Below are 56,102 nucleotides of genomic sequence, written 5' to 3'. Positions count from 1 at the left end.
CATCCGGGCCTTCCGGAACGCTCTCGAGGAACGGCGTCTCGATCTTGTCGTCGAGGGCCTTCTGCAATGCCTGACGGCCGATATCATGCGCCTGGGTCCAGCCGCCGTCGGTCTTGGAGCCGACATAGATGAAGCAGACCTTCTTCTTTTCCTGGGCCGACGCGCCAGTTGCAAAGCCGCCCAACACGGCTGCCGTCGCGGCGAGAGCAATAATGAGTTTCTTCATTTTCCAACCTCTGATGGAGTATGACATTGACGTTAACGTGGTCACCGATCGGGGACAAACGGTTTTCCGAGGGATGCCGGCGTATTGATGAGCGTCATGCGACGATTATGCGAAATGATAATCAGCACGACAATAGTGGCCGCGTAGGGAAGCGCGGACAGGAGTTGTGAAGGCACACCGATGCCGAAGGCCTGTGCATGAAGCTGGCCGATCGTCACCGCGCCGAAGAGATAGCCGCCGGCCAGAAGCCGCCAGGGACGCCAGGATGCGAAGACGACGAGTGCCAGCGCGATCCAGCCGCGGCCGGCCGACATGTTCTCCACCCATTGCGGCGTGTAGACGAGCGAGAGCTGGGCACCGGCCAGGCCGGCGCACGCACCGCCGAACAGGACCGCGAGATAGCGAACCCGCACGACATTGATGCCGAGCGCATGGGCGGAGCCGTGATTGTCGCCGATTGCGCGGAGTTTCAATCCGGCCCGGCTCTTGAACAGGAACCAGCTGATGCCGATCACCAAGGCAACCGACAGGTAGAAGATCAGATCCTGACTGAACAAGACGCGGCCGAAGAACGGAATATCGGATAGCAGCGGGATGACGATCGGCTGCAGCTTGACGCCGGGCATGCCGACGAAGCTCTCGCCGAGCTGGCCGGAAAGGCCGAGACCAAGGATCGTCAGCGCGAGACCCGTCGCGACCTGGTTGGCGACCAGCGTCAGCGTGAGGAAGCCGAACAGAAGCGAGAAAAGCGCGCCGCCGGCAATGCCGGCGAGAATGCCGAGATAGGGGTTGCCGGTGATCTGCGCGGCGGCGAATGCCGATACCGCGCCCATGATCATCATGCCCTCGACGCCGAGGTTGAGGACGCCGGAGCGCTCTGTGATCAGTTCGCCGAGGGCTGCGATCACAAGCGGCGTCGATGCGGTGATGACCGTCAGGAGGATGGCTTCAAACATCAGTTTTTCGCCTCCGCGATTGCTGCCGACGGATTGAAGATCAGCCGGATCCTGTAATGGATCAGCGTGTCGCAGGAGAGCACGAAGAACAGGATCAGGCCCTGGAAGACGCGGCTGACCTTGTCGGAAATGCCGATCGACAGCTGCGCGGCCTCGCCGCCCAGATAGGTCAGCGCCAGCACAAAGCCGGAAGCGACGATGCCGAGCGGATTGAGGCGCCCGAGGAAGGCGACGATGATCGCGGTGAAGCCGTAGCCCGGCGAAATCGCCGGCTGCAGATGGCCGATCGAGCCGGACACTTCGGAGATGCCGGCAAGCCCGGCGAGCGCGCCTGAGAGCAGCATCGAGAACCAGATCATGTTCTTCGCCGAGAACCCGGCAAACCGCCCTGCTCGCGCCGACTGGCCGAGCACGGAGACCTGAAAACCCTTGAGCATGAAACGCATCATGAACCAGAGCAGGACAGCCGCTATCAGCGTGAAGATGATGCCGAGATGGGCGCGGCCGGAGTCCAGCACTTCCGGCAGCACCGCCTCGATCTGGAAACTCTTGGTCTGCGGGAAATTGTAGCCCTGCGGGTCACGCCAAGGCCCACGCACCAGCCAGTCGAGAAACAGTTGTGCGATATAGACGAGCATCAGGCTGGTCAGGATCTCGTTGGTATTGCAGCGAATTTTGAGGAAGGCCGGAATGCCGGCATAGAGCGCGCCGCCGATCATGCCCATGATCAGCATCAGCGGCAGGATCATCGGCGAATGCCATTCGGGATAGAGGACCGGGAGGATAGAGCCGGCGATCGCGCCGATGGTGAACTGGCCTTCGGCGCCGATATTCCAGTTGTTCGAGCGATAACAGATGGCAAGGCCGACGGCGATCAGGATCAGCGGCGCGGCCTTGATGACCAGTTCATGCAGCGACCAGACATCGAGCAGCGGCTCGACGAAGAACGAATAGAGCGCGCCTGTCGGGCTCTTGCCGAGTGACCAGAACATGATTGCGCCGGCCACCAGCGTCAGCGCCAGGGCGAGCAGAGGCGAGACTATTGAAAACAGGGTGGAGACCTGGGCGCGCTTCTGGAGCTCAAGACGCATAGCGCGCCTCCCCACCGGAATGGCTTTCGTGAATGCCGCCCATCAAGAGGCCGATCTGCTCCATGGAAAGATCACCCGCCGGATAAGGGGCGGACAGCTTGCCATCCGAGATGACCGCGATCGTCGTGGCGATCTCGAAGATTTCGTCGAGGTCCTGGCTGATGACGATGACCGCCGAGCCGGACTTGGCAAGGTCGATCAACGCCTGACGGATGCGGCTTGCAGCACCTGCATCGACGCCCCAGGTCGGCTGATTGATGACCAGTACCGAGGGTTGGCGGTCGAGTTCGCGGCCGACGATGAATTTCTGCAGATTGCCCCCGGAGAGCGAGCCCGCGGCGGGGTCATCGCCGCTCTTGCGCACGTCCATGACAGAACAGATGCGCCGCGCGGCCGACTGGATGGCATCCCGGCGGAGAACTGACAGGAAACCGCCGGTCAGGAAAGCCTTCTTATCCGAACGACTGCGGGCGAGCAGGAGATTATCGGAAAGCGTAAGCCCCGGCACGGCGGCGTGGCCGTGGCGTTCTTCCGGCACGAAGCCGGCACCGACCAGCCGGCGACCGTTGATCCCAAGCCGGCCAACCGCGCGGCCGCGCATGCGGATCCGCGCCTCGTCGGCAATCGGATATTCGCCCGAAAGCGCGTCAAACAGCTCTGACTGGCCGTTGCCGGCCACGCCAGCGATCGCCAGCACTTCGCCGGCGCGGACTTTCAGGGAAACGTCCTTGAGCGAAACGGAAAACGGCGTGCGCGGCGCAACCGAGACACCGTTCATCTCGACCAGAACCTCGCCGGTACCGGCCAAGCCTTCGCGCTTGACCTCGGCCACTTCGGTACCGACCATCATGCGCGCCAGAGAGGCCGGTGTCTCGCGCTTCGGATCGCAGGCGCCTGTGACCTTGCCGTGGCGCAGGACGGTGGCGCGGTCGCAGATGCGGCGCACCTCCTCGAGGCGGTGGCTGATATAGAGGACCGAACGGCCTTCGGCCTTGAGGCGCATGAGCGTCTCGAACAGGCGCTCGGCCTCCTGCGGCGTCAGCACCGAGGTCGGTTCGTCGAGAATGATCAGCTTGGGGTTCTGCAGCAGCGCGCGGACGATCTCGATGCGCTGGCGCTCACCGACGGAGAGGTCCGCCACATGGGCGGCCGGATCGAGCGGCAGGCCATAGGCTTTCGAGACGGTGGCGGTTTCCTCGGCGATCTTTGCGAGCGGCGTGCGGCTGTCGAGCGAAAGGGCGATGTTTTCGGCGACGGTCAACGCTTCGAACAGGGAAAAATGCTGAAAGACCATGCCGATGCCGCGCTGGCGGGCTTCGCCGGGGGAACCAATCGTTACAGGCGCGCCTTCCCAGGAAATGCTTCCGGCACTGGGCTCAAGCACGCCGAAGAGCATCTTGACGAGGGTCGACTTGCCCGCGCCGTTTTCACCGAGGAGCGCGTGGATTTCCCCGTGGCCGATATCGAGATCGATGGAATCGCAGGCGGCGAAGCTGCCGAAAAACTTGGTCAGCCCCCGAATGGATAGAAGCGGCTTCGCCTCCGGGCCCTCGGATACAGTCACGGATCCCCCTTCTTTAGGCACTGCCGGTCCGTCGCGGCAGTACAATTTTGTATTGCTTCAGAATTGCAAAAGCACACGCATGCCGCTTGTTGCAGCCACTTGATATTGATACCGTTTTTGCAGACTTCCACAACATCAAAGAGAGATTTGCGACAGGCTTCGCGTCATTTTCCAAGATTTGGAAAGAGCTGCAGTACGCCGCCGATGCAGTAGAGGTAGATGCCGCTGATGACGACGCCCCAGACAACCCAGTCGGGCGACTGGAAATGTACCAGCAGCGAGTATCCGCCGAGCGCGCACCAGAGCAGGCAGATGCCGAGATTAAGCGGGCGCAGGCGTTTGACGCGCACCGGATGGAGGAAGTTGATCGGCAGGAAGGTGAGGACCACCGAGAAGGTGACCACGATCATCGCGGTCGTCGCCGATGCATCGATGACGAACAGCGTGAACACGACCATGTTCCAGACGACGGGAAAACCCGAGAAGAAATACTCGTCGGTCTTCATCCCCATATCGGCATAGTAGATGGCGCTCGAAACGACGATCATGCCGGCCGCGACGAAGGACCAGGGCTCGCCGATCATGCCGCTCTGATAGAGCGCGAAAGCCGGCAACAGCACATAGGTGACATAGTCGATGATGTTGTCGAGCATGTCGCCCGACCAGTTGGGCAGAACTTCCTTGACATGCATCTTGCGGGCGATCGGCCCGTCGATGCCGTCGACCAGCAATGCCAGGCCGAGCCACCAGAACATGTCGACGAAGCGATGTTCGGCCGCCGCGACCACGCCGAGGAAGGCCAGGAAAGAGCCGGAGGCCGTCAGCAAGTGGACGCAGAAGGCGCGGATTTCCGCATAGGGGACTTTACGGTAATTGAAAATTCGTCTGAACACGCCTTGGTCCCGCTTTTCTCTGCATTTCGGATATGCGGCCAAACCGCAGATATTGCAACCGCGCCCGGAAATGGCCACAGGTTTTACGTTACAGCCCTCATAAGTGCGCGCCGATGCCCCATGGATCAGAAGCACGCGACGCTCTAGATAGGCTTCAGACAGAGAACGGGAAGCGGACAATGCAGCATTACGAGATCGCAATCGTCGGAGGCGGGTTGGCAGGGCTGGTAGCAGCGCTGGCGCTCGGACGCACCGGCCGCAAGGTTTGCCTCATTGCCGCCAAGCCGCCACACGAGGATACCCGCACGACGGCGCTGATGGATCAGTCCGTCCGTTATCTGGAGCGGCTCGGCGTGTGGGATGCGATCGCGCCTTCGACGGCAGCACTTTCCGTGATGCAGATTCTCGACGGCACGACCCGCTTGCTTCGCGCACCGCCGGCGCAGTTCCGTGCCACGGATATCGGGCTTACGGCCTTTGGCTACAACATGCCGAATACCGCGCTGGCAGCGGTATTGAACGATGCGCTTGCGGCGGAGCCCAACGTGACGCGTATCGAAAGGAACGCCGAAAGCGTTGCCGTTCAGACCGACAAGGTGACGATCTCGATTGCCGAGGGCGATGTTATCGAGGTGGATTTCGTCATCGGCGCCGACGGGCGGAATTCGATCACCCGCGAAGCGGCCGGTGTCGGCGTTCGCAAATGGTCCTACGAGCAGTCGGCCGTAGTTCTCAATTTCAACCATGCCCTTCCGCATGGGAATGTCTCGACGGAATTCCATACAGAGAGCGGCCCCTTCACCCAAGTGCCCCTGCCCGGCCGGCGTTCCAGCCTCGTTTGGGTGGTGCGTCCGGAAGAAGCTGCCCGACTGGTTACATTGTCGCCGGAGGAGCTTTCGACAGCTGTTGAAACCCGCATGCAGTCGATCCTCGGCAAGGTGACGGTGGAAGGCAAGGCGCGGGCATGGCCGCTCTCCAGCATGATGGCGGAACGCTTCGGCAGCGGTCGGGCGGCATTTATCGGTGAAGCGGCGCATGCCTTCCCGCCGATCGGCGCCCAGGGCCTCAATCTGTCGCTGCGCGACAGTATGACGCTTGCCGATCTGCTCTCCGCCGTCCGCGACCGGCCGATCGCCGCCGATGCCGGTGATCGCTACAACCGTCGGCGCAAGCCGGACGTGATGAGCCGAACCGTCAGTGTCGACCTGCTCAACCGCTCGCTGCTGACCGATTTCCTGCCCGTGCAGATGGTGCGCGCGGCCGGCATGCATGTGCTGAACGCCATCCCGCCTCTTCGCAATGCGCTGATGCAGGAAGGTGTCGAGCCGGGACGAGGGCTGAAGAATTTCGTCCGGAGCCTCGGAAAGCAGGTTGGGCGATAAGAGCCATTTCGGCTCACGTACAGCGCAGAATACTTAAAGGTTCCGCAATCAGCCGATCTGCATCAGGATCGGAAAGGTCTGCTGGAACCAGATCGCGGCATCGGTGACGATGCCGAAGATGAAGGCCAGGCCGGTGAGAATCAGGAAGACGCCCATGATCTTCTCCACCGTGCCGAGGTGACGGCGAAAGCGCGTCAGGAAGCGCATGAAGACACCGGAAAAGCCGGCTGCGATCCAGAACGGAACGGCCAGACCCAGCGAATAGATGGCGAGCAGTGTCGCTCCTCCCCGACCGTGTCGCGCGATGCCGCGACCCCGAGGATGGCGCCGAGCACCGGCCCGATGCAGGGCGTCCAGCCGAAAGCGAAAGCGAGCCCCATGAGATAGGCGCCGGACAGCGTCGCCGGCTGGCCAGTGGATTGAAAGCGCGCCTCGCGCGACAGGAAGCCGAGCCTCAAGACGCCTAAGAAATTCAGCCCCATCACAATGATGATCAGGCCGCCGATCTTCGACAGGATATCGAGATGCTGGCGCAACAGGACGCCGACGGTGGAAGCCCCTGCCCCGAGCATGACGAAGACCGTGGCAAAGCCGAGCGTGAAGAAGAAGGCCGAACGCAACACCGCCGCCCGGGCGGGGACACCTGCGCGCCCGCCTCACCACGGAACTGGTCGACGGAAATGCCTGCCATGTAACAGAGATAGGGCGGCACCAGCGGCAGGACGCAGGGCGACAGGAAGGACAGTGCGCCGGCAACCAGGGCAGTGAAAATCGATATTTCGGCAATGGACACGGAACACCCCGATCTGCAATTCTGGTCGTGCTGGTAGCGCCGATCGACGCTCAAGGCCAATCACCATTTCGAGCAGCGTTTTCCAACCACAATCGGAAAACCGCCGACAGTGCTGTTTTTGGTGTTTTTCCGGGTTGACCGCAAGGGGTGACCTGCATATGTTCCGCGCACTTTCGAGAGGCGCTTCAGCGCGTTCGCGGGAGAGCGTAGCTCAGCCGGTAGAGCAACTGACTTTTAATCAGTAGGTCCAGGGTTCGAACCCCTGCGCTCTCACCATCTCAAAATCCATATCCAATAATTTCGTACAATATTCGTGATCAGCAATGCGTAAGCCTTGCCGGAACAAGTATTAGGCCGTGGATGTTATCTCCGCCTAAGGAGTTGTCCATGAGAATCATTTTCGTCGTTCTTATCGCTTCGGTGCTGAGTATTCTGGCCTTCAAATATATGGACCGGTCAATTGGCGAATCACAACTGATGGCATCGCCGACCGAACTCTCGGCAAACAGCTGAGCGACCGGCAATCCTCTTTCGCGATCCAGTGCATGCCCACCCCATCTTTGACATAGGGAGAGTTGTGATGAGACGCAGTAACCTTCTGACCGCTTTCGCCTTGGTCGTCATCGGCGGCATCGTTCTTGCTTTTTCGGCGATGCCGCTCGGACCTTTCTCCCAAGGGAAAACCGACCGGCTGAGTGGTGACGAAACCGAAACAGCATTTCTGCCCGAACGTTTCGGCGTACCGAACAGCCAGCAGTGACACGGCAGTGATAAACGGCCCGGCATCATTTCGAATGCCGGGCCTTTTTTCAATGCACGGGCTTGCCGCCCTGCTCTTCCTCGAAGGAAACGGCGACGTCGCCATCGGCAGACAGCCTCACCTTGCCGCCTTCGATATCCGCGACCAGCTCAAGCGGAATGAAGTGATGATGCCCTTCATGGCTGCCCTCACCGCTATCCTTTTTCGTCAGCTTGATGCGGCTGCCTTCCACCCGGTCCACCGTGCCGACATGAACGCCGTCGGCACCAATGACTTCGGCATGTTCCTTGATTCTCGCTACATCGATCATGATTGATCTCCTCTGTTGCGGAAGCAGAACGTTCGGCGAGCCAGTTCGATGCATGGCCAAGCCGCGCCAGATCATCTTTTCGACACCGGGATATTATTTCCAGTTGTTTTAGACCAACCGGTCGATCCGACGCGGCCAACACCTTACGGGTATTTAAGTTTTTCTACCGTCCGTTTCATGGCATTGAGACCGAACGGATCTTTCATCGGATCGATTTGACGAGGCCAGGATTTTGAACGTCCAGCAAGACCCCAACAAGAGCGGCGAGACGCGGACGCCGGATCTCGGCGCCATTCTGGCCGGCTCCGGGCGCAGCCGCAAGCGCGGTCGCGGCAAGTGGGTTGCTATCAGCCTCGCCGTGATCATTGCAGGCGGCCTCGGTTTTTATTTCCAGGGCCAGTCCGGCCAGCAGCCCTTCGATTATTCGACGCAGGAAGCCAGAAAAGGCGACCTCTCGGTCATCGTCACAGCAACGGGATCGGTACAGCCTACCGACCAGGTGGACATATCGAGCGAGCTATCCGGCACCGTGCGCAAGGTCAATGTCAGCTATAACAGCCCGGTGAAGGCAGGCGACGTTCTGCTCGAACTCGACACGAACAAGGAGGAAGCCGATGTGCAGAGCGCCCGTGCGCAGCTCGCCTCGGCCAAGGCGAATGTATTGAAAGCGCAGGCGGAAGCATCCTCCGCCAAGATTTCGCTCGATCGCCTGACGAACCTCGTCAACAATCGCATCTCCAGCCAGCAGGAACTGGACGCCGCCAAATACAGCTACGATCTCGGCCGTCGCGACAACCGAGATCAACGAGGCCGCCGTACTGTCCGCCGAGGCGGCGCTGCGTCTCGCGGAGGTCAATCTTTCCAAGCTCACGGTCGTGTCGCCGATTGATGGTATCGTCTTGACCCGCGACGTCGACCCCGGTGCGACGGTTGCATCCTCGCTCAATGCGCCGGTTCTCTTCACCATTGCCGGCGACCTGAAGCGCATGGAATTGCAGGTTTCCGTCGACGAGGCGGATGTCGGTCAGGTACGCGAGGGGCAGGTGGCGAAATTCTCTGTCGATGCCTATCCGGACCGCAGCTTTCCAGCGACGATACAAACCGTCCGGTTCGCGTCAGAAACGGTATCCAATGTGGTCACCTACAAGGCGATCCTGACCGTCGACAACCAGGATCTGCTGCTGCGTCCCGGCATGACAGCAACAGCCGATGTGACGGTCGAAGCGGTCAAGGATGCGATGCTGATCCCGAATGCAGCGCTTCGCTATTCGCCGCCCGCTTCATCGCAGGCGCGCGGCAGTTTCCTTTCGCGCCTTTTTGCACCGCCTCGCCCGCGCGGAAACCGCAGCGAACGGGGCGAAGCCTCGGCCACAGCCGCCCGTGCCGTATGGGTGCTGCGCGGTGGGGCGCCGCAGCGCATGCAGGTCGAGACCGGCCCGACCGACGGCCAGTTCACCGTGCTGAAATCCGGCGAGGTCAAGGAAGGCGACCAGCTGATCACCGATGCGACAGCCCGCAATCAGTAAGGAGATCGCCATGACGGTTTCCCCGCTGATCACCTTCAAGGACGTTTCCAAAGTCTATGGCCGCGGCGAGGCGACGATCCGGGCGCTCGACCGCATCAACCTGTCGATCGCGCCCGGCGAATTCGTTTCCATCATGGGACCGTCCGGCTCGGGCAAGTCGACGGCGATGAACATCGTCGGCGCGCTGGATGTGCCGTCATCCGGCGAGTACTTCTTTCAGGGCATTCCTACGAGCGACTTTAGCCGCGAGCAGCTGACGCTGCTGCGCCGGCACATGCTGGGTTTTGTCTTCCAGGGCTTCAACCTGCTGGCAAGAACCTCGGCGGTGGAGAATGTCGAGCTGCCGCTTGTCTATCGCGGCATGGACCACGGCGAGCGTCGCCGCAGGGCGATGGCGGCGCTCGAACAGGTCGGGTTGAAGGGACGCGAAGGCCATACGACGCAGGAACTCTCCGGCGGCCAGCAGCAGCGCGTGGCGATCGCCCGTGCCATCGTCACCGATCCGGCCGTGCTGCTTGCCGACGAGCCGACCGGCAATCTCGACACGAAGACGAGCGTCGAAATCATGGACCTGATCACGCGGCTCAACCGCGAGAACGGCATCACGGTGATCATGGTCACCCACGAAGAGGACATCGCCGCCTATGCCAAGCGCCTGCTGCGCTTCGTCGATGGCCATCTGGTGACCGACGAGATGCGCGCCGAGGAGGCAAGCCATGCTGTTTGAGACGACCAAGCTTGCCTGGCGCGCCATCAGCCGCAACATGCTGCGCTCCATCCTGACCGTTCTCGGCGTCGTCATCGGCGTCGCCGCCGTCATCGCCATGGTGACCGTCGGCAACGGCACGACGGCGAAGGTGCGCGACGAACTTTCGCGGCTCGGCACCAACACGCTGTTCGTGCGTCCCGGCCAATGGGGTCCCGGCCGCGCCAGCACAGAAGCCAAGCGCTTTACCGACGAAGACATCAAGGCGATCCAGGAACAGGTCGGCGGTCTGCGTGCCGTCGCACCGATCAATCGTGCCACCGCTACGGTGATTGCCGGTGGTGCAAATCGTTCGACCAGCGCGATCGGCACCACGAACGACTATCTCATCGCTCAGGACTGGGATCTGTCGCTTGGCCGTGAATTTCTGCCTAATGAGGATCGGGGCAGCCAGGCGGCCTGCATCATCGGCGAAACGGTGCGCAGGGAACTCTTTGGCGCCGCCGATCCCGTCGGCCAGACGATCCGCGTCAGCAATGTCGCCTGCCCGATCGTCGGCGTTCTGGCGGCCAAGGGCCAGTCCGGCATGGGCGACGACCAGGACGACAGTGTGATCATGCCGTTGAAGCTGCACCAGCGGCGGATCGGCGGCACGACGACGATCAGCAGCATCGTCCTCTCGGCGCAGGACGGCGTCTCGACGGCGAAGGTGCAGTCGGATGTGGAACGCCTGCTTCGGGAACGCCGCCGCATCGGCATCGGCCGTGACGACGATTTCTCCGTCAACGACATGTCGCAGATTGCCGCAGCCATGACCGGCACGACGGTGCTGCTCACCGGCCTTCTCGGCGCCGTGGCTGCCGTCAGCTTGCTGGTCGGTGGCATAGGCATCATGAACATCATGCTGGTCTCGGTGACCGAGCGCACGCGGGAAATCGGCATCCGCCTTGCGATCGGCGCGCTGGAGAAACAGGTGCTGACGCAGTTTCTCGTCGAGGCGGTGATGCTGTCGATCTTCGGCGGGGTGACCGGGATCATTGCCGGTCTCAGCCTCGCCTTCGGCGTCGTCAGCTATCTGCAGGTGCCGTTTGTGGTCAGCCCGACGATCATCGTGCTCGCCTTCATCTTCTCGGCGGCAATCGGGATGATCTTCGGCTATTTCCCGGCAAGACGCGCAGCGCAACTCAATCCGATCGAAGCGCTGCGGCACGAGTGAGCGCAACAAAAGGGCCTCGCGGCCCTCTTTCTCATTCTCGAATGTTGCGACATCACGCGTGCGCGTCGGCTTCGCGCTGCTTCGCAAGTGCCGCCAGATCGGCAGGCTTCAGTTCGACCGATTCTGCCGCAACCGCAGGCCGATGTCTGGTTGGGGTTCACGAAGGTGAATCCGGAGCGCATCTTGGTGGTTTCGAAATCCATCTGCGTGCCGAGGAGGTAGAGAACCGCGGAAGGCTCGATCCAGACCCTGGCGCCTGCATGTTCGATCAGGTCGTCCTTGGCATTCGCTTCGGTGACCAGATCGATCGTATATTCCATCCCGGCGCAACCGCCCTTCTTGATCCCGACGCGAATGCCCTTGGCATCCGGCCCGGAATTGGAAACGATCTGGTTGACGCGCGTGGCGGCTGCGTCGGTCATGGTCATCACTGCAAAGCCCATCGGCCCATTCTCCTTCAACAACCGGGTTCAAGGTCCGGCGCATCTGATCATATGTAGTTCTTCACTTAAGCCCGATCAACGGCCTTGCTCTATATCGATTGCTGCCGCCAGTCGCGGGCGGCATGAATAACGCGGAGAACGAGCACGCCGGCCTCCTCCACTCTGTAGAGCACGATGTAATTTCCAGAAGGAAACATGCGAATATCTGGCGCCATCTCATCATGGGCTGAACCGATGAACGGACTGCCACCGAGAAGTTCGAATACGCGAAATATTTCATCACGCCATTTGCGGGCGGCAGAGGGATTGTCACGTGCGATATAAGCGATGATACCGGACAGATCCTGCCGGGCTTTGGGTCTGAGACGGTAGCCCATCAGAGTTTGCGTCCGAACTCTCTTTCGAATTCTTCGTCTATCTGTCTGAGCGCCTCTGCGCCGCTTATGGGCTCACCACTCCCGTCTGCCTCAGCGACCATCGCGCGAAGCTCTTCCGCCGTATAGCCGTGGAGCAGACGCGAAGTCTGCCACGTAGCGACAGCATTCGTCACGACCTCACTGACACTAGCAAATTCTCCCGACGCAACGGCTTGCTCGATAATCTCGGTCACTTCGCTGGGAAGATCGATGCTCACCTTCTGCAGTTGCGTCATATCGGAGCCTCCAGCCAATATCGGGAAATTATCCGATCCCGACGATCAATACCAGCCGACCGCGACCTGTGCTTCTTCCGACATGCGCTCGGGAGTCCACGGCGGATCGAAGGTCATTTCGACCTCGACGCCCGAGACGCCTTCGACGGCGCCGACTGCATTTTCGACCCAGCCCGGCATTTCTCCGGCCACCGGGCAGCCCGGGGCGGTGAGCGTCATGGCGATTTTCACCATGCGATCATCCTCGATGTCGATCCTGTAGATCAGGCCGAGTTCGAAGATGTCGGCCGGGATTTCCGGGTCATAGACAGTCTTCAGCGCCGCGATGATGTCGTCGGACAGGCGTTCCAGCTCCTCCGCGGGAATGCTGGATTCGATGATGCCTTCACGGGCATCCCACTTCGGTATGTCTTGGTCCATGGCCATGGAATTCCTCAGGCAAAGAAGTTGCGCGCATAATCCAGCGCGTCAGCCAAAGCGTCTACTTCGGCACGGGTATTATACATGCCGAAGGATGCCCGGCATGTGGAGGTGACGCCAAAACGTTTCAAGAGCGGCATGGCACAATGGGTGCCGGCGCGCACCGCGACACCGCGGCGGTCGATTACCATCGAGACGTCATGGGCATGGATGCCGGCGAGTTCGAAGGAGATGATGGCGCCCTTGCCCGGCGCGTTGCCGATGATGCGCAGCGAATTGATCGCCTGGAGGCGTTCGGTTGCATAGGCGGTCAGATCCGCCTCATGGGCGGCGATCGCGGCGCGGCCGACCTTGTCCATATAGTCCAGTGCATAACCGAGACCGATCGCCTGGACGATGGGTGGCGTGCCCGCTTCGAAGCGGTGCGGCGGGTCGTTATAGGTGACGATGTCTTCCGCCACCTCGATGATCATTTCGCCGCCGCCCTGGAAGGGACGCATCTCCTTCAGGCGGTCCATCTTGCCGTAGAGCACGCCGATGCCCGACGGGCCATAAAGCTTATGGCCGGTCATGACGAACCAGTCGCAATCGATATCCTTGACGTCGATCGGCATATGGACGGCGCTCTGGCTGCCGTCGACAAGGACGGGAATGCCCCGCTCATGAGCGATACGGCAAATGTCCTTGACCGGCACGACGGTGCCGAGCGCGTTCGACATATGGGTGACTGCGACGAGCCTAGTCTTTTCCGTCAGCGCCTTCTCGAAATCCTCGATGTGGAAGGCGCCATCGTCATCCACCGGTACCCAGGTGATCTTGGCGCCCTGCCGCTCGCGGATGAAATGCCACGGCACGATGTTGGAGTGGTGCTCCATGATGGTGATGACGATCTCGTCGCCCTCACCGATATGCGGCATGCCGTAACCATAGGCGACCGTGTTGATCGCAGCCGTGGAATTGCTGGTGAAGACGATCTCATCCACCGAACCGGCATTGAGGAAGCGGCGCACCTTTTCACGCGCTGCCTCATAGGCGTCGGTCGCGGCATTGGAGAGGAAGTGAAGACCGCGATGAACGTTTGCGTATTCGTTGGAATAGGCGTGTGAAATCGCATCGATCACGGCCTGCGGCTTCTGGGCAGAGGCCCCGTTGTCCAGATACACGAGCGGCTTGTTGCCGTGCACCATGGTGGACAGGATCGGAAAATCCCGTCTTATGGCGTCAACGTCATAGGTGGCCATTTGCGTTGTCTGGTCCATGTCAGACCCTTTCATATCGTGCCCTTGGGCGAAGATGCCGTGGAAGATCACAGTCTTTCGGCAAGCATCGCCACATCCACCGCGTCATGCTCGGGCTTGTCCCGAGGATCCGCTAACGTTACAGCCCGATCGACGGTTGTAGATGCTCGGGACAAGCCCGAGCATGACGGAGGAGAGGTTGCCCCTCCGTCACCCCATATCAGGCGTGCTTTTCGAGCCAGGTCGAGATGACCTCTTCCAAGGGCTCGACCAGCTTTTCGTCTTCCAGTTCCTCGACGATCTCGGCGACGAAGGCGTTGACCAGCATGGCGCGCGCCTTGTTCTCCGGCACGCCGCGAGCCATCAGGTAGAAGAGATGGTTGCGGTCGGTATCGGCAACGGTGGCACCGTGGCCACAGATGACGTCGTCGGCGAAGATTTCCAGCTCCGGCTTGACGGAAAAATCTCCGTCATCGGACATGAGCAGCGTGTTGCACGCCATCTTCGCGTCGGTCTTCTGGGCGTCGGGCGCGACTTTGATCATGCCCTGGAACACGCCGCTCGCCTTGTCGAACACGACATTGCGGAAGGTTTCCGTCGAGTTGGTGTGCGGCACATTGTGGCCGAGCACCAGCGTGACGTCCGTATGGCTGTCGCCGCCGAGCAGGTTGACGCCGCGCAGCGTCAGTTCGGCACCCTCGCCCTGAACCTCGATGCGCAGTTCCTGACGCACCAGCTTGCCGCCGGCATTGACGACGTAAAGGCGCAGCTTGGCGTCGGCACCGAGCGAGACGCGGATCTGAGCGAGATGCGTGTCAACCGGGCCCTGCTGCTGCAGGATAATCCAGGTGATGTCGGCGCCGTCTTCAAGGACGATGTCGCTGACGGACGAGACGAGTGCTGCATCTTCGGTCACCGCCAGGTGACGCTCGACGATCGTTGCCTTGGAACCGGCACAGAACGATACCGGGAAGCGCGTATGGATCTGGCCGGCGCCATGCAGCGCCTGCAGCTCGATCGGATCTTCGATCTCGGCATTGGCCGCGACCGTCAGAGCCAGGCCATCGCGAACGAAGCTGCCATTGAGGCGGCCGATCGCATCGTCCTTGTCGAGGGCTGTCAGGCCGGCGACGGCCGAACCATCGGCGAGCTGGTCGCGATAGGCGGTGACTGTCACGTCGTCGATGGAGGCCGCTGCATCTGCTTCGCCGTGCAGGACGGCGAGAACTGCAGATCCCCTCACCAGTGCATCGACGGGACCGGCTGCGCCGCCCGTGGCGCGTTCCGGTACGGCACGCAACAGGCTCTTGAGGTCCGTATAGTGCCAGGATCTCGATCCGGCGGGTCGGAAGGCCGGCCTTCTTCAGATCGTCGAGCAGCCGGTCGCGGGTGCCGGTGACGGCACCGTTACCGGGCAGTTCGCCGATCTGAGCGGCGAAGGCCTCGACTAGCGCCGTTTCAGCGGCCGTGAGCCTGCTGGCGGGCTGGTTTGCTTGGATGTTCATGCCAAAATCCTTCCCGGTCTCAGGCCGCAGTCCCGATCACGTCGGCATAACCGTTGGCTTCCAGTTCTTGGGCCAGTTCCTTGTCACCCGAGCGGATGATCTGGCCCTTGTAGAGAACGTGGACGGTGTCCGGCACGATGTAGTCGAGCAGGCGCTGGTAGTGGGTGATGACGATTACGGCGCGGTCCGGCGAACGGAGCGCGTTGACGCCGTCGGCGACGATCTTCAGCGCATCGATGTCGAGGCCGGAATCGGTCTCGTCGAGGACGCAGAGCGTCGGCTCGAGCAGAGCCATCTGCAGGATTTCGGCGCGCTTCTTCTCACCGCCGGAAAAGCCGACGTTCAGCGGACGGCGCAGCATGGCGGGGTCGATCTTGAGGCCTTCGGCAGCTTCCTTGACGCGGCGCATGAAGTCCGGCGTCGTCAGCTCTTCCTCACCGCGCGCCTTGCGCTGCTCGTTCATCGCGACCTTGAGGAACTGCATGGTGGCGACGCCCGGGATTTCGACCGGGTACTGGAAGGCGAGGAAGATGCCCTTGGAGGCGCGTTCGGCCGGGTCAAGCTCAAGAATGCTCTCTCCGTTATAGGTGATGTCGCCCTCGGTGACTTCGTAGTCCTCGCGGCCCGACAGAATGTAGGACAGCGTCGACTTGCCGGAGCCGTTCGGGCCCATGATGGCGGCGATCTCGCCCGGCTTCACGGTGAGGTTCAGGCCGCGAATGATCTCGGTGCCGTCTTCGGCGATGCGTGCGTGCAGGTTCTTGATCTCAAGCATTTTCAATCTCTTATCTGTTCAAGCGAAACGGAGGGGCGGTTTATTCGCCGAGCTCCAGGCGTTTTTCGATTCTGTCGAGGCGAACTTTGATGGTCGCGAGTTCCCCATCATGGAGGACCTGAGAGCCCAGAAGGCCTGCCATATGCTGGCGCATAACAAGCATCTCGGCCCTCATTCCGCTCATCTCTTCCTTCATCGACGCCATATCTGCGCGCATCGCGCGCAGATACTCCAGGATGAGATTCTCGACCTTTTCGTTCATTACCCCACACTACCCTCAAGCGAAATGCCGATCAGCTTCTGGGCTTCGACGGCGAATTCCATCGGCAGCTGCTGGATGACGTCCTTGACGAAGCCGTTGACGATCAGGGCGATCGCCTCTTCTTCCGGGATGCCGCGCTGCATGGCGTAGAACTTCTGGTCGTCGGAGATCTTCGAGGTGGTGGCCTCGTGCTCGATCTGCGCCGCCGCATTCTTCACCTCGATGTAGGGCACCGTGTGCGCGCCGCACTTGTCGCCGATCAGAAGCAGAATCGCAATTGGTGAAGTTGCGGGCGTTGTCCGCCTTGCGGTGGATGGAAACCTGGCCGCGATAGGTGTTCTGCGACACGCCTGCCGAAATGCCCTTGGAGATGATGCGGCTCGACGTGTTCTTGCCGAGATGAATCATCTTCGTGCCGCTGTCGATCTGCTGGTGACCGTTCGAGACGGCGATCGAGTAGAACTCGCCGCGCGAGATCGTCGCCGCGCAGGATGCAGGACGGGTATTTCCAGGTGATCGCCGAACCGGTCTCGACCTGGGTCCAGGAGATCTTGGAACGGGCGCCACGGCAATCGCCGCGCTTGGTGACGAAGTTGTAGATGCCGCCCTTGCCTTCCTTGTCGCCCGGGAACCAGTTCTGGACGGTGGAATACTTGATCTCGGCATCATCCAGCGCAACAAGCTCGACGACGGCAGCGTGAAGCTGGTTTTCGTCGCGCTGCGGCGCGGTGCAGCCTTCGAGGTAGGACACGTAGGCGCCTTCCTCGGCGATGATCAGCGTGCGCTCGAACTGGCCAGTGTTCTTCTCGTTGATACGGAAGTAGGTGGACAGCTCCATCGGGCAGCGAACGCCCTTCGGCACGAAGACGAAGGAACCGTCGGTGAAGACGGCGGCGTTCAGAGTCGCATAGTAGTTGTCGGTGGTCGGGACGACCGAGCCGAGATACTGCTTGATCAGCTCGGGATGCTCGCGGATGGCTTCCGAGATCGACATGAAGATCACGCCGGCCTTCTGCAGTTCCTTCTTGAAGGTCGTCACGACGGAAACGGAATCGAAGACCGCGTCGACGGCGACCTTGGAGGTCTGCACGCCAGCGAGGATTTCCTGCTCGCGCAGCGGAATGCCGAGCTTCTCGTAGGTCTTCAACAGTTCCGGATCGACTTCATCCAAAGACACCGGGCCGGTGACGTTCTTCGGCGCGGCATAGTAATAGATGTCGTTGAAATCGATCTTCGGATAATCGACGCGCGCCCAGGTGGGCTCTTCCATGGTGAGCCAACGCTTGTAGGCGTCGAGGCGCCATTCCAGCATCCAGTCCGGCTCCTGCTTCTTGGCCGAAATGAAGCGAATGATGTCTTCCGAAAGGCCCTTTGGCGCCTTGTCCACTTCGATGAATGTCTCGAAGCCATACTTGTACTGATCGATATCGATCCCACGGACCTGATCGATCGTTTCCTGGACAGCAGGCATCTTCATACTCCCTGTGTTGCCGGTTCAAATTCCGGCAATTCCGTCATTCTTGCGGGGAAAACAATGCCTCCCCCATGTAGGCGCCAAAAGGCGGTTTTCCCACCTCTTGGCAAGCGGAAAATTGCCATTCCGCAAATTTGGCGCCGCCTACGCGGCCTGACCCGGCGCCTTGCGGCGCTGGGCAATCTTTCCGAAGGCGGCGATCGCCTTGTCGATATCCATTTCGGTCGTATCCGGTCCGAGCGAGATGCGCAGCGCACCGACATCCGGATCGCGGCCCATCGCGGTCAGAACATGGCTCTGGCCGACCTTGCCGGACGAGCATGCGGAACCGGCCGAAAGCGCAACGCCTTCCAGATCGAATGCGATCTGGCCGGTCTCGCCCTTCAATCCGGGCAGAGTGAAAAAGCTGGTATTGGCGACCCGCGACAACTCATCGCCATAAATGACGACGTCGGGGGCGACATCCTTCATCGACCGCTCCAGGCGATCGCGCAGAGCGCCGATTCGGCCGATGCGCATCTCGATATCCTGAGACATTACATCAGCAGCCGCGCCGAAGCCTATGATCGCGTGAAAATTCTCCGTCCCCGAACGGTGACCTTTTTCCTGCCCGCCACCACGGATGAGCGGCTTCGGCATCAGCACCTCGCCCCGGGAAATCAGGGCACCGACGCCCTTGGGACCACCGATCTTGTGAGACGAGATGATCAGGAAATCCGCGTCCAAGGCGCCGATGTCGAGCGGTAAACGGCCGGCGGCCTGAACTGCATCGACGACCATCAGCCCGCGATATTTGTGCGCAAGCGCCGCCGCTTCCGCGACCGGCTGGACGATGCCGGTTTCATTGTTGACGAGCATGACCGCAACCATCGGCATACCGGATGCCTGGTCGTGACGAGCGAGCAGATCTTCCAAGGCGGACAGATCCAACGTCCCGAATGATGTCACCGGCACTTCGGTCACGTTTTCGGCAGCAAATCGTCCACCCTCGCGGATTGCCGGATGCTCGATCGCGGAGACGTAAAGATGGCCGATCGCAACGGGCGCGCGGCCCATGCGGTAGTCCGGCGTCAGAACATGGTTGGCGGCTTCCGTCGCGCCGCTGGTAAAGGTGACGTGCGCGGGTTCGGCGCCGACCAGAGCGGCGACCTGACGTCGCGCCTTTTCCACGCCTGTGCGGGCCGAGCGGCCCTCCGCATGCACGGAGGAAGCGTTGCCAGGCAGAGCTAGCGCATCCAGCATGGCAATACGAGCCGGCTCCGACAAGGGAGCAGTCGCATTCCAATCCAGATATGTCCGCTGCAACGCCATTGCCTGATCGCGCTTTCGTTCCAAATTAGCACATCATCAAAGGCAAGCCGCCCCAAGCCGCATTTTCCTTGAAATTTCGACCGGGCTTGCCTTAAGAGACTTCGCAACGGGCAATGCGCCTGCATGCCCAATTTCGAATGGTTCTAAACTGAGTTCTAGAAAAGCTGAGCGAGTTCGTCAAGTCAAACCCGACATGATGAACAGGTTGGAACCGGACACGATTGACCGGAGTACCGATGCCCGAAGTGATTTTCAACGGCCCAGCCGGCCGCCTGGAAGGACGCTACCAGCCGTCCCAGGAAAAGAGCGCCCCGATCGCGATCATCCTGCACCCGCACCCGCAGTTCGGCGGCACGATGAACAACCAGATCGTCTACCAGCTCTTCTACATGTTCCAGAAGCGCGGCTTCACGACGCTGCGGTTCAACTTCCGCGGCATCGGGCGCAGCCAGGGCGAATTCGACCATGGCGCGGGCGAGCTTTCGGATGCGGCGTCGGCGCTCGACTGGGTTCAGAGCCTGCATCCCGATTCGAAGAGCTGTTGGGTCGCCGGCTATTCCTTCGGCGCCTGGATCGGCATGCAGCTTCTGATGCGCCGTCCGGAAATCGAAGGCTTCATGTCGATCGCGCCGCAGCCGAACACCTACGACTTCTCCTTCCTCGCCCCCTGCCCGTCCTCCGGCCTGATCATCAACGGTGATCTCGGACAAGGTTGCGCCCGAGAAGGACGTGAACGGCCTCGTCGAGAAGCTGAAGACGCAGAAGGGCATTCTGATCACGCACAAGACCGTGGAGAACGCCAACCACTTCTTCAACGGCCAGGTCGAAACGCTGATGGGAGAATGCGAGGACTATCTCGACCGTCGCCTGAACGGCGAACTGGTGCCGGAACCCGCCGCAAAGCGGATCCGCTAAGCGCCTCGCGCCTCTTTGATGGCTCGTTTTGTTGACCGGGATGACGCTCTCCTTTAGAAGGCGGCGTCATCCGAGGACAATTCGGACACTCTAATATCCGGAGTCGATGCGGATGGCGGTATTGCCGCTACCAAAACGGAAAAAGGGACACCGCGCGCAGAGCGATCTCGCGCGCCTGCCGGTTCTCGCCGCCGCATTCCTCATCGCTCTCTTCGGCCTGCTCGCCGGCGCTCCACGCAATGTGGATCTTGCTGCAGCAGCCCGTCCGGTCGACGATCGGTCCGACAGATCTCCGACGCTGACAAAACGCGACAGCCTGCGCGCTGTCACCATTGCCGAGCGCAGGGACAATTCCGGCGGCCATATCGCCACCGATGACGGCCTGCCGCCGCCGGCATTCTTCCAAATTGCGACGCATCACTACGCGGCCGCCCGGGCTCTCGATTATCGGCGCCCTTTCGTCAAGCGCATCAACTGGCCGGGCGCCCTGCCCCGTGCCCCACCGCTTGTCGCCTGATCAAGGCATGTGTTGCCTGGCAGCATGAAATTTGATGGCCATCACGATCCGAGCATCGGTCGGGGCCCAACAGGATTTGAACAATGAGAAATTCACCGTGGCTGGTGGGGACTTATGCCCTCATCATCTTTTTCGGCATTCTGGTCGCCCTGCCGAACGTGCTTCCGCAGTCGGCACTCGACCGCGTGCCGTCCTGGCTGCCGCATAGCCGGGTATCGCTCGGTCTCGACCTGAGGGGCGGTTCGCACCTCGTGCTCGAAGTCGATCGCGCCGACCTGATCAACGAGCGCATCCAGAGCCTGACCCAGGATACCCGCCGCGTCCTGCGCGACAAGAACATCAATACCTCGGCGATCCGCCGTGCGGGCGATGCCATCCTCGTTACCCTGCGTGACCCCGCGCAGCGCGACGCAGCCGTGACCGAGTTGCAGACGCTCGCCAACCCGGTCGGCTTCGGCACGGTCGGCGGAACTGACCTGGAGATCACGACGCCGAGCGAAAACTCGATTTCGATCGCCCAGACCGACGCGGGCATCAATGCCCATATCACGGCTGCCGTCGAGCAGAGCCTCGAGATCATCCGCCAGCGTGTCGACCAGGTCGGCGTTGCCGAGCCGACGATCCAGCGCGTCGGTGGAGACCGCGTCCTCGTGCAGCTGCCCGGCGAACAGGATCCGTCCCGTCTTCGCCAACTTCTCGGTTCGACCGCGAAGATGAGCTTCCATCTGCTCGGCAACCCCGGTGAGCCCGGCGTCACCATGATTCCTGACGAGCGTGGCCAGGAATATCCGGTTCTTGATCGCGTCGAGCTTTCCGGCGACCGCCTGACGGATGCCCGTGCCGCCTTCGAACAGCAGACCCAGCGGCCGATCGTCTCCTTCAGATTCGACAGCGCCGGTGCGACGCGCTTTGCTCAGATCACCACCGCCAATGTCGGCCGTCCCTTCGCCATCGTGCTCGACAACAAAGTGCTGAGCGCGCCGGTCATCCAGACGCCGATCACCGGCGGTTCCGGCCAGATCTCCGGTGACTTCACGCCTCAGCAGACATCGACGCTGGCCGCCCTGCTGCGTGCCGGCTCGCTGCCGGCCAAGCTGACCGTCATCGAAGAACGCACCGTCGGCGCCGACCTTGGTTCGGACGCCATCGAAATGGGTATCTTCACCGGCTTCATCGGCTTCCTGCTGGTTGTCGGCTTCATGTTCTTCCTCTACGGGTTCTGGGGCATCCTCGCCAACACCGCGCTGCTCATCAACGTCATCCTGACATTCGCAGGCCTGACGCTGGTCGGCTCGACACTGACACTGCCCGGCATCGCCGGTGTCGTGCTCGGTATCGGCCTCGCCGTCGACGCCAACGTTCTCATCAACGAGCGCATCAAGGAAGAAACCCGCAAGGGCAAGAGTGCCTTTGCCGCCATCGACGCGGGCTTCTCCCGCGCCTATTCGACCATCGTCGACTCCAACGTCACCGCGCTTATCGCAACCGTGCTTCTCTTCTGGTTCGGCTCCGGCCCGGTCCGCGGCTTTGCCGTGACGATGGGCCTCGGCATCATGATCTCGATGTTCACCGCCGTCTCGGTCGTGCGCGTTGCCATGATCGCCATCACCGCCCGCCGCAAGCTGAAGAAGATCGAGATCAAGCCGCTTCTGCCGATCAACCTCGTCCCGGATGGCACGAAGATCCGCTTCATGCGCGGCCGTTTCGTCGGCATCGGCGTCTCGGTTGTCCTGTCGATCGCCTCGGTCTTCCTGTTCTTCAAGCCCGGCCTGAACTACGGCGTCGACTTCCGTGGCGGCATCCAGATGGAAGTCACCACTCAGAACGAGACCGATCTGGCCGCCTTCCGTGCCGGCCTGAACGAGCTCGGCCTCGGCGAAATCGGCCTGCAGGAATTCGGTGCGCATAACCGCGTTCTCGTGCGCGTCGAGCGCCAGGCCGGCGGCGAAGAAGCACAGACTGCTGCGGTCGAGAAGCTGAAGGCAGAAGTCACCAAGATCGACCAGACCGCCAAGGTCGAGCGGACAGAAGTCGTCGGCCCGAAGGTTTCGGGAGAGCTCGCCATCGCCGGCTTCCTGTCGCTCTTCCTGGCCTCCATCGCGATGATGATCTACATCTGGGTCCGCTTCGAATGGCCGTTCGCGGTCGGCGCGATCGTGACCCTGATCCTCGACATCACCAAGACCGTCGGCTTCTTTGCGATCGCCGGCCTCGACTTCAACCTGACCGCCATCGCCGCCGTGCTGACACTTGTCGGCTATTCGGTGAACGACAAGGTCGTGGTCTATGACCGCATGCGCGAAAACATGCGTATCTACAAGAAGATGCCGCTGCGTGACCTGATCGACCTGTCGATCAACGAAACGCTGGCACGAAGCCTCTACACGTCCGCAACGGCATTCCTCTGCATGCTGCCGATGGCAATCTGGGGCGGCAGCGCCGTATCGAGCTTCGCCATCCCGATGGTCTTCGGCATCGCGGTCGCGGCTCTTTCGTCGGTCTTCATCGCAGCCCCGATCCTGCTCTTCCTCGGCGACTGGCGCACCCGTCACCAGGCACAGAAGCCGGCTGAAGACGCGGTGTCGGATGATACCAAGGGCATCAGCAAGGCCTAGGCCATCTGATGGACAGATAGAAAAAGGGCGGATCCACTCCGCCCTTTTTTGTGAGCGGTTTTATGGAGAAAGAAACCCGGACCGATGTTCGATATCGCAGCCTATGCCGGGCTTTTCTCGGCGGCTTTCATTGCGGCGACCCTCTTTCCGATGCAGTCGGAAGCGATTCTGGTCGGGCTGATCCTGACCGGCGATTATTCGGTCGCGGCATTGCTGCTGACGGCTTCGGTCGGCAATACGCTGGGAGCGGCGACGAACTGGCTGCTCGGACGCGGCGTCGAACGTTTCAAAGACAAGCGATGGTTTCCGGTCAAGCCGCAGCAGTTGGAGCGCGCGCAGCGGTGGTATGGCCGTTACGGCAAATGGTCATTGCTGTTGAGCTGGCTGCCGATCGGTGGCGACGCACTGACGGTTGCCGCCGGCGTGATGCGCGAGCCTCTGCCGACCTTTCTGATACTGGTCTTCATCGGCAAGGCACTGCGTTACGTCGTGCTTGCCTGGATTACTCTGAACCTGAGCTGAAATCGAACGGGCGGCGTCGCGAGATGCGGTAGACCGCGGCCGGTGGGATGTTGCGCACCGTGCCGCCGACGCGAACGGCCTTGAGCCCCAGCCTATCGAGAATGCGGCGCGGCACCGGGCAGCGCGGTCCATAGGTGAACTGGTAGAGGGACGCCCCGGGCCGCAGATAGGCGAATACGCCCGCGAGGATCGCCGTCTGCTTGCGCGGCGACATAGATAGGAGAGGCAGGCCGCTGACGGCTGCGCCGGCCACGGCTCCCTCAAGAACGCCAGCCTTGCGAAGCCTGGAGGCATCCAGCTGCATGACGCGCGCCTTGGGGAAGCGGCGCGTCAGAGCGGGCATGAATTCCTCGCCATATTCGATCAGCGTCAGATCGTGTTCGGCAACGCCATTGGCGAGCAGCGCCCGCGTGAAGACGCCTGTCCCCGGCCCGAGTTCGATGACCTGTCCCGCATCGCTGTCGATTTCACGGGTGATCAAACGGGCCAGCGTCTCGCCAGAAGCCGCGACGGCGCCGACGCGCAACGGGTTGCTCGCCCAGGACCGGAGGAAATGCCAGACGTCGGACCTGCCCGTATCTGCCGCGACAAGATCAGGACCATCGGCCAAGGCGACAGTTTCACAGTGAGAGCAGAACCAGCGCATAGAGAACCTCTCCGTCTTCGGGGCAGCGGGCAACAGATGGTGCGCCCGCGCGGGGAGTACAATGGCGTGACCTAATTGTTGCAAAATGATGGCACCCTGCCGTAAACGCCCGTTACAGTTGGAACAATTGAGGCCTGACCGCCATTGACGCGTTCACATAGCTGCATGTGGAGGAGCCGCAATGGAGAAAACGATCGATCCAGCCAAGCTTGGCGACGAGAAGGAAGGCGAGCTGAAGCGGGTCATGGGACCCGGCCTGCTGCTTCTCTTCATTGTCGGTGACATTCTCGGAACCGGCATTTATGCACTCACCGGACAGGTCGCAGCCGAGGTCGGCGGCGTCGTCTGGCTGCCCTTCCTCATCGCCTTCATCGTCGCGCTGCTGACGGCCTGCAGCTATCTGGAACTGGTGACGAAATACCCGCAGGCGGCGGGTGCGGCGCTCTACACGCACAAGGCTTTCGGCATCCACTTCGTCACATTTCTCGTCGCCTTCGCCGTGATGTCCTCGGGCATCACCTCTGCCGCAACGGCTTCACGCGCCTTCGCTGCTAATTTCTCCACATCGCTTGGTCTTGATCTCGGCGCCATGGGGGTTCCACTGATCGCAGTCGGCTTCATCGCGCTGGTTGCCGCCATCAATTTTCGCGGCGTCGGCGAGAGTGTGAAGATGAACGTGGTTCTCACCGTCGTCGAACTGACGGGTCTTCTCATCATCATCGGTATCGGTTTCTGGGCGATCATGGGCGGTCAGGGCGACGTCTCGCGCGCATGGACCTTCACGACGCCGGAAGGCAGCGGTACCTTCTGGCCGGTGATTGCGGCAACCACCCTCGCCTTCTTCGCCATGGTCGGCTTCGAAGACTCCGTCAACATGGCCGAGGAATGCAAGAAACCGAGCAAGATCTTCCCGAAGGTGCTGCTGGGCGGCCTCCTCATTACCGGCCTGATCTACATTCTGGTTGCGATCTCGGCGATCACGCTGGTTCCGGCCAATGAACTGGGCGAAGGCGAGACGCCGCTGCTGAAGGTCATCCAGGCCGGCGCACCGGGCTTCCCGATCGGCGTCTTTGCCATCATCACCATGTTCGCAGTCGCCAATTCGGCGCTGATCAACATGATGATGGCAAGCCGCCTGCTTTACGGCATGGCCCGCCAGAACGTCCTGCCTCAAGTGCTCGGCAAGGTGCATGCCGGCCGGCGCACGCCCTATGTGGCGATCATCTTCACATCGCTTCTGGCAGTGGCTCTGATCGTCTTTGCCGGCGGCGTAAAGGCGCTCGGCGGCACCACGGCACTGCTGCTGCTCTGCGTCTTCGCCATCGTGAACGTGTCGGTTCTGGTGCTGCGCAAGGACAAGGTCGAGCACAAGCATTTTCGCACGCCGACGATCCTGCCGGTCCTCGGCGCGGTCTCCTGCGCTTTCCTGGCAGGCCCGTGGACCGGCCGCGATCCGGTGCAATATGTGATCGCCGGCGCCCTTATCGTTCTCGGCACAGTGCTCTGGTTCGCGACCGTTCAGTTCATGAAGACCGCAAACCAGTCGGCCTGATCTACTATTTGCTGCGGATCGACAAACGGCCGTCGCCACCAATCTGTGCGGCGACGGTTTGGTAATCGGCCATACGGTACTGGCCGCCTTCGACCGGATGGCTGTGGGTCGCGGTGATGACCATCACCTCGGCGCCCGCCGCCTCGCCCGCCTTGATACCGGCAACGACATCCTCGAAAACCAGGACATCCTCAGGCTTCGCGCCAAGACGCTCGGCACCTAGACGATAGCCCTGGGGGTTTGGCTTGCCGATCGTCACGTCCTCGGCAGAGACCAGATATTTCGGAATGGGGATGCCGGCGGCGGCAAGACGTGCCTTGGCGAGTTCCAGTGGCGACGAGGTGACGATCGCCCAGCGCTCCTGCGGCAGGCTTGCGAGGAATTCGGCGGCACCACCGAGCGCGACCACGCCTTCGACGTCGTCGATCTCACCCTGCAGGATCTTTTCAGCCTCGACGACCGGGTCGACACCGGGAAGGTTGAGATCGGTGATCGTATCGATGCCACGGCGGCCGTGCATGGTCGGCAGGAAGGCTTCGACGTCCAGCCCCATCTCGGCGGCCCAGCGCCCCCATACGCGTTCGGCGGCGGCGGTCGATGTCAGGATCGTGCCGTCCATGTCGAACAGGAAGGCGGCATAATCTTTTGTCGGCAAAATCCTGCTCGAAATGACGGGGCTTGCGGAAGACGAAGACGACAAGGGGATCCTCTCGGAACGAGTGGCAAAGGGCGGTGTGCATGACTAACCCGCAAGATCAGCAGGCGCAAACCTTCGAGTGACTTTTTCAATCACCACAATAAATTCTCAAGCGGAATTGGTGCATTGGGAGGAGCATTTGACATACCCATCCGTAAGGCATGCCGATCTTGAAGATTCAGGCGTGCTCATCACCGGCGGAGGCTCGGGCATCGGCGCCGATCTCGTCGAGGGATTCGCCAGGCAGGGAGCGAAGGTCGCATTCATCGATATCGCCGAAGAGCCGAGTCGCGCGCTGGTCGACAGGCTGGCATCGGATGCCAGGCATGCGCCGCGCTTCTTTCGCGCCGATCTCTCCGACATTGCCCAGGCCCAGGCGGCTGTAAGAAACGCTGCGGCGGGGTTGGGTTCGCTCACCGTGCTGGTCAACAATGCGGGTTGGGATGACCGGCATAACCTAGAGGACGTTACGGAAGATTATTGGGACAGGAGCCAGGGGATCAACCTGAAACAGATGTTCTTCGTGTCTCAGGCCGCAGCGCCCTTCATGAGGGAGCACGGCCATGGATCGATCGTCAATTTCTCGTCGATCTCCTACCTGCTCAACATGGGCGGCATGCCGGCCTATACCACGGCCAAGGCAGCCATCATCGGGCTGACGAAGAGCCTTGCGGGCGCCCTCGGACCGGATGGGATAAGGGCCAATGCCATCCTGCCGGGGATGATCGTGACGGAGCGTCAGAAGCGCCTGTGGCTGACCGACGAAGGCATGGCGGCGATGATCGACCGGCAGTGCCTTAAACAGGAATCTCGACGGGACGGACCTTATCGGCCCATGCCTTTTCCTCGCTTCAAATGCGTCCGCCGCCATGACAGCTCAGACGCTGATCATCGACGGCGGTGCATTGTGAGAAAAGGAGAGTGCCGCGCGGGCCGGGAAACACCCGCGCGGCCTTGCGCCCTATTCCGCTGGAGAAGAGCGGGCGCAACCTCGCTGCCGTGATGCGTGAGCGGGCGGTTGCCCGTCAGCAGTCGCGCCAGCACGTAGAAGACCGGCGTCATGAAGATGCCGAAGAAGGTGACGCCGATCATGCCGGAGAAGACGGCCACGCCCATGGCGGCACGCATCTCGGCACCGGCACCTGTCGAGATGACCAGCGGCACGACGCCCATGATGAACGCCATCGACGTCATCAGGATCGGGCGCAGACGCAACCGGCTCGCCTCGACCGCAGCCTCGAAGGGCTTGCGTCCTGCAAACTCGAGTTCGCGGGCGAATTCGACGATCAGGATGGCGTTCTTCGCCGATAGCCCCACTAACACCACCAACCCGATCTGGGTGAAGATGTTGTTGTCACCTCCCGTCAGCCAGACGCCGGTCAGTGCCGCCAGCACGCCCATCGGGACGATCATGATGATCGCGATCGGCAATGTCAGGCTTTCATATTGGGCGGCGAGCACGAGGTAGACCAGCAGCAGAGCCAGCGGGAAGACGATGATGCTCGAATTGCCCGCGAGGATCTGCTGATAGGTCAGGTCGGTCCATTCGAATTCGACGCCCGACGGCAGGGTCTCGGCCAGGATCTTGGTGATCGCAGCCTCCGCCTGACCGGAGGAGAAGCCCGGCGCCGGCGCACCGCTGATATCCGACGACAGGAAGCCGTTGTAACGGGTCGTCCGTTCGGGGCCAGCCGAGGCATCGACCTTAAGCAGTGCGGACAGCGGGATCATCTCACCCGACTGCGAACGCACCTTCAGCTTGCCGATATCCTCGGCCTTGGCACGATACTGCGCATCTGCCTGCACACGGACGCTGTAGGTGCGACCGAAGGCGTTGAAATCGTTCACGTAGAGCGATCCCAGATAGATCTGAAGCGTTTCGAAGACGTCGGTGACGGAGACACCCAGCTGTTCGGCACGAGCACGATCCAGATCGGCATAGAGCTGCGGCACGTTGATCTGGAAGCTGGAGAAGACACCCGTCAGCTCCGGCGCCGCGGCAGCCTTCGCCATGACGGCCTTGGTGGCTTCGTCGAGGGTCTTGTATCCGTAGCCTGCGCGATCCTCGATCTGCAGCTTGAAGCCGCCCGTCGTGCCGAGACCGTTGACCGGCGGCGGCGGGAACATGGCGATGAAGGCATCCTGGATGCCGGCATATTTCTGGTTCAGCGCCATCGCGATGGCACCGCCCGAAAGCTCCGGCGTCTTGCGGTTTTCGAAATCATCCAGAACCGCAAAGACGATGCCGGAGTTGGAGCCGATGGTGAATCCGTTGATCGACAGGCCCGGGAAGGCGATCGCATGTTCGACGCCCGGCTGTTCGAGCGCGATGTCGCTCATGCGCTTGATCACGTCTTCCGTGCGGTCGAGCGTTGCGCCATCCGGCAGCTGCGCGAAGCCGATCAGATACTGCTTGTCCTGCGCCGGCACGAAGCCGCCCGGCACCGTGTTGAACATGCCGTAGGTCGCGCCGACAAGGGCGAGGTAGATGACCATGACGATGCTCTTGCGCGACAGCAATCCACCGACGGAGCGGCCATAGCCGTTTGCAGCCGCACCGAAGCCGCGGTTGAACCCGCGGAAGAACCAGCCGAGCACCTTGTCCATGCCGCGGGTCAGCCAATCCTTCGGAGCATGATGATCCTTCAGGAGCAGAGCGGCCAGCGCGGGCGACAAGGTGAGCGAGTTGATCGCCGAGATGACGGTCGAGATGGCGATCGTCAGCGCGAACTGGCGATAGAACTGGCCCGACAGACCCGAAATGAAAGCCAGCGGCACGAAAACGGCGACCAGAACCAGCGCGATCGCGATGATCGGGCCGGAAACTTCGCTCATCGCCTTGTATGTCGCCGCACGGGGACTTAGGCCATTCTCGATGTTTCGCTCGACATTCTCCACGACCACGATCGCGTCGTCAACGACGATACCGATCGCGAGCACGAGACCGAACAGGGTCAGCGCGTTGATCGAGAACCCAAAAGCATACATGACAGCGAAGGTGCCGATGACGGAGACCGGAACCGCGATCAGCGGAATGATCGAGGCGCGCCAGGTCTGCAGGAAGATGATGACGACGAGAACGACGAGAGCGACTGCTTCCAGAAGCGTGTCGATGACCTTTTCGATCGACGAGCGAACGAACTTCGTCGTGTCATAGACGATCTCGTATTTCACGCCTTCCGGCATGGCCTTCTGCAATTCGTCCATGGTCGAGACGACTTGGTCGGCGATCTCGATCGCGTTCGAGCCGGGCGCCTGGAGAACCGGAATGGCCACGGCAGGCTCGCCATCGAGAAGCGAGCGCAGCGAGTAGTCGGCAGCGCCGAGCTCAATACGGGCCACGTCACGCAGGCGGGTGATTTCGCCATTGGCGCCTGTCTTGACGATGATGTTGCCGAACTCCTCCGGCGTCGTCAGGCGGCCCTGGGCATTGACGTTAAGCTGCAGGTCGACACCGGGCACCGACGGCGAGGCGCCGATGATGCCGGCCGCGGCCTGGACGTTCTGGGCACGCACGGCATTGGTGATGTCGCTGGCAGCCAGTGACAGCTGAGCCGCCTTCTGCGGGTCGATCCAGACACGCATGGAATAGTCGCCGGCACCGAATATCTGCACCTGACCGACGCCCTCGATGCGGGCAAGCCGGTCCTTGATGTTCAGCGTCGCGTAGTTGCGCAGATAGGTGAGGTCATAGCGGTCGTTCGCCGAGACGAGGTTGACCACCATGATGAAGTCAGGCGAACTCTTGACGGTGGTGATGCCGAGCGCGCGCACTTCCTCCGGCAATCTCGGTTCCGCCTGCGACACGCGGTTCTGCACCAGCTGCTGCGCCTTGTCGGGATCCGTTCCAAGCTTGAAGGTGACGGTCAGCGTCATGACGCCGTCCGACGTCGCCTGGCTGGACATGTAGAGCATGTCCTCGACGCCGTTGATCTGTTCTTCCAGAGGCGTGGCGACGGTTTCTGCGATCACGGTCGGGTTGGCGCCCGGATAGGTCGCCTTCACGACCACCGATGGCGGCACGACATTGGGATATTCGGAGATCGGCAATGCGCGCAGCCCCAGAAGGCCGGCGACGACGATCAGCACGGACAGAACCCCTGCGAACACGGGTCGGTCGATAAAGAAACGGGATATGTTCATCTTGAAGCCCTCTCTCCTGGGCGAATAGAAACGGGCAATAGCCCTCTCGCGCCCGCAGCACGGAGCCACGGGCGTACATCAGTGATTTCCATTGAGGCCGGTTCCCGGCCGGCTAGTGTAAGGTAACGGCCAATTACTTGGCCGCGACCTTTGCCTCATCCTGCGGATCGACCACGGCGCCGGGGCGAACACGCTGGAGGCCGTTGACGATGACGCGGTCGCCAGGGTTGAGACCCTTTTCGACGATCCTCATGCCATCGACAGCTTCGCCGAGTTCGATCGGGCGATAGGTGACCTTGTTGGCATCATCGACGACAAGCACGAACTTCTTGTCCTGGTCATTGCCAAGTGCGCGTTCGCTCACCAGCATGCGGCTCATCGGTTCAGGCTCGCCCATGCGGACGCGCACGAACTGGCCCGGGATCATGCGGCCGCCCGGATTGTCGAACACCGCCCTCACCCGGATCGTGCCGGTTCCGGCATTAACCTGGTTGTCGATCAGCTGGAGATGACCCTTGATGGGCTCGGCTCCGGGAGCGAGCGTGGCGATGTCGACCGGCACATGCTCGATTGCCGGCTGGCCATTGTCGAGCGGCAGCTCGGCAAGCGTGCGGGTGACAAGTTGCTCGCCAGCGTCGAAGCTTGCATAGATCGGATCGGACGAGACAAGCGTCGTCAGCGGGACCGAGGACGAGCCCGCGGCGACGAGGTTGCCGATCGTTACTTCGATCTTGCCGACCCGGCCGTCGATCGGTGCGCGGATTTCCGTATAGCCGAGGTTCAGTTCGGCGACCCGGAGGCCTGCCTTGGCCGACTGCAGGTTGGCCACTGCTTCACGCTGATTGCTCTGGCGCTGGGACAGATCGCTCTGCGGGATGGTGTTGCGGGCGAGAAGCGTGCGGCCGCGCTCAAGTTCCGTCTCGGCATATTCGAGCTTTGCTTCAGCCGAGGCCACGAGGCCCTGTGCTTCGGAAAGTGCCGCCTTGTAGGGTTCAGGATCGATCGTCACCAGAAGGTCGCCGGCCTTGACCAGGCCACCTTCGCGGAAATGGACCGACTGAACTGCGCCGGCAACGCGAGGACGTACCTCGACCCGGTCGACGGCTTCGAGACGGCCGGAAAACTCCTGCCAGGTGGCGACGTTACGCGGCTGAATGGTAGCCACGGTAACGGGTATGGCGGCAGGGGCTGCGGCTTCTGCCGGGGACGCTGCATTTGCGCCCTGCGGCATGTCGGGATAGGCGGTTGCGCCTACGATAAGCGCAGACGTAGCCAGTCCGGCGCCCCACAGGGCCCAGCGGGTGGATTTCACTGTCATGTCATTCTCTCCTGGCGGCTTATCGTCCGCCGGTTGGGCTCAATTCAAAACGCAATAAGCTTCAAGGACATGTCCTGGAGGTTCGGCTGCGTGCCTCCGGATCCATGTCAAACCGTTCTCTTCACAGACATTACAACTGGTCGCTGTGAACTCGTTATGATCCTGTAGTTGCAGATGTATTGGACTTCGAAACCTTCGTGTTACAACCGTAACTCGGCAACGAACTGCTTAAATTCCGAACAGAGAGACGGCAGCCATTTGCCGACTTTCTGTCGGTAGACATCGGTCCAGCCGCAATCGGCTGAAAAGATACGCTGGCGAACCGTCACGCCGCATTCCTTGAGGCGGTTTGCATAACCGACCACCTCGTCCCTAAGCGGATCGTCTTCCGAGGTGACGATCATTGCGGGCGCGAGACCAGACAGGCGCGAACAGAAGCACGGCGCTGCATAGGGATGCTGCATCACGCAGGAGGTGCCGAGATAATGGCTCCATCCATCCGACCACTTTTCCCGCATGCCGATCTCGTCCGCCCGGCGGATCGAGGCCGAAGACATCAGCGGATCAATCATCGGCGACAGGAGCACCTGGCCAGCAAGCTGACCCGGCATCTGGTCCCGTGCCTTCAGAGCGACACCGGCGGCGACGTTGCCGCCAGCTTCGTCGCCGGCCACGAGCAAGAGTGACTTGCCGCTGCCGAACTGCTTCAGCCGGCTGTTCAGCCCGTAAAGCGCCATGAAGGCACTTTCCATCGCCTTCGGGAAGACGTTCTGCGAGACCTGTCCGTAGTCGGCCTCCACCACGACCGCGCCCGCGTCTTCCAAGGCCTGCACGACCGGCCGCTCGGTTTCCACGCTGGCGCTTGCCTGAAACGCGTCGCCTTTCAGGTAGAGTACGACAGGTGGCTTGGTGCATTGGACATTGGCCCGGTGAATGCGCACGGGTATCGCGGCCTTCCAGGGCCCGTCGATCTCCAATGTTTCCCAGCGCAATGCCATTTGCAAAAATCCGTCGTTCGGCCACAGGTCTTGCGGCCAATTCGTATTCAGATATTATTGTTCGGGATCGCAAGCGCAATACGCTCCGATCGGCAACACTTTTCCATTTTTCGGGACAATCGCATCGCAAGGAGTTTGCCATGGACCAGTTGTCGGCAATGCGGGTTTTCGTCAGGGTCGTGGAAACGGGCAATTTCACCCGGGCAGCAACTACCCTCAACATACCCAAGACAACCGTGACGAACATGGTGCAGGCGCTCGAAGCGCATCTGCATACGACCCTGCTCAACCGCACGACGCGGCGGGTCATGGTGACGACCGACGGTGCTCTCTACTATGAGCGTGCCATTCAGATCCTCGGCGAGATCGCCGAACTTGACGGGAGCATGTCGAATTCGCAGACGCAGCCGAGCGGGCGGGTGCGCGTCGAGATGGCCGGTGCCTTCGCCGACCTTCTCGTCATCCCACATCTCTGCGATTTCCACGAGCGCTATCCGCAGATCAAGCTCGACATCGGCGTCGGTGACCGGTTGGTCGACTATATCGCCGAAAACGTCGACTGTGCTCTGCGCGGCGGCACCCCGACCGACCAGTCACTGATCGCCAGAAAAGTCGGCGAAATCGGCATGCAGGCCTATGCGGCACCAAGATATCTGGAAAAATTCGGCGAGCCAACGCACCCGGAGGAGATCTGCACCAACCATCTCTGCGTCGGTTATCTGCAGGCGCCTTCGGGCCAGAATCATGTCGATGACGTTCAACCGGGGCGACGAGGAAATCGAGATCGAGCCGAACTATGTCGTGTCGGTCAATGACGCGAGATCCTATCTGGACGCGGCAATCTCCGGTGTCGGCATCGCCAATTCCCCGCGCTTTATGGCGCAGAAGGCCGTGGCCGAAGGCAAGCTGGTGCCGATCCTGACGGATTGGTCCTGCGAAACCTTCCCGCTCTACGTCGTCTATCCTCAGACGCGGCACCTCAGCAACAAAGTGCGCGTGGTTGTCGACTGGCTGGCCAAACGCGTTCAGGCTCTCAAGGTGGAAGAAAACAGGGCGCTCTTGCGGGAAGCAAGCTGAGGCGTACCGGTTCCCATCAGCCGAATGGCGAAGAGCAGGCCCTGCGAGGTCCGCCATCGAAAGGCTGATAGCTATTGTCGTCCACCCTGTAGGAACGGTATCGCGCATAGCACCACTCCTCATGGGAGCCGACGGGAGCGGATGCTGCGGCATGTTCGCTCTGCAACTGCGGATCGGATGTCATGTTGACGGTTTGGGCGCCAGCGGACAGCTCCCGCCCTACCGATGGCTCGCCCATCTGGATGCCATATTGGTTGCCGGTATTATTTGCCTGCCCGTTCTGCGCCATCGGCGTCCAAGGCGATTCGCATTGTGCTCGCGGGCCGCCGCCATAGGGCTGATAGCTATTGTCATCGAGATTGTAGGATCGGTAGCGCTCGAAGCACCATTCCGTATGGGCAGGGTCGACCGCAGCCATAGCAGGCGTGTCGTCCCGCAGGACCGCGCTCGTTTGTGCCCCGTCGAGAGACTGGTCGACTGGCGTCTCGCTCGGGTAATTCTCAGCGCTGCGGGCTGCGAATTCCTGATCCTTCGTCTCAACCGGCGGCAGCGAGGCGATCGCCGGGATGGCTGCAATCCGCTCGTAATTCTGTTTCGTTGGATCGATTGCGACAGGTTCCGACGTCCAGAGCGGCGTGTCGAGATGGGCGAAGCGATGCGGCTCAGGCTCTGCAATGATATGAGCCGTCACAGCGAGGCCCGTGCAGAAGACGGTCACAGCAAAGACGAGGGTCGTCAGGAGTAGCAATATCGCGCGCACGGTCCGGGCTCTGAAATTGTATGAACTTGCCAATCAAATGCACAGGAGCCAAACGAGTTCCGTCGAAATCGCAACGACTTAACGTTGATCGCGAAATGCTGAGCGAGATCAAAGGACAGACGCAGGAGCTCGCTTTTGGACATCTGTCTGTCCAATCCGATTTTCGAGTTCCATGTCCTTTGGAGATGACCTTTGAGGTCTGATGGTGGGTGATGTAGGGCTCGAACCTACGACCCGCTGATTAAGAGTCAGCTGCTCTACCAACTGAGCTAATCACCCGAACCAGTCTGGCGTTTGGTGTCCGCCGGTGGTGTGAAGGGGCGTATAATGGGGAATATTCGGCTTGTCCAGCGGCCAAAATGAAATTCTTTGTGCAACTGCTCAAAAAAATTCCGGATGTGGAAAAACCTGGCCGCCTCGCTCGCCCCAAACGGCGGGTCTCGGACATTCAGACGCCTTATATTTCAGCGCTTTCAAGCTGTTGCCACTCGTATTTCGCAGCTGTTACACTTCGATCATGCCTTCTGCGACTTTCACCGCCTGCCCACCGATCCGTGCTTTGGCGATCTCGCCGCCAGCGGAGTCGATATGAAGATGAATGAAGGAAGGTCGGCCGATCTCGACACCCTGTTCGACCACCAACGGGTGGTGGCCTTCGGGAAGCGCGTCAAATTTCTGGATGGCACCCGCAAGCGCCGCGACGGCAGCGCCGGTCGCCGGATCTTCCGAAATACCCATCTCGGGCGAGAACATACGCGCATGAAACTTGGCCTGGTGGTGAACCCCTCCCCGGCAGTAGACATAAGCTGAAGCAAGCGCGCCATCCACGAAAGGCGCGACGCGCTCCCAAAGGGTCGCCTCGAATTCAAGGTTTTGGATGGTCGAGAGGTTGCGTAGGGGAATCAAGAGAAAGGGTACGCCAGCGCTCCAGACCGATAGCGCATGATTCTCGAAGGCCATGTCCGTCGATTTCAGCGTCAGAGAGTCAGCTATTCCGCTGCGATCAAGCGGGATGTCGATACATCTCGGCGTCTTTGGAAGCTCGAACTCGGCGAATGTGGCGACCCCGCGCCGCATCCTGATCGCACAGCGAACCGGCCCGACTTCTTCTTCCAAGACACTTACAACATCGATATCGGTATTGCCGACCGAGTGTTCCCTCTCGGCCAGCGCAATCGCGGCGCCGACCGTGGGATGGCCTGCGAATGGCAACTCCTTGCCCGGCGTGAAAATGCGGATTTTTGCGGCATGCCCGTTTGCTTCAGCCGGGCCAAGAAAAACCGTTTCCGACAGGTTCATTTCGCGCGCGATCGACTGCATCGCCTGTTCGGAAAGACCTTCGGTATCGAAGATTACGGCAAGCGGATTGCCGGCAAGTCTCTGGTCGGTGAATACATCATAGATGGCATAACGTCTCGGCACCTGGATCCTCCCAATCAAGTCCGAGCCGCACCCTGCCCGACCGAAGCCCAAGGCGCAAGGCAACCGGCTATGTTCGTACGGTTGCGAAATACCAATCGATGACCGGCAGCATCGCCGCATTGTATCGATAGGCGGATGGATCGGCCGAGCGAATGATGACGGCGCCGGCGATCTCGTCATCCTCGGCGACCTGCATATGCGCCTCTATGCTGGCGACGATTTCCTCGGCGGTAGCCTCAAAACGATAGAGCTTGCAAAGCGCGATCGTCCGCCCGAGGCGCACGGCATGGAACCCCGCGTCGCTGCGGCATTGCAGCAGATCAAGACCGGTCTCCTCCAGCACCTCGCGCCGCATGTTGGCCTCCATGTCGCAACGGCCGTCGACGACGTCCATCGGCTCGAGCGAGCCGGCCGCGAAATAGACCTGGCCGGGATTGGCGGTGTGGTTGCCCATAGTCACGGCGATCAGAGCACCGTCGGCGCTGACGAGGACCGGATAGCAGAAGAGATGCACGCCGCCTTGGCGATCGGCCTTGCGGCGCCACCAGAGAAAGGCAGAATAAGGCACGACATGCCCCTCGCCCTCGATCCTGCCTTCTATCACGCGAAGCTCGCGGTGAAAGACCATCTGGCCATCGAAAAGCGCGGGATTGGCCGTCACCTCGCGCTGCCAATTGGCGGCGATCTCGTCGGAATCGGAAAGGCAGAAAGGATGAGGGCCATCCAGGACCCGGATCTCGGCGGAGGATGCCGGAAAAACACGCCCCTCTTCCGGCCAGTCGCGAAAATCATCAAGGCCGTGGCTATCGCTATCTGTCATCGAATATCCATCGCAAAAATCGTAAGGCTATACGATCAAAGCCGCCATGCCGAGCGGATAACGACCGATACCGCATCTCCTACCTTGACCGGGTGGCGACTGAAGGCGCGCAGTATCTGATCGTCCCCCAGCGTCAGCTTCAAGGAATAGCGTTCTCCCTCGAACAGAACGGATGTCACGGTCGCCGGCATACCTTCGCCGCCAATCTCGACATCCTGCGGTCGGACAAGAATGTCGGCAGCTTCGCTCTTCTGGGATTGCGTCAACAATGTCTGTAGCGTTGTCCAGTCCATGAGACGGTCTTCTACGCATGCGGCGGGCCAAGTGAGGACCGCCCCCTGCCCCACCAGACCGCCAACCAGCCGGCCCTCAGGCCGCGCATAGATTTCCTGCGGGCTCGCCACCTGCAAAAGCTTGCCTTCCGACATAACCGCAACGTCGGTCGCCAGCGCCATGGCCTCCGCCTGGTCATGGGTGACGTAGATCATCGTCGCGCCGGACCGGGCGTGAAACTCCCGGAAGGTCTCCTCCATCTCCTGGCGCAGATGGCGGTCGAGATTGGCGAGCGGTTCGTCGAGCAGGACAACGTCAGGTTCGGTCACGAGGCAACGGGCAAGCGCCACCCGCTGGCGCTGGCCGCCGGAGAGATCGGCCGGACGGCGTTCGGCATAGGCTTCGAGCCGTACGGCGGCGAGTGCTTCGCGGATTTTCTTATCGCGTCTCTGACCGGTGACCCCACGCACCTTCAGCGGATAACCGACATTGTCGGCAACGCTCATATGCGGCCAAAGCGCGTAGGACTGAAAGACCATCGCCATGTTGCGATGTTCCGGCTGAACCATCTCGCCGGCATCGGCCAAAACCCGGTCGCCGAGGAGAATCGAACCGTCGGTCGGCTGCTCGAAGCCGGCGATCATCCTGAGCACCGTCGTCTTTCCGCAACCCGAAGGGCCGAGCAGTGCCAGGAAACCGCCGTCGCGCACTTCCAGCGACACGTCGTTGACGGCCGGGCGACCACCGGTTTCGAATGCCTTGGAGAGGCGGTTGAGGATCAGTTTCGCCACGGTACCACACCTTTCGGCAGTCTTTTCGCCATCAGTTCCAGCACCAGCATCATCGCGATCACCATGATGACGACGAGGACGGAGAGTGCTGCGGCGAGGTTGAAACTGCCGCTGTCATCGAGATTGTAGATCGCCACGCCGAGCGTCTGCGTTCCGGCCGACCAGAGGATGGCCGAAACGGTGAGTTCGTTGCAGGCAATGAGGAACACGAGAATTACGGAGGCGCCTGCGGCCGGCGCCACCAATGGCACGACGATATCCATAAGCCGGCGTCCGAAGCCTGCGCCGGACAGGCGCGCGGCCTCTTCCAGCGACGGATCGAGCTGCCGGAATGCGCTTACCACCGGCTTCAGGCTGACGGCGAAGAAACTGGAGAAATAGGCGAGCAGGATGATCCAGATCGTGCCGTAGATGGAAATCCCGATGATCGGGATCGGCGCCGCGAAGACAAGGATCAGCGCGACGGCGAGCACGATGCCCGGCAGGGCATAAGGAATTTCCGCCAGTGCAGAGAGGACCGGAGTCAGACGGCTTTTCGACCGCACGAGAAAATAGCCCGTCAGCACTGTCACCACCAGGAGACCAAGCGCCGTTGCCAATGACAGCGATACCGAATTAAAGAAGGCGGTGCGGGTGATTGCCTGGCGGAAAAGGACTTCGCGATAGGCATCGAGCGTCGCTGTAGCCGGTGTCAGCGGGACGCCGTAGGCTGGTGCCAGCGAGCTTGCGACGAGAGCAGTCAGCGGCATGACCAGCATGATGAAGATTAGCAGCCACAGGATGAATTCGCCGGGATAGCTCCAATGGCCGAGGCGGAACATCGCAACCTGCCCGGAGAGACCGATGACACGGTAATCGCGGCCGCGCAGCACGCGTTCCTCCACCGTCAGACCGATGATCGAGAGGATGGCGATCAGACCGGAGAGCAGCGAAACGTCGCCGAATGTGCCGGGGCCGAAAGCAGCGAACTTCGTATAGATCAGGGTCGGCAGCGTGTAGATCGAAGCGGGAATGCCGAGAATGGCCGGAATGCCGAAATTGCCGACGCAGGAGACGAAGGCGATGGCCGCACCGGCGACGAAGCCGGGCAGTGACAAGGGGAGAATGATATCCTTCAACACCTGCCAGGACGACGCTCCGGAAAGGCGTGCAGCTTCGACGCCATCGCGCGGGAGCGCCAGAAGGCCGGCGCGTAGCGACAGGAAGACCAGCGGCGCGTTCTGCACGCCGTAGAGCAGCGCAATACCGCCGACCGAATAGAGCGGCTGCGGGCTCCCCAGCGGCGGCGCCATGCCGATCGCCTTCAGCAGCGCGCTCGACGGGCCGGTCATGCCGATCCAGGAGAGCGCCGTTACCTGTGGCGGGATCATCGTCGGCAGCATGAACAGGAAGCCCAGCGCTGTCTTGCCGCGCACGTCGAACAGCGTCAGCAGCAGCGCAAAACCGCCACCGAGGATGACGGCCGCGATCATGCCGAGAAAGGATGTAATGAGCGTATCATAAACCGCCTGCCAGACGGCGGGATCGGAGAGAAGCTCCCGCGCGCCGCCCTGGAAGGCAGAGGAAATGCCGGTCATGGCAAGCCGTCCGAGCGGCAATACACTCAGGAAAAAGATCACCACGACGACAAAGGAAAACAGCCAGCGGGGCTGGCTGTTTCCTCGATTGGAAGATCGAAACATGAGGCTTTATATCAGCCCTTGGTTCCGAAGATATCGGAGAAGGTCTTCACGTCCTTCTCCGAGTTCTTGAGTGCATCCGCAGCGTTCAGCGGCAGAACCTTGATTTCGCTGCGGGCCGGATAACCTGCCGGCAGGTCGATGCCGTTGCGGGCCGGGATGTAGCCGAGGCCGGCGGCGATCTTCTGGCCGTTTTCGGACAGGAGATAGTCGATGAACTTCTTGGCGTTGTCCTGGTGCTTGGTGGAAGCAAGGATGGCGGCCGGTTCGGTGACGGCGGAAACGCCTTCCTTCGGGAAGACGAACTCAACCGGAGCGCCCTTGGCCTTTTCGCGGATCGGCATGTAATCGACGACGACGCCATAGGCCTTCTCGCCGGATGCCACGGCCTTCAGAACGCCACCATTGCCGCCGGCGGCAACGGCACCGTTGTCCTTCAGCTGCTTGTAGTAGTCCCAGCCGAGACCGTCGACGGCGGCGAGCGTCTGGGCGTGGATGAGCGCGGCACCCGATGCGACCGGGCTCGGCATGGTAACGAGACCCTTGGCTTCCGGCTTGGCGAGATCGGCCCAGCTTTCCGGCTTCATGGCGGCCTGGGTGTTGTACATGATGCCGGTGGTGATCAGCTTCGTTGAATAGTAGTAGCCGTCGGCGTCATAGAGCGAGGCATCGAAGTTCTTGGCTTCCGGCGACTTGTAGGCGAGCAGCTGGCCGGCCTGCTTCATCCGCTCGAAGGTCACGGTGTCGGCGATCAGCAGCACGTCGGCGACCGGGTTTCCGGCGGCGATCTCGGCGTTCAGCTTTGCCATGATCTGCGGGGTTCCGTCACGGACCCACTCGACATCGACGCCGGGATTGGCGGCCTTGAAACCATCGATCGTCGCCTGGGCGTCGGCATTCGGCTGGCTGGTATAGATGACGAGATCAGCGGCGTTGACCACGCCAGAAAGACCGAGCGCGACGAGCGCGGTGAAAGTGGACAGAAGCGTTTTCATGGAGGCTCATCCTGTTTGAGATGACCGCTAAAAACACACCTCAACGACACTCTTGTGACAGTATTTGACCTATAGGTAAGTATTATAAGAAAAAGGGCGGAAACCTTGAGTTTCCGCCCTTTTGTAACTCCTGATCAGATGATCGGCAGGCTTTCGTGTTCGATCACGGACGCATTCTCGATCAGACGACCGAGGCGCTTGATGCCCTCGTTGATCATCTGGTCGTTGGCACAGGAGAAACTGATGCGCAGCGTGTTGGCATTGCTGCCATCCGCATAGAATGCCTTGCCCGGCACGAAGGCGACCTTTTCGGTGGCGAGCGATTTCGCCAGCAATTCGGCTCCGTCCATGCCTTCCGGAAGCGTCACCCAGACGAACATGCCGCCTTCGGGTTTCGTCCAGGACGTGCCCTTCGGCATGTATTTCTGGAGCGCCGTCAGCATGGCATCGCGGCGACCGCTATAGACCCGCTTGATCTTGGCGACCTGATCGGCAAAACCGCGCGACGCGACATGTTCGACGGCAATCTGATTGATCGTCGAGGAATGCAGGTCGGCTGCCTGTTTCATCAGAACCAGCTTGCGGATGACCGGCATGGCGGCGATGACGAAACCGACCCGCAGGCCCGGTGCCAAGGTCTTCGAAAAGCTGCCGCTATAGATCGTGCGGGTGTTCTCGATGCCGCCATTGCGGGCGATGTCGAGTGCCATGATCGGCGGGATCGCCTCGCCGTTGAAACGCAGGTTCTGATAGGCGGCGTCTTCGAGGATGGCGATATCCAGTTCGTCCGCCAGTTCCAGCAGCTTCTCGCGGCCTGCGAGGTCGATCGTCTCGCCGGTCGGGTTGGAGAAATCGGCAGACAGATAGGCGAACTTGACTGCGCCACCGGCCTTGGCGGCGGTATCGCGATAGGCATCCGGCGTGCGATTGCCATTTACTGAAAGCTGGTCGTAGCTCGGTTCATAGGCGTTGAACGCAGAAAGCGCACCGAGATAGGTCGGCCACGTAACGAGTGCCGTGTCCTTCGGCGACAGGAAAAGCTTGCCGAGATAATCGAGTGCCTGCTGCGAGCCGGAGGTGATGAATACGTTGTCGGCCGTACAGTCGATGCCGATCTTGGCGACGTCCTCCACGATCCAGTCGCGCAACGGCTTGTAGCCTTCGCTGACCGAATACTGCAGGGCCGAATTCACCTGGGAGCTGGAAAAGATGTCGGCATAAGCCTTCTGGAATTCCTCGGCCGGGAACAGCGCGGGATCGGGAATGCCGCCGGCGAACGAGATGATGTCGGGCTGTTCGAGCAGCTTCAGGAGTTCGCGGATTTCCGACGCCTTCATGCGGCTGGAGCGCGTTGCAAAGATATGTTCCCAATCGAGCACAGTACGTTTCCTCTTATTTCAAATTTTGTTGCCTTTTCTTTACATAAGTTTCGACAGGTCAGCAATGCTGACCTATCGAGGATGGACGTTTTTTTGTCTCCGCGACATTTCGTCAGCGAAGATGTTCACCGGTTATGCTAGCAAAAGTCGCCTGGGCTGTTGCCCGGCGACCGAGGAGGAATAGCATGCTGAAAAATCTGGACCCCGCGCTCAATGCCGATGTCCTCTATGCCCTGAGATCGATGGGCCACGGCGACACGCTGGTGATTGCCGACACGAATTTCCCGGCTGATTCTATTGCCCGGCAGAGCGCGTTCGGCCGACTGATCAGGATAGATAACGTGTCGGCAAGCCGTGCCATGCAGGCTGTTCTTTCCGTCTTCCCCCTTGATACGCCGTTGCAGCCATCCGTAGGTCGGATGGAGATCATGGGCGAGCCCGAGACGATCCCGGAAATCCAGCGCGAGGTTCAGGCAGAAATCGACGCCGCCGAAGGTCAATCCGCACCGATGTACGGAATTGAACGCTTTGCGTTCTACGAAAAGGCTAAGCAGGCCTATTGCGTCATTGCGACCGGGGAGACACGGTTCTACGGCTGCTTCATCCTGACTAAGGGTGTTGTGCCGCCAAAAGCCTGAGTACAAAAGATGCCGCGCAAGAACTGTTGCGCGGCATGTCGTTTCGGATCATCGTATCTTAGTTGCCCTTACCTGCGACGACTCTGGATTTCTTGCATATTTCACGTCCCGCAGAACAGATTGCCGCTGCGAGAACGATCTTTCATGACCGTGGCTCGACGGTTTTCGCACCAACGGGAGCTTGGTCAATCACCAAGAGCTTTATTGGTTCGTCGTCAGGATTAACGGCTGAATGCCACTGGCCGCGCGACTCAACGATGAAGTCGCCTTCCTTAAAATCGGAAACCTCACCTGTGTCAGCGTTCGTTATACGCAAATGGCCGGAGAGCATGTAGCCATACCGGGCACTGGGATGCCTATGCTGAGGCAGGTTTGCGCCGGGTGGGATCTCGTAGATCGACACCGTCACTTCCGGGTTACCGTCCGGCAGAAGGATCGGCTGGCCGGTGATGGTGGTGGTTGTTTTGGTGACCGGCGTGACAACGACCTTGTTGCCGCCCGCATAAGCCGTACCAGCGGTCATCGCAATCATTGCTCCAGCAATCAACTTCTTCATTGTTTTCTCCGGGTTCACTCGGCATCGGCAATACTCGCCATGCAATCCTGTCCTGCCGACCGCAAATTTCAGCCCGGTTAGTCGAGAGCGGATATTGATTGCAAGTGACATCGATCCGCGCTCAGCTGCGCGTTTTGTGCAGCTGCCCGGAGACAGAATGTCATACCGGATTCCGGTTTCATCACTCTACGGCACGGCATCGCCTGGAGGAATTTCATAAAGCAGGCCCCTCACTTCGAGCTCATCCTGCGGCAACTGGATCGATCGCCGGATAACGGTGTCGGCGGCCTTCGTAACCGAGGGTGACGACAACCTCGTTGTTGCCGACCTGCGCGGTTAAGCAATCCCGCAATTGCGGCTCGATGTTTTTTGAAGGTCATTCAGTTTCAGATAACGTCGTGTCAGGTAATGAAAAAGGCCGGAGCCTGCGCCCCGACCTCCTCTTTCACCACTGCTGGCGAAACGCTTAGTTGACTGCCTTGTCGACCAGCTTGTTCTTGCCGATCCAGGGCATCATGGCGCGCAGCTTGGTGCCGACTTCCTCGATCTGGTGGCTGTCGTTGTTGCGGCGGATGCCCTTGAAGCGGGCGCCACCGGCGCGGTACTCCTGCATCCAGTCGGAGGTGAACTTGCCGGTCTGGATGTCAGCGAGAACGCGCTTCATCTCGGCCTTGGTCTCGGCGGTGATGATGCGCGGGCCAGTGACGTATTCGCCCCATTCCGCCGTGTTCGAGATCGAGTAGTTCATGTTGGCGATGCCGCCTTCATAGATCAGGTCGACGATCAGCTTCACTTCGTGCAGGCATTCGAAATAGGCCATTTCCGGTGCGTAACCGCCTTCGACCAGCGTCTCGAAGCCGGCGCGGATCAGCTCGACCAGACCGCCGCAGAGAACGACCTGTTCGCCGAAGAGGTCGGTTTCGCACTCTTCCTTGAACGAGGTTTCGATGATGCCCGAACGGCCGCCGCCAACGCCGCAGGCGTAGGAGAGAGCAAGTTCAAGCGCATTGGCGGATGCATTCTGGTGGATGGCAACGAGGCAGGGAACGCCGCCGCCCTTCTGGTATTCGCCGCGAACCGTGTGGCCAGGGCCCTTCGGCGCGATCATGACGACGTCGACGGATGCCTTCGGCTCAATGAGGCCGAAGTGGACGTTGAGGCCGTGGGCGAAAGCGATCGCAGCGCCGTCACGGATGTTGTCGGCGATCTCAGCCTTGTAGATGTCGGCCTGCAGTTCGTCCGGGGTCGCCATCATCATCAGGTCCGCCCACTTGGCGGCCTCGGCAACCGTCATGACCTTGAAGCCGTCGGCCTCGGCCTTCTTGACGGTCGGCGAACCGGCCTTCAGAGCGATCGCGACGTTCTTGGCGCCGGAATCCTTGAGGTTCAGCGCATGGGCGCGGCCCTGCGAACCGTAGCCGATGATGGCGACGTTCTTGGACTTGATGAGGTTGAGGTCGGCATCCCGATCATAATAAACGCGCATCTTAAAGTTCCTTCCCTATGCGTGTGTTTGTTTCAGTTGTTCAGCGCCCGGCGGAGGCGCGCAGCGTATCCGCCGGATGTTTCGGTGTGCCATGGAGCGCGAGGAAGGCATCGACCGCCCTCTCCGCCTGGCGTGTACTGTCCTTCATGCCCGGTTCGCCGAGCAGCATGCGTACATGCAGGTCGGAGACGATCAGGCCGTAGAATGTGTGATAGGCGACATCGGCATTGTCGAAGCGCAGGAGGCCTGCGCGCTTTCCTGCTTCCATCAGCGCCATGGCGCGGCGGTCGATTTGCCGGCGGCCGTGCTCGACGAGAAGCTTACCGAGCTTGGAGCCGTCGCGGCTGGTCTGGCCGATCGCAAGCCGGTTGAGCGCGAGCGAAACGTCACCGCCGAGAACGTCGAGAAGATCATGGGCAAAGAGCTGAAGGTGATGACGCAGATGGTCGTCGGTCAGCCGCTCGCCCGTCCTCTCCGCCGTGCGAACCTTGCTTGCCTGATGGGCGATCATCGCAGCCAGAAGTCCGTCGCGATCACCGAACCACTTATAGAGGCTTTCCTTGGAACAGTTGGCGGCACGCGCCAGACCCGACGTCGTCAAGGCCTTGTCGCCACCCTCGACGAGCAGCCGCAATGCCTGATCCAGAACGGCAATCTGGCGCGGCGAAAACTGGGGCGTGTCGGCAGTATCGGCTCTCAAAGCTCTTCCCTCTAAAGTACCGTACGGTACGGTTCTGTCGTATAAAGCAATTCGACGCGCCGTCAAGCCTGTCGAGCGCGGCGCGTCATTTCATTTGCAATTGTCGATCGTGAAGATCAGTCGGAGGCGCTTTCGCGCACGGCATCGACGTCCCTGGTCGGGGACAGGCCGTAGAGACGGCTGTATTCGCGACTGAACTGGGACGGGCTCTGGTAGCCGACGCGATGGCCGGCATTGCCGAAATCCAGTCCATCCACCACCATCAGGCGGCGGGCCTCGTGAAGCCGCAGATGCTTCTAATACTGGATCGGCGTCATCGCGGTAATCGACTTGAAGTGATGATGGAAGGACGACACGCTCATGCCGACATGATCCGCCAGTTCCTCGATCCGCAGCGGGTTCGCATACTTCTCCTTGAACCAAGGCGATCGCGCGGGCGATCCGGTTGCCGCGGGTGTCGGCATGGCGATGTTGATCAACTGCGCACCGGCAGGCCCAGTCAGGATGCGGTAGAGGATTTCCTGCTCGATTAACGGCGCGAGCGGCGATCACGACCAAGCCGGTCGATGGCCCTTCACAGCTAGCCTGCGCCGATGCGGTCGTGACGACGCAAGGCATTGAAGCCCTGTGCCGCCAGCGCCACGCGCCGCGCTTCTGAAACGGAGATCTCCACCTTCAGGAGCGCGCGCCCGATACCGTCGCGATAAAGGCGCGCAGGTCGGCCAGCATCAGTTCCGGCTCTTCCAGCGCGGCGAAATGCCCACCCCGCGGCATGTCGGTCCAATGCACGATGTTGTAGGTCTTCTCCGCGAACGAACGCGGCGGCGGCAAGAACACCGGATCGGGGAAGGCTGCAAAGCCGGTCGGCACCTGGATGCGGGTGCCGGCCGGGAGCATCCGCGACTCCTCAAGCCGGCCGCCGTAGTAGATCCAGGTTGCAGTCACGAAGGATGCTGGCGCCATATAGAGCATGATGTTGGTAAGGAGTTCCTCCTCGGAAAACTTGCTCCAGATGTCCGGGGCGCCATCGGCGGTTGTCGGAAGATCGGCCCACTTGCCGAACTTTTCGAGTATCCAGCCCGCCGCTCCGACCGGGCTGTCGGCCATCGCGACGCCTAGCGTTTGCGGACGGGTTGCCTGCTCGTGGAAGTAGGCGCTCTCCCGATCGGCAATCGCGGCCCGCTCGGCGACGAAAGACTTCTCCTCGTCGGTCGTCGGACCGGCATCCTCCGCACGCACGGTCATCATGTTGATATGGATGCCGAGCAGAGCGTCTGGTCGATCATGCGCTGCCCAGACTGCGAGGGCGTGGCCCCAATCGCCCCCTTGAATGAAATACCGCGCGTCGCCGAACAGTTGGATCATCAGCCCATGCACGAGTGCAGCAGCCCGCCGCGGGCCGATCGGGCGCGTGATCGGGTTGGAGAACGCGAAGCCGGGAAGCGAGGGGACGACAACATCGTGCCCGTCCGCTGCGAGCGGTTCCAAGAGCCGCTCGAATTCGAGATACGAGCCCGGCCAGCCGTGCAGAAGCAGGACGGGCGGCTTGGAGCCGTCGCCCTTCACATGAACGAAGTGGAGGTGCTCGCCTTCCACGTCGGCCGTGAAGTTGGGGAGTGCGTTGAGCCGCCGTTCGACCGCACGCCAGTCGTAGCTGTCCCGCCAATAAGCGGCGAGCCGCTTGAGGTCATCAACCCCGACCCCCGCCGACCAGCCTCCCGCATCCGGCAGCTGGCTCCAGTCATAAGCCTCGACCTTAGCTCTGATTGTGGCGAGCCGTTCGTCAGGGATGTTGATCGTGTAGGGTGAAATCATGATGTTCTCCGCTTAAACTGGGATGCGGTTCTAGGAAGAAGGGTGTCCACCAATCCGCTATTGTCGATGGATGTTCTGAGAGCCGAAGGCCACTCGACATACTGCTCGGTACGTCGCCGAGGTTGAAATCGAACCTCCTGCCTGTTGTTATCGGAAGCATGGATATCCGCACGGCCATCGCAAGACAACAACGCTGGTCGCAGGTCTGCGCATGACCGGCATGGTCGCGCCGATGGTGCTCGACGGGCCGATCAACGGCGACTGGTTCGAGGCCTATGTCGGTCAGGTCCCGGTGTCCGACCTCAGGCGAGGCGACATTGTCATCATGGACAATCTCTCCGGCCACAAGCGTGCCGACGTCCGTGCGCTGATCGAGGCGGAGCGCCTATCTGGGCCTGCTTAAGGTCAACGGCACGATGATCGTGGTCGGCGCGCCGGAGGACATGGTGCGGGTCAATGCCTTCGCGCTCATCCCGGGTTGCAAGAGCTTAGCCGGCTCGATGATCGGCTCGATCAAGGAGACCCAGGAAATGCTGGATTTCTGCGGCAAGCACGGCATCGTTTCGGAAATCGAGACGATCACTTCAGCCAAGTCAACGAAGCCTAAGAGCGTGTACTGAAGAGCGACGTGCGCTACCGCTTCGTCATCGACATTGCCTCGCTCGACGCCTGATCGATCGACAAGTTATCCGAATAGAAAAGGGCGGCCCTGGCTGCCCTTTTTTGTCAGCTCAGTTCCGTCTCGTCGAACTTCACCCGCGCAGCCCTGACGGCCGCATGATTATCCGAAGCCCAGGTCAGCACTTTCGACAAAGGCTCGAACAGTGAACGACCGAGATCGGTCATGCTGTACTCGACGCTCGGCGGTTTGGTCGGAAACACCTGTCGGTCGATATAGCCGTCGCGCTGCAGATCACGCAGCGTCTGGGTCAGCATACGCTGAGAAATATCCGGCACGAGTCGGCGCAATTCACCGAACCGATACGGTCGCTCGGCCAGTGCCTGCAGCAGCAAGGTCGACCATTTTCCGGCGATCTGGTTCATCACGTCGCGGACCGGACAATTGCCCGCATCCCAGTTCGACATGTCGCATTCCTGCCCGCCAAGCATGGGCACGCGCGCAGCACCGGTCTTCATGGTGGTTCCCTTTTGGTAACGATCTCCCGCAAACCTGCCTCCTTTACAGCCCTCCGTCAATTCCTATTCTAGTGCTAGTCTCTTTTGAGACCATAGTTCATGCCGCACAAATCGGTCGGCATTTGAAAAAGGAAACGACATGACCAAACTTCTCGTCACGGGTGCCGCAGGTCAACTCGGCCGCGCAGTCCTGCATCACCTGCTGGAGACATCGAAGGTCGCCGCCAGCGACATCATTGCCGCAAGCCGCGATACGGCAAAGCTCGCCGATATCGCCGCCAAGGGTGTCGAGACGCGCAAGGCGGATTTCAACGACGAGGCCAGCCTTGCCGCTGCATTTGCCGGTGTCGACCGTGTGCTGATCATCTCGACCGACGAGCTTGCAACGCCGGGCGGTCGCCTGAAGCAGCACAAGGCAGCGGTTGCCGCCGCGGCAAAGGCCGGCGTGAAGCATATCCTCTACACTTCCATGCCGAACCCGGACAAATCTCTGGTCAGCTTCGCCCCCGACCATCTCGGGACCGAGGAAGCGATCAAGGCGACCGGCATTCCCTACACCATCCTGCGCAATGCCTGGTACGACGACAATTACCTGCTCTCGATGCCTCACAATCTGCAGACGGGAACCTGGTACACGGCGACCGGCGACGGCAAGGTCGCCAATATCAGCCGTGACGACTGCGCACGCGCGGCTGCGGCAGCGCTTGCCAATCCGCCGGCCAAAAACAAGACCGTGACAATGACCGGCTCGGAAAGCCTGAATGCCGAAGAGATTGCCGCCCTCGTCTCGAAGGCTGCCGGCAAGCCGCTGAACGTCGTCCAGGTTACCGATGAGCAACTGGCAGGCGGCATGGCTTCTGCAGGCCTTCCCGATTTCGTCGTGAAGATGCTGGTTTCGGCCGATGCCAATATCCGCGCCGGCAATTTCGACTTGGTCACAAGCGACTATGAAGCACTGACCGGCGCCAAGCCGCAATCGCTCGAAGCTTATCTGGCGAACCAGAAAGCCGCACTCGCAGGCTAAAGAAAAATCCGTAGCCGGCTATCGCATCGGCTACGGATCCTTCAATTCAGCCTGGAAGAAAACTCAGGATTCGTCCTTGAGCGTTTCTTTCTGAGTGATCAGGCGGGCGCTGTGCTGGCCGGACAGGTAGATCCAAAGCCAGCTCCACGCGACGGCAAAGCGCGAGCGGGTGCCGATCAGGAAGTAGATGTGGGCAAGGCCCCAGATCCACCAGGCCAGCCCGCCCTTGAGCTTGATCTTACCGAAATCGATAACGGCGGCGCGCTTGCCGATCGTCGCAAGGCTGCCTTGGTGCTTGTAGTGGAATGGTGCCGGCGCCGGCTTGTTCGCAAGCCGCGCCTTGATCACCTTGGCCACGTAGGAACCCTGCTGCTTCGCCGCAGGTGCAATGCCCGGAACAGGCTTGCCATCGTCCTGCTTGACGAAAGCCGTGTCGCCGATGACGAAAATGTTCGGGTCCTTCTCGACCGAAAGGTCGGGACCGACGATGGCGCGCCCTGCCCGATCGGCCTCGGAGCCGATCCAGCGGGCCGCCGGCGAGGCTTGAACGCCTGCCGCCCAGATCACCGTCTTGCAGGGAATGAAGACTTCACCGACGGTGACGCCGTCCTCGGTGATGGCGGTCACCGGCTTGCCGACATGAACCTCGACGCCGAGCTTTTCGAGCGCGCCCTTGGTATAGGCAGAAAGATCCTCCGTGAAGGCCGGCAGAACGCGCGGGCCTGCTTCGATCAGCATCACGCGCGTACGCGTCGTGTCGATCCTGCGGAATTCTGCCGGCAGCACCTTGTTGGCGAGCTCGGCGATCATGCCGGCCATTTCCACGCCGGTTGGGCCTGCACCGATAATGGCAAAAGTCAGATCGGCATCGAGTTCAGCGGTCTTCTCGGCCATTTCGGCACGTTCGAAGGCGAGCAGGATGCGGCGGCGCAGCGTCGTCGCATCTTCCAGCGTCTTCAGGCCAGGAGCCACCTTTTCCCACTCGTCACGGCCGAAATAGGCGTGACGCGCACCGGTCGCGAGAACCAGGGTATCGTAGGAAACCTGATGGCCGGAGGCCAGCTTGACGACCTTTGCCTCGGTATCGACGCCCAGAACCTCGTCGAGCATCGTCGTGACATCCTGGCGATCGCGATACAGCCGACGGATCGGCCAAGCGATCTCCGAGGTTGCCAGTACCGTCGTTGCGACTTGGTAGAGAAGCGGCTGGAACAGATGGTGATTGCGCCGGTCGATCAGCGTGATCTCGGCAGAAGCCCCGTCGAGGCCATGCACCGTCTGCAATCCCCCGAAACCTCCTCCGACGACAACGATCTTATGCTTGGACACCTTCTGCGCCTTCCTGATTGACGAATGACAAGACAATGTTGCGATGCAGCAAGCTCATATGCCAGTTCTGCCGCAACGGAACTGCGTCACTTTGTCTTAGCTTGATTAGTGTCATCGACAAATGCGCGGAGCGCATAGCTGCGATCCCTTGAGCGGGACCGCGAAGGTGCCTCAGACCGCCTGCCCGCAGGCTCGGCGGAAGCGTCGCACGGTCTCGGCCATGCCGTATTCCAGCGCATCAGCGGTCAGTCCGTGACCAATCGAGACTTCCGCAAGCGCGGGGATGCGCGCGATCAGCGCCGGCAGATTGGCGACGGTCAGATCATGCCCGGCATTGACGTCGAGACCTTCCGCAAAGGCAGCATCGGCGGTGCGACCGAGAAGATCGAGTTCTTTGGCGGCCCGTTCGGGATCCTCGAAGCAGCCGCCATAGGGACCGGTATAGAGTTCGATGCGATCGGCGCCGGTGGCCTTGGCGAGCTTGATGACCTCTACGTCGCCATCGCCATCGGCAAACAGCGAGACGCGCATGCCGGCCTTTTTCAGACGCGCGACGATCGGCTTCAGCATCTCGCCGGAGGCGCGAAAATCGAAGCCGTGGTCCGAGGTCGCCTGGGCGGGATCGTCGGGTACCAGTGTCACCTGTTCCGGCTCGATCCGCTCGCAGAGTGCCAGAAAGTCCTCGCTGGGATATCCCTCGATGTTGAACTCCGCGTGCGGAAACTCATCGTCGATCAAGGCGCGGATCACCGGGAGGTCGGAAAAGCGGATATGACGCTGGTCGGGGCGCGGATGCACCGTCAAGCCAGCAGCGCCAGCCTGAAGCGCGATCCGTCCAAGCCCTTCGACGCTCGGCCAGGGCAGGTCGCGGCGATTACGCAACATGGCGACGGCGTTGAGATTGACGGACAATGACGTGGGCATGGGCGCAATCCGATCGTGAACAGGTCGAGCCTTCATAAGCGAAGCGCCACCGGAAAACCATCTGCCCGATGCGATCAGAGCCATGAAGAATTTTCATGGCGTTTTATCAGCGGCAGAGCTTGCGTTTCATCAAGTTTTATTTTAGTTTTTTCTAATAGAATTCGCCGAGTTGGTCCACCAAGCTGAGGCGGCGGCTGAGGATTGACTTGGCGAATTCTATCCCCATTTCGCAGCCTGCGGGCAACGCGACTTTCCCGTAAATTTGGATATCTATTCGGCGAGTAGAAGCTCGTACTGCGCAAACGCGCAGAGCGCAGTGAGACCGGCAGATTGCAAAAAACAACGGCAGCGAGTCCGTCAAAAGCGGACTGCTCTCACAACGCATTCGCATGGCAACATGAAATTCATGAAGGGGAAATTCGGAAATCCTTTTAATTGAAGGATTTCCATGGTCGGAGTGGAGAGATTCGAACTCCCGACCCTCTGGTCCCAAACCAGATGCGCTACCAGACTGCGCTACACTCCGTTCCAAGGGTGCTGGCGAGATACACGGTTCCTGTGAAGCCCGCAACAGCAAAAACGAGGAAATCGTTGGATATTGGACTGCGAACTCGGCCGAGGCTCAGCCGCTGGTGCCGAGCGGGGCGCCGATGACCTTGTCGCCGACCCTGATGCCAAGCGCGCGGGTGCGGCCGGCATTCAACTCGAGCACATATTTCACCGGACCGTGCAGATCGATGATGTCGCGGGAATACGGGACGGCGTTCTGATGGATATGGGAGATCGTGCCGTCGCTCTGGATGAAGACCATGTCGAGTGCGAGGACAGTGTTTTCCATCCACATCGACACGCGGCGCGTCGAGCCGAAATCGAAGAGCATGCCGTGATCGGCATCCATCTGCTGGCGGAACATGAGCCCTTGGGCACGCTGCGCGTCGTTGAGAGCCAGTTCCACGCTGAAGGGATAATAGCGGCCGCCGGCTGTCTTGATCGTCAGTTCCGCCTTCGAGAACTTGACGTCCTGCGTGGCATCCTGGGCTGACGCAGCGAACGCGAAGAGCAGGAAAAACGCCAGCGCGACGCCCTTCACCAGTGAAGAAACGGCCGCGCCCATTGTCAGTGCGACCGGCTGACCGGCGCGACGTTGTCCGGATGGATTTCGGCAGCCATCAGGCCCTTGTCGCCGGGTCCAAAGCGAACCAGAACGACCTGTCCCGGACGCAATTCGGTAAGGCCGAAGCGACGCAGGGTTTCCATATGGACGAAAATGTCTTCGGTCCCCTCGCCGCGCGTCAGGAATCCAAACCCCTTGGTGCGGTTGAACCACTTGACCAGCGCCCGCTCCAGACCGCTCGTCGGCGTTACCTGAACATGGGTGCGGACCGGCGGCAGCTGCGAGGGATGAACAGCCGTCGACTGATCCATCGACAGAATGCGGAAGGCCTGATAGCCGCGATCGCGCTTCTGGATCATCGCGACAATGCGCGTTCCCTCCAGGATCGTCTGGTATCCGTCACGGCGCAGGCAGGTAACGTGGAGAAGCACGTCCTGCATTCCATTATCGGGCACGATGAAGCCAAAGCCCTTGGCGACATCGAACCATTTCACGACGCCCGTGATTTCGATGAGGTCTACAGGCTCGCCTGCAAGCTCCTCGAAACTGACGACGCCCTTCGATGACATCCTGTCTGCCATATCCCTGTCGGCCCCTCGGTTACGCGCCACTACCTGACGGTTAACTGATTCTTAGAGGATAGATTAACATCGCGCCAACCGTCCAGCGCAAGTCCCGTCTTCTTCTTATTCATCCTCTTTCTATTGCTGGTGGCTTGCTCCAAACTGGTGCCTGCTCCATATCCCAGCGGCCAAACCGCATCATCAGGGGGCAGAAATGCGCTATCTTCATACCATGGTCCGGGTCAAAGATCTGGATGCTTCTCTTCATTTCTACGAAACGCTCTTCGGACTGAAAGAGATCCGCAGGACAGAAAACGAGCAGGGTCGCTTCACACTCGTCTTCCTCGCCGCACGGGACGATCTTGGCGAAGCGAAGGAGAAACTCGCCCCTTGCATCGAGCTTACCTATAACTGGGATACCGAGGATTATACGGGCGGCCGCAACTTCGGCCACCTCGCCTATGAAGTCGACAATATCTATGAATTCTGCGAGCACCTGCAGAAGAACGGCGTGACCATCAACCGCCCGCCGCGCGACGGCCGCATGGCCTTCGTGCGCTCGCCGGACGGTATCTCGATCGAAATCCTGCAGAAGGACGGCAGCCTTCCTTCAGCCGAGCCCTGGGCATCGATGCCAAACACCGGCAGCTGGTGATTTATTTCTGGTGGAGGCGGCCTGCTCGCCTCCATCATCCTCCCCAGGCATTGCACCGCCTACCCTTGCCATAAGATGCCATCGCGGTGATTCTTGCCGCGTGATTCGCGCATCAGGGGCATGCCAGTGAACAACGCCTGGAAAAACATCACCCGCCATCGTGATCGGCAAATCCGTATCGCGCTCGCCGCATGCTGCGTCTTGATTCTCACCTCATGCAATACGGCCAGCAAGACGGCGGATGCGGGGGATGGTACGGCCGAAACGACTGTTGCCGAGTCCAGGGAAACTGTCGCCAAAAGCGGCGCTTCAGCTTCCGGAAAATACGTAGATCCTATGGTTTCGACCGGCGCACGCCAAGCACAGACAGGTAATCGAATGCCCGCCGGCGGACAGGCCAATACGGCCGGACTGCCGGAAGGCACGATGCCCGGGCAGGCCTCACCGTCCATCTCAGGCCTCGCAACCCAGCCCACAGGCGTGCGGGCAGGCAGCTTCAGCATCTTTTCTTCACCGATGGCGGCAGCACCGCCGCCGGCCCAGATGACCGACGGTGCCACCGCGCCTGCGGCCGGGACAGCGGGATCAGTCCCGCAGAGCGGCCACATGAATGCAGCGACCAGGAGCGTCTTCAGCGCACAGCCGACCAATTGCGGCACCGATGCCAATGGTGCTCCGCTAAGCTGCTGATTTTTCCGTTTTTTTCAGCGGCGCCGAGCTTCGTTTCGCGACTGTCATTTTTTTGCAAAAAACCGCGTTTTCCGGCTTGCGGGAAAGAAATCACCTCTCTATAAGGGCGCTCACCGCACGCGCCCTTCGTCTATCGGTTAGGACGTCAGATTTTCATTCTGAAAAGAGGGGTTCGACTCCCCTAGGGCGTGCCACTTCCCCCATCTTCTCAAGTTATTGTTTGAATTCGTAAAATCGGATTTCTCCGAGACGTGGAATTTTGTGATCCCGGCTGTGAAAAAGTGCATTTTAGCGCTTGCGGTCTCAGAACCTCCCCCTATAAGGGCGCTCACCAACACGCGCCCTTCGTCTATCGGTTAGGACGTCAGATTTTCATTCTGAAAAGAGGGGTTCGACTCCCCTAGGGCGTGCCACTTCTCCTCCTCCCAAGTCATTGTTTGAGCGATCCAATTCGCGATCCGCGAATGCGTGTTCTTTTGAATTCGTTTTGGGGAGAAAACGCATTTTTCACTTGCAGTCTTCGTTTCTCACCCCTAAGAGAGCGCTCACCGCACGCGCCCTTCGTCTATCGGTTAGGACGTCAGATTTTCATTCTGAAAAGAGGGGTTCGACTCCCCTAGGGCGTGCCACTTCCCCTTACGCTTTCCGTCACGACTTGCGCGCATTCAGTTCGATGGCGCCGCATCCAGAATCCGAATCTGGACGCGCCGGTTGCCCTGCCAGTAATCGGCGCTAAGGCTTCCAGCGACATGGATCTGCATGCCCCGCGCCTTGAGGAGAAGATTGCCGAGCGGCGTGTCGACGGCCCGAAAGGCTATACCGTCGAGCCGCGTGCCATCGGCAGCCTCC

At 60.8% G+C, this 56,102-nt stretch carries 48 protein-coding genes, 6 tRNA genes and 11 pseudogenes (2 of these 65 running past the window's edge); 22 read left to right on the top strand and 43 right to left on the bottom strand.

What is annotated here, in order from left to right:
- The 5 genes from N7E02_RS25125 to pcsA all read right to left on the bottom strand — a co-directional run.
- Positions 1-226 carry the 5' portion of a BMP family ABC transporter substrate-binding protein gene (locus N7E02_RS25125; RefSeq protein ID WP_286580382.1) on the bottom strand. Its footprint begins 848 nt before the window's first position, so the window shows 226 of its 1,074 coding nt (coding positions 1-226); it begins with the start codon at positions 224-226; its stop codon lies beyond the left edge, outside the window.
- A 41-nt stretch (positions 227-267) separates the two neighbouring features.
- Positions 268-1,182 (bottom strand): ABC transporter permease, encoded by a 915-nt coding sequence (locus tag N7E02_RS25120; RefSeq protein WP_286580377.1) that lies wholly within the window; start codon positions 1,180-1,182, stop codon positions 268-270.
- Complete coding sequence (locus N7E02_RS25115; protein WP_286580376.1) at positions 1,182-2,273, bottom strand: ABC transporter permease; 1,092 nt, start codon at positions 2,271-2,273, stop codon at positions 1,182-1,184. Before N7E02_RS25115 ends, N7E02_RS25120 begins: the two co-directional genes overlap by 1 nt.
- Positions 2,263-3,837 carry an ABC transporter ATP-binding protein gene (locus N7E02_RS25110; RefSeq protein ID WP_286580373.1) on the bottom strand — a complete coding sequence of 525 codons (1,575 nt, stop codon included), beginning with the start codon at positions 3,835-3,837 and terminating at the stop codon, positions 2,263-2,265. Before N7E02_RS25110 ends, N7E02_RS25115 begins: the two co-directional genes overlap by 11 nt.
- A 164-nt stretch (positions 3,838-4,001) precedes the next feature.
- Positions 4,002-4,730, bottom strand: coding sequence for a phosphatidylcholine synthase (gene pcsA, locus N7E02_RS25105; RefSeq protein WP_286580370.1), 729 nt, complete (start codon positions 4,728-4,730; stop codon positions 4,002-4,004).
- A gap of 179 nt (positions 4,731-4,909) precedes the next feature.
- Here pcsA and N7E02_RS25100 point away from each other — a divergent pair, with 179 nt between their 5' ends.
- Positions 4,910-6,112: a UbiH/UbiF family hydroxylase gene (locus tag N7E02_RS25100; RefSeq protein ID WP_286580368.1), complete on the top strand. Its 1,203-nt coding sequence runs from the start codon at positions 4,910-4,912 to the stop codon at positions 6,110-6,112.
- Between the two features lie 48 nt (positions 6,113-6,160).
- On the opposite strand, the pseudogene N7E02_RS25095 reads toward N7E02_RS25100, so the two are convergent.
- Positions 6,161-6,905 (bottom strand): annotated as a pseudogene (locus tag N7E02_RS25095) (cytochrome c biogenesis CcdA family protein).
- A 200-nt stretch (positions 6,906-7,105) separates the two neighbouring features.
- On the opposite strand from N7E02_RS25095, the gene N7E02_RS25090 reads away from it, so the two are divergent.
- From N7E02_RS25090 to N7E02_RS25080, 3 genes are all read left to right on the top strand, one after another.
- Positions 7,106-7,181, top strand: a tRNA-Lys gene (locus N7E02_RS25090).
- A 111-nt stretch (positions 7,182-7,292) separates the two neighbouring features.
- Positions 7,293-7,418, top strand: coding sequence for a hypothetical protein (locus N7E02_RS25085; protein ID WP_286580366.1), 126 nt, complete (start codon positions 7,293-7,295; stop codon positions 7,416-7,418).
- Positions 7,419-7,485: 67 nt separating this feature from the next.
- Positions 7,486-7,665 (top strand): hypothetical protein, encoded by a 180-nt coding sequence (locus N7E02_RS25080; RefSeq protein ID WP_286580365.1) that lies wholly within the window; start codon positions 7,486-7,488, stop codon positions 7,663-7,665.
- A 49-nt stretch (positions 7,666-7,714) separates the two neighbouring features.
- Here the strand turns inward: N7E02_RS25080 and N7E02_RS25075 are convergent, their stop codons facing one another.
- Positions 7,715-7,975, bottom strand: coding sequence for a DUF2171 domain-containing protein (locus N7E02_RS25075; protein ID WP_286580362.1), 261 nt, complete (start codon positions 7,973-7,975; stop codon positions 7,715-7,717).
- 232 nt (positions 7,976-8,207) lie between these two features.
- On the opposite strand from N7E02_RS25075, the pseudogene N7E02_RS25070 reads away from it, so the two are divergent.
- From N7E02_RS25070 to N7E02_RS25060, 3 genes and pseudogenes are all read left to right on the top strand, one after another.
- Positions 8,208-9,501: pseudogene (locus tag N7E02_RS25070) on the top strand (efflux RND transporter periplasmic adaptor subunit).
- A 10-nt stretch (positions 9,502-9,511) separates the two neighbouring features.
- Entirely contained in the window at positions 9,512-10,228 is a 717-nt protein-coding gene (locus N7E02_RS25065; RefSeq protein ID WP_286580359.1) for an ABC transporter ATP-binding protein, read from the top strand.
- Positions 10,218-11,423, top strand: a complete 1,206-nt coding sequence (locus tag N7E02_RS25060; RefSeq protein ID WP_286580355.1) for an ABC transporter permease — start codon at positions 10,218-10,220, stop codon at positions 11,421-11,423. Before N7E02_RS25065 ends, N7E02_RS25060 begins: the two co-directional genes overlap by 11 nt.
- A gap of 52 nt (positions 11,424-11,475) precedes the next feature.
- Here the strand turns inward: N7E02_RS25060 and sufA are convergent.
- From sufA to N7E02_RS25010, 10 genes and pseudogenes are all read right to left on the bottom strand, one after another.
- Positions 11,476-11,866 (bottom strand): annotated as a pseudogene (gene sufA / locus N7E02_RS25055) (Fe-S cluster assembly scaffold SufA).
- Between the two features lie 89 nt (positions 11,867-11,955).
- Entirely contained in the window at positions 11,956-12,243 is a 288-nt protein-coding gene (locus N7E02_RS25050; protein ID WP_286580354.1) for a type II toxin-antitoxin system RelE/ParE family toxin, read from the bottom strand.
- Positions 12,243-12,518, bottom strand: coding sequence for a ribbon-helix-helix domain-containing protein (locus N7E02_RS25045; protein WP_286580353.1), 276 nt, complete (start codon positions 12,516-12,518; stop codon positions 12,243-12,245). The genes N7E02_RS25050 and N7E02_RS25045 overlap by 1 nt, the downstream gene beginning before the upstream one ends.
- Before the next feature lie 45 nt (positions 12,519-12,563).
- The gene (locus N7E02_RS25040) at positions 12,564-12,938 is read right to left on the bottom strand and encodes an SUF system Fe-S cluster assembly protein (protein WP_374730661.1); all 375 of its coding nucleotides are present in this window, start codon (positions 12,936-12,938) and stop codon (positions 12,564-12,566) included.
- Between the two features lie 14 nt (positions 12,939-12,952).
- Entirely contained in the window at positions 12,953-14,197 is a 1,245-nt protein-coding gene (locus N7E02_RS25035; RefSeq protein WP_286580349.1) for a cysteine desulfurase, read from the bottom strand.
- A 199-nt stretch (positions 14,198-14,396) separates the two neighbouring features.
- Positions 14,397-15,681: pseudogene (sufD, locus tag N7E02_RS25030) on the bottom strand (Fe-S cluster assembly protein SufD).
- Between the two features lie 19 nt (positions 15,682-15,700).
- On the bottom strand, positions 15,701-16,456 hold the full coding sequence (gene sufC, locus N7E02_RS25025) for a Fe-S cluster assembly ATPase SufC (protein WP_112511633.1): 756 nt from the start codon (positions 16,454-16,456) through the stop codon (positions 15,701-15,703).
- A gap of 40 nt (positions 16,457-16,496) precedes the next feature.
- Entirely contained in the window at positions 16,497-16,718 is a 222-nt protein-coding gene (locus N7E02_RS25020; protein ID WP_286580345.1) for a hypothetical protein, read from the bottom strand.
- Positions 16,718-18,189, bottom strand: a pseudogene (gene sufB, locus N7E02_RS25015) (Fe-S cluster assembly protein SufB). The gene N7E02_RS25020 and the pseudogene sufB overlap by 1 nt, the downstream one beginning before the upstream one ends.
- A gap of 147 nt (positions 18,190-18,336) precedes the next feature.
- On the bottom strand, positions 18,337-19,503 hold the full coding sequence (locus N7E02_RS25010) for a cysteine desulfurase family protein (RefSeq protein WP_286584027.1): 1,167 nt from the start codon (positions 19,501-19,503) through the stop codon (positions 18,337-18,339).
- Positions 19,504-19,739: 236 nt separating this feature from the next.
- On the opposite strand from N7E02_RS25010, the gene N7E02_RS25005 reads away from it, so the two are divergent.
- The 4 genes from N7E02_RS25005 to N7E02_RS24990 all read left to right on the top strand — a co-directional run bounded on the left by N7E02_RS25005 (position 19,740) and on the right by N7E02_RS24990 (position 24,072).
- Positions 19,740-20,453, top strand: a complete 714-nt coding sequence (locus tag N7E02_RS25005) for an alpha/beta hydrolase (protein ID WP_353622850.1) — start codon at positions 19,740-19,742, stop codon at positions 20,451-20,453.
- Positions 20,454-20,530: 77 nt separating this feature from the next.
- Positions 20,531-20,935 (top strand): hypothetical protein, encoded by a 405-nt coding sequence (locus N7E02_RS25000; protein WP_286580343.1) that lies wholly within the window; start codon positions 20,531-20,533, stop codon positions 20,933-20,935.
- A gap of 83 nt (positions 20,936-21,018) precedes the next feature.
- A complete protein-coding gene (gene secD / locus N7E02_RS24995; RefSeq protein ID WP_286580340.1) occupies positions 21,019-23,550 on the top strand; it encodes a protein translocase subunit SecD in 2,532 nt (843 codons plus the stop codon).
- Positions 23,551-23,634: 84 nt separating this feature from the next.
- Entirely contained in the window at positions 23,635-24,072 is a 438-nt protein-coding gene (locus N7E02_RS24990; protein WP_286580338.1) for a YqaA family protein, read from the top strand.
- On the opposite strand, the gene N7E02_RS24985 is transcribed toward N7E02_RS24990, so the two are convergent.
- Complete coding sequence (locus N7E02_RS24985; protein WP_286580337.1) at positions 24,053-24,718, bottom strand: class I SAM-dependent methyltransferase; 666 nt, start codon at positions 24,716-24,718, stop codon at positions 24,053-24,055. The genes N7E02_RS24990 and N7E02_RS24985 overlap by 20 nt on opposite strands.
- A gap of 181 nt (positions 24,719-24,899) precedes the next feature.
- On the opposite strand from N7E02_RS24985, the gene N7E02_RS24980 reads away from it, so the two are divergent.
- Positions 24,900-26,270, top strand: coding sequence for an APC family permease (locus tag N7E02_RS24980; RefSeq protein WP_286580335.1), 1,371 nt, complete (start codon positions 24,900-24,902; stop codon positions 26,268-26,270).
- Positions 26,271-26,274: 4 nt separating this feature from the next.
- Here the strand turns inward: N7E02_RS24980 and N7E02_RS24975 are convergent, their stop codons facing one another.
- The gene (locus N7E02_RS24975; RefSeq protein ID WP_286584026.1) at positions 26,275-26,889 is read right to left on the bottom strand and encodes an HAD-IA family hydrolase; all 615 of its coding nucleotides are present in this window, start codon (positions 26,887-26,889) and stop codon (positions 26,275-26,277) included.
- Between the two features lie 217 nt (positions 26,890-27,106).
- Between N7E02_RS24975 and N7E02_RS24970 the strand changes: the two are divergent.
- A pseudogene (locus tag N7E02_RS24970) lies at positions 27,107-27,878 on the top strand (SDR family NAD(P)-dependent oxidoreductase).
- On the opposite strand, the gene N7E02_RS24965 reads toward N7E02_RS24970, so the two are convergent.
- From N7E02_RS24965 to N7E02_RS24955, 3 genes are all read right to left on the bottom strand, one after another.
- Positions 27,856-31,110 carry an efflux RND transporter permease subunit gene (locus N7E02_RS24965; protein ID WP_286580333.1) on the bottom strand — a complete coding sequence of 1,085 codons (3,255 nt, stop codon included), beginning with the start codon at positions 31,108-31,110 and terminating at the stop codon, positions 27,856-27,858. The pseudogene N7E02_RS24970 and the gene N7E02_RS24965 overlap by 23 nt on opposite strands.
- 133 nt (positions 31,111-31,243) lie before the next feature.
- Entirely contained in the window at positions 31,244-32,428 is a 1,185-nt protein-coding gene (locus N7E02_RS24960) for an efflux RND transporter periplasmic adaptor subunit (protein WP_286580332.1), read from the bottom strand.
- A 200-nt stretch (positions 32,429-32,628) separates the two neighbouring features.
- Positions 32,629-33,426 (bottom strand): alpha/beta hydrolase fold domain-containing protein, encoded by a 798-nt coding sequence (locus tag N7E02_RS24955; RefSeq protein ID WP_286580331.1) that lies wholly within the window; start codon positions 33,424-33,426, stop codon positions 32,629-32,631.
- A 140-nt stretch (positions 33,427-33,566) separates the two neighbouring features.
- On the opposite strand from N7E02_RS24955, the pseudogene N7E02_RS24950 reads away from it, so the two are divergent.
- Positions 33,567-34,503 (top strand): annotated as a pseudogene (locus N7E02_RS24950) (LysR family transcriptional regulator).
- A gap of 16 nt (positions 34,504-34,519) precedes the next feature.
- Here N7E02_RS24950 and N7E02_RS24945 read toward each other — a convergent pair.
- From N7E02_RS24945 to N7E02_RS24910, 8 genes are all read right to left on the bottom strand, one after another.
- Positions 34,520-35,263: a BA14K family protein gene (locus N7E02_RS24945; RefSeq protein WP_286580330.1), complete on the bottom strand. Its 744-nt coding sequence runs from the start codon at positions 35,261-35,263 to the stop codon at positions 34,520-34,522.
- Positions 35,264-35,466: 203 nt separating this feature from the next.
- A tRNA-Lys gene (locus N7E02_RS24940) sits at positions 35,467-35,542 on the bottom strand.
- Positions 35,543-35,767: 225 nt separating this feature from the next.
- On the bottom strand, positions 35,768-36,685 hold the full coding sequence (locus N7E02_RS24935; protein WP_286580328.1) for a PhzF family protein: 918 nt from the start codon (positions 36,683-36,685) through the stop codon (positions 35,768-35,770).
- 67 nt (positions 36,686-36,752) lie between these two features.
- Positions 36,753-37,505 (bottom strand): NUDIX hydrolase, encoded by a 753-nt coding sequence (locus N7E02_RS24930; RefSeq protein ID WP_286580327.1) that lies wholly within the window; start codon positions 37,503-37,505, stop codon positions 36,753-36,755.
- Between the two features lie 35 nt (positions 37,506-37,540).
- Complete coding sequence (locus N7E02_RS24925) at positions 37,541-38,569, bottom strand: ABC transporter ATP-binding protein (protein WP_286580325.1); 1,029 nt, start codon at positions 38,567-38,569, stop codon at positions 37,541-37,543.
- The gene (locus N7E02_RS24920) at positions 38,557-40,251 is read right to left on the bottom strand and encodes an ABC transporter permease (protein WP_286580323.1); all 1,695 of its coding nucleotides are present in this window, start codon (positions 40,249-40,251) and stop codon (positions 38,557-38,559) included. Before N7E02_RS24920 ends, N7E02_RS24925 begins: the two co-directional genes overlap by 13 nt.
- Before the next feature lie 11 nt (positions 40,252-40,262).
- Complete coding sequence (locus N7E02_RS24915) at positions 40,263-41,243, bottom strand: ABC transporter substrate-binding protein (RefSeq protein ID WP_286580321.1); 981 nt, start codon at positions 41,241-41,243, stop codon at positions 40,263-40,265.
- Between the two features lie 134 nt (positions 41,244-41,377).
- The gene (locus N7E02_RS24910) at positions 41,378-42,622 is read right to left on the bottom strand and encodes an aminotransferase-like domain-containing protein (protein WP_286580320.1); all 1,245 of its coding nucleotides are present in this window, start codon (positions 42,620-42,622) and stop codon (positions 41,378-41,380) included.
- A gap of 185 nt (positions 42,623-42,807) precedes the next feature.
- On the opposite strand from N7E02_RS24910, the gene N7E02_RS24905 reads away from it, so the two are divergent.
- Positions 42,808-43,260 carry an RbsD/FucU family protein gene (locus N7E02_RS24905; RefSeq protein WP_286580318.1) on the top strand — a complete coding sequence of 151 codons (453 nt, stop codon included), beginning with the start codon at positions 42,808-42,810 and terminating at the stop codon, positions 43,258-43,260.
- A gap of 142 nt (positions 43,261-43,402) precedes the next feature.
- Here N7E02_RS24905 and N7E02_RS24900 read toward each other — a convergent pair whose 3' ends face one another.
- The 5 genes and pseudogenes from N7E02_RS24900 to N7E02_RS24880 form a co-directional block, all read right to left on the bottom strand.
- The gene (locus N7E02_RS24900; RefSeq protein WP_286580317.1) at positions 43,403-43,816 is read right to left on the bottom strand and encodes a cupin domain-containing protein; all 414 of its coding nucleotides are present in this window, start codon (positions 43,814-43,816) and stop codon (positions 43,403-43,405) included.
- 466 nt (positions 43,817-44,282) lie between these two features.
- A complete protein-coding gene (gene ilvC, locus N7E02_RS24895; RefSeq protein WP_286580315.1) occupies positions 44,283-45,302 on the bottom strand; it encodes a ketol-acid reductoisomerase in 1,020 nt (339 codons plus the stop codon).
- A 40-nt stretch (positions 45,303-45,342) separates the two neighbouring features.
- Entirely contained in the window at positions 45,343-46,002 is a 660-nt protein-coding gene (locus tag N7E02_RS24890; RefSeq protein ID WP_286580314.1) for a TetR/AcrR family transcriptional regulator C-terminal domain-containing protein, read from the bottom strand.
- 116 nt (positions 46,003-46,118) lie between these two features.
- Positions 46,119-46,544: pseudogene (locus tag N7E02_RS24885) on the bottom strand (helix-turn-helix transcriptional regulator); the annotation flags it as partial.
- A 133-nt stretch (positions 46,545-46,677) separates the two neighbouring features.
- Positions 46,678-47,817 carry an epoxide hydrolase family protein gene (locus N7E02_RS24880; RefSeq protein ID WP_286580313.1) on the bottom strand — a complete coding sequence of 380 codons (1,140 nt, stop codon included), beginning with the start codon at positions 47,815-47,817 and terminating at the stop codon, positions 46,678-46,680.
- 166 nt (positions 47,818-47,983) lie between these two features.
- Between N7E02_RS24880 and N7E02_RS24875 the strand changes: the two are divergent.
- Both N7E02_RS24875 and N7E02_RS24870 read left to right on the top strand, forming a co-directional pair.
- A pseudogene (locus N7E02_RS24875) lies at positions 47,984-48,196 on the top strand (transposase); the annotation flags it as partial.
- A 1-nt stretch (position 48,197) separates the two neighbouring features.
- A pseudogene (locus N7E02_RS24870) lies at positions 48,198-48,490 on the top strand (NAD(P)-dependent alcohol dehydrogenase); the annotation flags it as partial.
- A 53-nt stretch (positions 48,491-48,543) separates the two neighbouring features.
- Here N7E02_RS24870 and N7E02_RS24865 read toward each other — a convergent pair.
- Complete coding sequence (locus N7E02_RS24865; protein WP_374730745.1) at positions 48,544-48,927, bottom strand: winged helix-turn-helix transcriptional regulator; 384 nt, start codon at positions 48,925-48,927, stop codon at positions 48,544-48,546.
- A 166-nt stretch (positions 48,928-49,093) separates the two neighbouring features.
- Between N7E02_RS24865 and N7E02_RS24860 the strand changes: the two genes are divergently transcribed.
- On the top strand, positions 49,094-49,978 hold the full coding sequence (locus N7E02_RS24860; protein WP_286580310.1) for an SDR family oxidoreductase: 885 nt from the start codon (positions 49,094-49,096) through the stop codon (positions 49,976-49,978).
- Between the two features lie 63 nt (positions 49,979-50,041).
- Here the strand turns inward: N7E02_RS24860 and N7E02_RS24855 are convergent, their stop codons facing one another.
- The 5 genes from N7E02_RS24855 to N7E02_RS24835 all read right to left on the bottom strand — a co-directional run bounded on the left by N7E02_RS24855 (position 50,042) and on the right by N7E02_RS24835 (position 53,926).
- Positions 50,042-51,307, bottom strand: a complete 1,266-nt coding sequence (locus N7E02_RS24855; protein ID WP_286580308.1) for an NAD(P)/FAD-dependent oxidoreductase — start codon at positions 51,305-51,307, stop codon at positions 50,042-50,044.
- A gap of 171 nt (positions 51,308-51,478) precedes the next feature.
- Positions 51,479-52,231, bottom strand: a complete 753-nt coding sequence (locus tag N7E02_RS24850) for a pyridoxine 5'-phosphate synthase (RefSeq protein WP_286580307.1) — start codon at positions 52,229-52,231, stop codon at positions 51,479-51,481.
- A 449-nt stretch (positions 52,232-52,680) separates the two neighbouring features.
- A tRNA-Pro gene (locus tag N7E02_RS24845) sits at positions 52,681-52,757 on the bottom strand.
- Between the two features lie 96 nt (positions 52,758-52,853).
- Positions 52,854-53,345: a DUF192 domain-containing protein gene (locus N7E02_RS24840; protein WP_286580306.1), complete on the bottom strand. Its 492-nt coding sequence runs from the start codon at positions 53,343-53,345 to the stop codon at positions 52,854-52,856.
- Between the two features lie 2 nt (positions 53,346-53,347).
- Positions 53,348-53,926: a cold-shock protein gene (locus N7E02_RS24835; protein ID WP_286580305.1), complete on the bottom strand. Its 579-nt coding sequence runs from the start codon at positions 53,924-53,926 to the stop codon at positions 53,348-53,350.
- 196 nt (positions 53,927-54,122) lie between these two features.
- Here N7E02_RS24835 and gloA point away from each other — a divergent pair, with 196 nt between their 5' ends.
- On the top strand, positions 54,123-54,563 hold the full coding sequence (gene gloA, locus N7E02_RS24830; RefSeq protein WP_286580302.1) for a lactoylglutathione lyase: 441 nt from the start codon (positions 54,123-54,125) through the stop codon (positions 54,561-54,563).
- Positions 54,564-54,622: 59 nt separating this feature from the next.
- On the opposite strand, the gene N7E02_RS24825 is transcribed toward gloA, so the two are convergent.
- Entirely contained in the window at positions 54,623-55,231 is a 609-nt protein-coding gene (locus N7E02_RS24825; protein WP_286580301.1) for a hypothetical protein, read from the bottom strand.
- A 141-nt stretch (positions 55,232-55,372) separates the two neighbouring features.
- Between N7E02_RS24825 and N7E02_RS24820 the strand changes: the two genes are divergently transcribed.
- The 3 genes from N7E02_RS24820 (at position 55,373) to N7E02_RS24810 (ending at position 55,882) form a co-directional block, all read left to right on the top strand.
- Positions 55,373-55,447, top strand: a tRNA-Glu gene (locus N7E02_RS24820).
- 144 nt (positions 55,448-55,591) lie between these two features.
- Positions 55,592-55,666 (top strand) — tRNA-Glu (locus N7E02_RS24815).
- 141 nt (positions 55,667-55,807) lie between these two features.
- Positions 55,808-55,882 (top strand) — tRNA-Glu (locus tag N7E02_RS24810).
- A 36-nt stretch (positions 55,883-55,918) separates the two neighbouring features.
- Here the strand turns inward: N7E02_RS24810 and recJ are convergent.
- Positions 55,919-56,102: pseudogene (gene recJ, locus N7E02_RS24805) on the bottom strand (single-stranded-DNA-specific exonuclease RecJ); it runs 1,650 nt beyond the window's last position.

The sequence above is a fragment of the Terrirhizobium terrae genome (assembly GCF_030323265.1).
Lineage (GTDB): Bacteria > Pseudomonadota > Alphaproteobacteria > Rhizobiales > Rhizobiaceae > Neorhizobium.
The sequence above is the reverse complement of the archived record's forward strand: the minus strand, read 5'-3'. Positions and strand labels throughout refer to the sequence as shown.

What these genes read in the sequence shown, in the direction of transcription:
- N7E02_RS25035 (WP_286580349.1), bottom strand. Translation starts at nt 14,197, where the DNA reads ATGGACCAGACAACGCAAATGGCCACCTATGACGTTGACGCCATAAGA.
- N7E02_RS24835 (WP_286580305.1), bottom strand. Translation starts at nt 53,926, where the DNA reads ATGGCAGACAGGATGTCATCGAAGGGCGTCGTCAGTTTCGAGGAGCTT.
- ilvC (WP_286580315.1), bottom strand. Translation starts at nt 45,302, where the DNA reads ATGCGCGTTTATTATGATCGGGATGCCGACCTCAACCTCATCAAGTCC.
- N7E02_RS24865 (WP_374730745.1), bottom strand. Translation starts at nt 48,927, where the DNA reads ATGCTTGGCGGGCAGGAATGCGACATGTCGAACTGGGATGCGGGCAAT.
- N7E02_RS24880 (WP_286580313.1), bottom strand. Translation starts at nt 47,817, where the DNA reads ATGATTTCACCCTACACGATCAACATCCCTGACGAACGGCTCGCCACA.
- N7E02_RS25020 (WP_286580345.1), bottom strand. Translation starts at nt 16,718, where the DNA reads ATGAACGAAAAGGTCGAGAATCTCATCCTGGAGTATCTGCGCGCGATG.
- N7E02_RS24960 (WP_286580332.1), bottom strand. Translation starts at nt 32,428, where the DNA reads ATGACAGTGAAATCCACCCGCTGGGCCCTGTGGGGCGCCGGACTGGCT.
- N7E02_RS24965 (WP_286580333.1), bottom strand. Translation starts at nt 31,110, where the DNA reads ATGAACATATCCCGTTTCTTTATCGACCGACCCGTGTTCGCAGGGGTT.
- N7E02_RS24980 (WP_286580335.1), top strand. Translation starts at nt 24,900, where the DNA reads ATGGAGAAAACGATCGATCCAGCCAAGCTTGGCGACGAGAAGGAAGGC.
- N7E02_RS24930 (WP_286580327.1), bottom strand. Translation starts at nt 37,505, where the DNA reads ATGACAGATAGCGATAGCCACGGCCTTGATGATTTTCGCGACTGGCCG.
- N7E02_RS25085 (WP_286580366.1), top strand. Translation starts at nt 7,293, where the DNA reads ATGAGAATCATTTTCGTCGTTCTTATCGCTTCGGTGCTGAGTATTCTG.
- N7E02_RS24915 (WP_286580321.1), bottom strand. Translation starts at nt 41,243, where the DNA reads ATGAAAACGCTTCTGTCCACTTTCACCGCGCTCGTCGCGCTCGGTCTT.
- N7E02_RS24860 (WP_286580310.1), top strand. Translation starts at nt 49,094, where the DNA reads ATGACCAAACTTCTCGTCACGGGTGCCGCAGGTCAACTCGGCCGCGCA.
- N7E02_RS25100 (WP_286580368.1), top strand. Translation starts at nt 4,910, where the DNA reads ATGCAGCATTACGAGATCGCAATCGTCGGAGGCGGGTTGGCAGGGCTG.
- N7E02_RS25010 (WP_286584027.1), bottom strand. Translation starts at nt 19,503, where the DNA reads ATGGCGTTGCAGCGGACATATCTGGATTGGAATGCGACTGCTCCCTTG.
- N7E02_RS25005 (WP_353622850.1), top strand. Translation starts at nt 19,740, where the DNA reads ATGCCCGAAGTGATTTTCAACGGCCCAGCCGGCCGCCTGGAAGGACGC.
- N7E02_RS24975 (WP_286584026.1), bottom strand. Translation starts at nt 26,889, where the DNA reads ATGGACGGCACGATCCTGACATCGACCGCCGCCGCCGAACGCGTATGG.
- N7E02_RS24900 (WP_286580317.1), bottom strand. Translation starts at nt 43,816, where the DNA reads ATGAAGAAGTTGATTGCTGGAGCAATGATTGCGATGACCGCTGGTACG.
- N7E02_RS25060 (WP_286580355.1), top strand. Translation starts at nt 10,218, where the DNA reads ATGCTGTTTGAGACGACCAAGCTTGCCTGGCGCGCCATCAGCCGCAAC.
- N7E02_RS24850 (WP_286580307.1), bottom strand. Translation starts at nt 52,231, where the DNA reads ATGCCCACGTCATTGTCCGTCAATCTCAACGCCGTCGCCATGTTGCGT.
- N7E02_RS25075 (WP_286580362.1), bottom strand. Translation starts at nt 7,975, where the DNA reads ATGATCGATGTAGCGAGAATCAAGGAACATGCCGAAGTCATTGGTGCC.
- N7E02_RS24920 (WP_286580323.1), bottom strand. Translation starts at nt 40,251, where the DNA reads ATGTTTCGATCTTCCAATCGAGGAAACAGCCAGCCCCGCTGGCTGTTT.
- N7E02_RS24905 (WP_286580318.1), top strand. Translation starts at nt 42,808, where the DNA reads ATGCTGAAAAATCTGGACCCCGCGCTCAATGCCGATGTCCTCTATGCC.
- N7E02_RS24955 (WP_286580331.1), bottom strand. Translation starts at nt 33,426, where the DNA reads ATGGCATTGCGCTGGGAAACATTGGAGATCGACGGGCCCTGGAAGGCC.
- gloA (WP_286580302.1), top strand. Translation starts at nt 54,123, where the DNA reads ATGCGCTATCTTCATACCATGGTCCGGGTCAAAGATCTGGATGCTTCT.
- N7E02_RS25040 (WP_374730661.1), bottom strand. Translation starts at nt 12,938, where the DNA reads ATGGACCAAGACATACCGAAGTGGGATGCCCGTGAAGGCATCATCGAA.
- N7E02_RS25000 (WP_286580343.1), top strand. Translation starts at nt 20,531, where the DNA reads ATGGCGGTATTGCCGCTACCAAAACGGAAAAAGGGACACCGCGCGCAG.
- N7E02_RS25050 (WP_286580354.1), bottom strand. Translation starts at nt 12,243, where the DNA reads ATGGGCTACCGTCTCAGACCCAAAGCCCGGCAGGATCTGTCCGGTATC.
- N7E02_RS25080 (WP_286580365.1), top strand. Translation starts at nt 7,486, where the DNA reads ATGAGACGCAGTAACCTTCTGACCGCTTTCGCCTTGGTCGTCATCGGC.
- N7E02_RS25115 (WP_286580376.1), bottom strand. Translation starts at nt 2,273, where the DNA reads ATGCGTCTTGAGCTCCAGAAGCGCGCCCAGGTCTCCACCCTGTTTTCA.
- N7E02_RS25120 (WP_286580377.1), bottom strand. Translation starts at nt 1,182, where the DNA reads ATGTTTGAAGCCATCCTCCTGACGGTCATCACCGCATCGACGCCGCTT.
- N7E02_RS25045 (WP_286580353.1), bottom strand. Translation starts at nt 12,518, where the DNA reads ATGACGCAACTGCAGAAGGTGAGCATCGATCTTCCCAGCGAAGTGACC.
- secD (WP_286580340.1), top strand. Translation starts at nt 21,019, where the DNA reads ATGAGAAATTCACCGTGGCTGGTGGGGACTTATGCCCTCATCATCTTT.
- N7E02_RS24990 (WP_286580338.1), top strand. Translation starts at nt 23,635, where the DNA reads ATGTTCGATATCGCAGCCTATGCCGGGCTTTTCTCGGCGGCTTTCATT.
- N7E02_RS25065 (WP_286580359.1), top strand. Translation starts at nt 9,512, where the DNA reads ATGACGGTTTCCCCGCTGATCACCTTCAAGGACGTTTCCAAAGTCTAT.
- N7E02_RS24840 (WP_286580306.1), bottom strand. Translation starts at nt 53,345, where the DNA reads ATGGGCGCGGCCGTTTCTTCACTGGTGAAGGGCGTCGCGCTGGCGTTT.
- N7E02_RS24985 (WP_286580337.1), bottom strand. Translation starts at nt 24,718, where the DNA reads ATGCGCTGGTTCTGCTCTCACTGTGAAACTGTCGCCTTGGCCGATGGT.
- sufC (WP_112511633.1), bottom strand. Translation starts at nt 16,456, where the DNA reads ATGCTTGAGATCAAGAACCTGCACGCACGCATCGCCGAAGACGGCACC.